This is a genomic window from Veillonella parvula, from assembly GCF_001553335.1.
GTDB lineage: Bacteria > Bacillota > Negativicutes > Veillonellales > Veillonellaceae > Veillonella > Veillonella parvula_S.
The window spans coordinates 31,958-89,628 of record NZ_KQ960798.1 but is presented as its reverse complement, the minus strand read 5'-3'; the positions used below and the strand labels follow the sequence as shown (position 1 = coordinate 89,628).

Sequence of the window (57,671 nt, the reverse complement as noted above, 5' to 3'; positions counted from 1 at the left end):
GAAGGCCCAAGGATTTCATATCCACTAAGGAAAATGGTTTCACCTCGAGATATTCAGACACGAAAGGCCTAATAAGGCTACGATCGCCAATGATGCGGCCATCGAGCTGTTCCATGCCATTCGCCATCAAAATGATGTTTAAACGGCTCGTATCTTTATAGGTATCTAATAAATCACGCAAGTGAATGGGAAACTGAGGAACTGCTTCCACCAAGAATGGATAATCATCAATCACCACAGTCTGAGGTATTTTCACACTACTTTCAAAAAGTCTTACAAAGGCCTCATGCAAGGTCTCTACAGGCTCAAACTTGTCTTGAGCATCAGCAGGAACAAAACGTGCCTCAAGAGCTCTATTTATATCAGCCACATGGACTGATTCATTGGCCATGCGCCCCGCCAAATATACCGCCTTATGACGGCGTACAAGTTGCGAAGCCACATAGGATTTACCACTGCGATGAGGAGCATATACAACACATAAACTCATTTGGCCCAATGCAATACGGGACTGGATACTCTCTATAATCTCAGCACGTCCCACAAAATTCATATACTCACCTCCAACTATTTACGAAAATTATTATATCATAATTTTAAATCATTATTAAAATTTTTTTCATATCATTAACATAGCTTTTTTTATGTTAATTTTTTTACCCATCAAATCAGAGCTTTCATGTGATACGTATTGCCTTACTATCATAAAAGGCCTTATGATTACTTTATTCTCATATACGTTTGATATCAACATATCATATAAAACATAGTTATATAAGTTATATATGATAAGCCATATATTTTAATCTATATATTTTAAAAATGACGTGCTACCTGAGAGGTATAGCACGTCATTTGCATATAAAGTATATTAAATTGTTACCGAATTTTCTTATACTAAGTTTCTTAATAGTAAATATCTAACTTGTAAATATCTAATTCGTAAATTCCTAATTACAAAATCTAATATTCCTAAATATCTTATGGATCCATTTGCGTTTGCATTTTCATCAATAAGATGCGCTTAACCGATTCGTTAAGCCGCTCGGTCGTAATCGTTCCATCCGCCACCGCTTGCGTCAGCGCACGATGGACTTCATCGATATGAATCGTATCCGCATCAACAAGAATGAGGTCACTGCCCGCCAAAATGGAAGCCACAGCGTAATCGCCTATCTTTTGATTGGATTGCAACGCACCCACATCGATACGATCTGTCATAACGATACCTTTATAGCCAAGCTCCTTGCGAAGCCAACCATCAATAATCGCCTTAGAAGAGCTCGCCAAATTCTCGTTATTGATAGCGGGAATTTGAATATGGCTCATCACGAGCATATAGCTATTCGCCCTCGTCTGTGCAATGAGACGTTTAAAAACGGCTACATCATTATTGCTGAGATACGCTTTCGCCTCATTAGCTGATCCAAAGGATGCATCCCCTAAGGTCACCGCCGGAAAGTAGTTATAAGCGAACCACATATGATTAATTTGGTAACGCTCCACCATGGCAAGGTTTATATGGCCTGCCCACGTGGGATCGGATGTATAGGACATATTAGGTACACCAAGATTAGCATTAGGCCCAATAACTAGGTTAAAACCCATATCCCGCATTTCAATAGCAGATCGCGTGGCCAAGTTGATAATACGATCCATAGGCAATTGCCCCCACCGATTGGGCTTCGGCAACCGCAAGAAACTTTCATTCCCATGCAAAATACGATCACGATGTACCCCGATATAGGGTGTCACCATGCTAGAGGTTATCGCCGTTTGCATAATATCGCTGGTGAAAGTTTTCACTTGGTTCTTATTAATAAGATTTTCATTCGTTAGCATAACGCCACTGACACGGTATTTTCGGATCACATCCTTTTGGGATTGTCCTATCGTACTGCCATGAAGGCTGATCATCATCAGCTGCCCCACCTTATCCTCTTGAGACATGGCCGCAATCCAAGTGTCCACCTTTTCAGACACGGGTTTGTTGGACTCCATGACGGCACGGTACGATACGGTTCGTACCGTTTCTTGTTCTGCCTGACTCTCATGTTGGCATCCAGTTGTACCAACGACAGCAACTAGTAAGGCAAGGCCACTCAGGACCCGCCGAAAAAACTGGTTCATCTCTCCTAAAAGCTCCTTAATGCTTACGCAATATTATGAATATTATGGGCTTTTTATGTTGCTCTCCCAATGCAACACCCATAATTCCCCCCTTTGATCCGTACAGTATATTTTTATATTATACACTAAATGATTCATCTTTTCCTCATAATAAAATAATTTTTTCGTACTGAATTATTATAATAAAGTTATACAGTAAAAATATGTGAATTTTGAATAATTATATAAAAAATCCTACGAATCGTTTAAAAAGTGACCGCACTGTAACAAAAGGCTACGTGAGTATCAAGTCACTCATGACCCGTAGGATTTTCTATTTTATGTTATTATACCCTAAACAGCTAACGCTACTATATGTTTATAAACATTGAGTTGCCGTAACAGCCTACTGTTTAAGTAATCGACTATTATTAACCTTTAAATTTTTCTTTGTTTACTGGTACATCATCAACACCAACTTGCACCATATTTAAACAATCGGCTATCATTAGCCTTTGAATTTAGGGGATGTTGGACATGTTTCAGGTGTTACGTCTTTACGAGTACCAAGAACCGCGCTGCGGTCTGTGTAGTGTGTGTGTAAAAGTTCGTGTGCCTTATGGCCCAATGGTTCGCCTAAGAAATCTTTGTACAAGGTTTGGATTTCTTCATTTTCATAGGACGCAACCCATTTGTAGTTTTCATCAGCTTCGTAAAGACCGCCGATACGAGCTTCTTTAGTTTTCACGGCTTGCGGCAATTTAGTGCGCGGTTGGCCACCGCCACCAATACAGCCACCTGGGCACGCCATAACTTCGATGAAGTCGTAGTGTTTACCGCTGTCTTTCAATGCATTCAAGAAGTCACGTGTGTTTTTACCACCATGAACAACGGCAACGGACAATGTTACGTCATCACCCAATTGAACAGTTGCCTCTTTTACGCCTTCCATACCGCGAACGTCTTCGAGATGAGTCAACGCGTATGGAGGTGGCTCTTTATCAGTGATGAGCTTGTAAGCCGTACGCATCGCCGCTTCCATAACACCACCTGTGTTACCGAAGATGATGGATGCACCAGTTTCCATACCGATTAAGTCATCAAATTGAGATTCTTCCACTGTGTTGAAGTCGATATGTTCCTCTTGAATCCAACGAATAAACTCACGAGTTGTGATAGAAATATCTGTGTCCATGCCAAGGGATTCGTCATTGTGGTAACGAGCCGCTGCATTTTCTTCTTCCCGTTTCGTTTCTGCTTTTTTAGCCGTACAAGGGTTTACAGATACGGATACGATCTTACGAGGATCGATGCCTTTTTTCTCTGCAAAGTACGTTTTAATCATGGCCGCTTCCATAGCGATACAAGAACGTGTGGAAGACAAGTTAGGAATCAATTCAGGGAAATAGATTTCCGCAAAGCGCACCCACGCTGGGCAACAGCTTGTAAACTGAGGAATTTGACCGCCATTTTTAAGGCGTTCTACAAGCTCGGATGCTTCCTCCATGATGGTTAAGTCCGCACCAAAGTTAGTATCTACTACATAGTTTGCACCAAGTTTACGCAAGGCACCAACCATTTTGCCTTCCAAGAATGTACCTGGTTCATAACCAAAGCCTTCACCGATGGATACACGAACTGCTGGCGCTGTTTGGATAACAACGATTTTCTCAGGATCAGCAAGGGCTGCTTTTACCTTTTCAAGCTCGGATTTAGCATGCATGGAGTCGAATGGGCATGCTGCCGCACATTGACCGCAATGGATACATACAGGCACATCGCCGTTTGCATCAAGGTCGTAGTAATCAAGTACGCTCATTACATCCGCACAAGCGCGACGGCATAACGTACAGTTTTTACACTTGGAAATGTCGTGATAAATGGATGGATTGTCGAGTGCAATCGGCACGCGTTTATCGATAAATTCGTATTGAGACATGAGGACCTCCTCTAACAAACTATAACTACCAAACCTATTGGGGCGAAATATGCTAAACTACGGAGCACTGCGCCCAAGCCATACTTCTGCATCTTACCTATAGTATACGATATGGTGAAAGTTTATACTATGTAGAATTGTTACACTTTTGCACAAAACCTCCGAAAAAGTGTACTATAAATCACATTTTAACATAGAAAGATGAATAATTCATCTATCTTAAGAGCGTTAACTAACGTGCCTTAATAAGTGACTTACTTATAGCGCTATAAAAACTAATGGCTTAATTGTTAATACTATAAAAGCTAAAACAAAATTATATTATACATAAAAAACGCACGTTCTTCTAAAGAACGTGCGCCAGTGAAGCTTTCACAAAATCATTCAATCTAGACAAGCCTGTACTAATCAATAATGTACTCGTCTATAGGATTCAATTATTTACCGCCCCAAATAAGTTGGAATACAGCGTACGCAGGCGTACCTGGCTCAACTTTACGGCTATTTTTATTAACTTGTTCCTCTTTCACAACATAACCTTGTGGGTTATAAAGAGTCACCTTAAGATCCTTAACTTCCCGTTTTTTATGATTGAACTCTTCAGTCACGATGTAGTGGTAACCTTCGTAGTCCATCGCTTTAATATCCATTACCGCTTTTTTATCATCTTTTTTAACAGAATCATTGTCGATAGACCAAGTAACACCATTACTATCAGTGCCTACTGTATACCAATTAGCCGCATCAACACTACCAATACCACCGATTAATAATGCACCTGCTGCCAAAACAGCTGCCAATGTTTTTTTCATATTAATACCTCTCAAAGAAAATACAAAAATATACAAACTAGTATATAAGGGAAAACTAAATGTTATATGAAAAATAAACTTATGGACTCGAATCTTAAAGCTTCACATAATAGGTCGAACGGCCGCCACCTTTACGCTGAATACGACCAGCCTTCACAAAAGAACGTATTGCGCCTTCAATAGCACTATCGCTGATATTTGGACACCATTCTCTAATATCTTGTTTTGTAAAAGTCCCTAAATGCCTATCGATGGCAGCTTGCACCTGATTCATCGCAGAACCGCTATTTACTAGCAAAGCACTACGATCCTCAAAATCATGATAAGCGGCCAATAACATCTGTAACCAATACCGAATGAAAGCCGTAGGGCAGGAGCTTTCACCATACCACGCATCACTAGACTCGCGTAAAGCCGCATAATACATGTCCTTATTTGCTGCGATTTTAGCCTCTAAGGACACATATTTACCAACCATAAAGCCACTACGATATAACAATAATGTCGTCAGCAATCGACTCATGCGACCATTTCCATCATTAAATGGGTGAATACATAAGAAGTCATTAATAAAAATGGGAATTGCTAGAAGTGGTTCCACCTCACCATTACCTACAGCTCGATTATATTCTACACAAATCTGATCTAAAGCCTCCGCCGTTTCATAAGCTGCTAGCGGAGTAAATAATACCTCTGTTCGACCATCTGGATACGTAGCACTAATATAATTCTGTACGCTCTTTAACTGCCCACCACGTGCATTAAACTGGTAATTATACAAAATCTTGTACAACTGTAAAATATGATTCCGAGACAACGATATGGAATCATAACTCTCATGGATAACATTCAATGCATCACGATATCCCATGATTTCCTGCTCATCCCGGTTACGAGGTGTCGTCTTGTCAGCCACTAATTGCCGGAGGCGTGTACTCGTCGTCACAATCCCTTCAATCGCATTTGAAGCCTCTGTACTCTGTACCTTTGCCAACTCCACAAGCGAGTCTAATATGGCAGGACTCTGTGAAAGCAAAACCTCCTCCTTGCCATTTACCCGATAAATCCCCGCAATAAGACTCAAAATATCCATATCCCACGACAAAGATTGAATCTGACCATACTCAAAACGACGCATACACACACCTCCATTCCGCTCTAATCCCTTATAAATAAAACTATTCCCTTAAATTATGCCATAAAACAAGGGAATAAATAACTCTCTACTTCTCTACCGTGTGTAATCCAACGGATTTGAAAGCTGATATTTGCCCTGTAAGAGTACTAATAATATAGAAAGCCCCGAACTATTCTGAAAACGACTTAGGTCGCTTTTCTCTAGAGGGTGGTATGCAGAGCCCTATGGGATAAAAGAATATTAGCAGTTAAGGGATGCCAATACTAACGCTAAGGTAATTTAGTAAAGAAAAGACCCAACACTGCTATGAAAACGACTTAGCTCGCTTTGGAGGCTTTCATAGCAGTGTTGGGTCTACTATCTAAACACACAGTCTAGAATTGGCATCCCTTCACAGAAGGATTATTTCCCCCATAGGGCCTGCATAACTTCCGCCCCCATGGTATCCGGTTCAATTTTCGTAGGTTTTTGTGCTTCTTTACTGGATAACAATGCTATACCAGCATTGCTATATACTGTTGTATCAAGTTCTGTCCATGTTTTTTCTTTGCGATCAATCCGAACGGTATAAATATATGTGAAGCCTTCTACATTGTTAATTTTAACAAGTACTGTGGCCGCATCATCTGTTTTATATACAGAAGAGTTGTCAATAAACCATGCCGCATCGTCAGCATCAGCATCGATATAGTACCAGTCAGCAGCACTAGCTTGACCAAAGCCACCTACAAAGAAAACTCCTGCTGCAAACATAGCAGCTAGCCATTTTTTCATTTTTAAACTCCCCCAACACTAGAGGCGACCATCTTAGATGGTCGCCCATAATTACTCAATAGTTAATATAGTGTTTTATATTATTCTACTTCTTCTTCGATTTCAGCACCTGGAATAACAGCAATACTAGCTACCTTATCACCTTCGTCGAGATTTTGTGTTTTCACACCAGAGATAGCTTTGCCCTTCTTCACAGCGATGTCATTCATATTGAAGCGGATGATTTTGCCTTGCTCAGAAATAAGCATAACCTCATCATCGTTATGAACAACCTCTACGGCTACTACATCGCCGGTTTTGTTCGTAATCTTGAAGTTCTTAGAGCCTTTGCCACCGCGTTTTTGCAATGTATAAGCTTCCGCATCATTGCGTTTACCAAAACCTTCTTCAGAGATAGTAAACACTTGTGCTTCACTTTCATCAGTATTAAGAACACCAGCGCCTACAACTACGTCGCCTGCATTTAATTTAATGCCGCGCACGCCGTGAGCCGCCCGTTTCATGAGGCGCACATCGTGCTCGCTGAAGCGAATAGCGATACCCAACTTAGTGCCAATCAAGATATCTTGGTTGCCAGTCGTTACGTTAACGGAAATCAAACGATCGCCTTCGTCGAGATTAATCGCATTGAGACCAGAACGACGGATATTACGGTATTCTTCAATAGCCGTACGTTTTACAACGCCGAACTCAGTGACCATGAATAAATTTACATCTTCATGGACCCGTTCAAGGTCTATCATAGTCGTAACGGATTCGCCTACTGCGAGTGGCAATACGTTAACCATAGCGGTACCGCGAGAGTTGCGAGAACCTGCTTCCGGCACTTCGTACGCCTTGAGGCGATATGCACGGCCTGCAGATGTGAAGAATAACAATGTATTATGGGTCCGCACATGCATAATTTGCGTTACATAATCATCTTCCTTCGTCTTCATGCCGATAACGCCAGCGCCGCCTTTATGTTGGTTGCGATATACGTTCGCATTCATCCGTTTGATATAACCTTGTTTAGTCAAAGTAATAACCATCTCTTCGTCAGCGATGAGGTCTTCTACGTCAAGATCGGACGTATCGATTGTGATTTCAGAACGACGAGGGTCGCCGTATTTTTTCTTCATATCATCGAGTTCGTCTTTGATGATTTGACGTTGACGCGCTTCGCTAGCTAAGATAGCTTTCAAATCTTCGATCAATGCCAACAATTCCTTGTATTCGTCTTCGATTTTTTCGCGTTCCAAGCCTGTTAAACGGCGTAAACGCATGTCGAGGATGGCTACCGCTTGTTTCTCTGAAAGTCCGAATTTTTGCATTAATGCATTGCGTGCAATTTCGTCAGTTTGGGAACTGCGGATTGTAGCGATTACTTCATCGATGTGGTCGAGGGCAATCAACAAGCCTTCCAAGATATGAGCACGTGCTTCGGCTTTGTTAAGCTCGAATTGAGTACGGCGTACGATAACATCTAGACGATGATCTAGGTAGTAACCCAATACTTCTTTCAAATTCAATACGCGAGGATGTCCATCTACGAGAGCTAGCATAATCACGCCGAATGTTTCTTGAAGTTGAGTGTGTTTATATAATTTGTTAAGTACGATATCTGGTTGCACGTCAGCCCGCAATTCGATAACGATGCGCATACCTTGGCGGTCAGATTCATCGCGAAGTGCTGTAATGCCATCGATGACCTTATCACGGCTCAAGTTCGCAATAGTTTCAATGACACGAGCCTTATTCACTTGGTACGGAATCTCAGTCACTACGATCTTATGCTTGCCCTTAGACATCTCTTCGATGGTTGCACGAGCACGCATTTTAACGCTACCACGACCTGTGGAATACGCTTTTTTGATGCCTTCTCGGCCCAGAATGAGTGCACCAGTCGGAAAGTCTGGACCCTTAATAGCGGTCATCAATTCATCTACCGTCACATCCGGATTGTCGATGAGCATCGCTAGGCCATTACATACCTCGTTGAGGTTATGTGGTGGAATATTTGTCGCCATCCCTACGGCGATACCACTGGAACCATTGATGAGAAGATTAGGAATCTTCGCTGGCAATACAGTTGGTTCTTGCAAGCTTTCATCATAGTTCGGCATGAAATCAACAGTTTCCTTGTCGATATCGGCAAGCATTTCCGTTGTAATCTTCGCCATACGTACTTCGGTATAACGCATCGCAGCGGCACTATCGCCGTCGATGGAACCAAAGTTACCGTGACCGTCTACCAAGAGGTAGCGCGTATTAAAATCCTGCGCCAAGCGAACCGTCGCATCATAAACGGAGCTATCACCATGTGGATGATACTTACCGAGTACGTCACCGACGATACGAGCGGATTTCTTGTACGGTTTATTTGGCGTCATGCCTGTTTCATGCATCGCATACAAAATACGACGATGTACTGGTTTCAAGCCATCGCGCACATCTGGAAGCGCACGCATAACGATTACGGACATTGCATAATCGATGTACGCATTCTTCATTTCTTTATCAATCTGAACGGGATGAATATTCCCGTGGGACCATTGTTGGTCTGCCACAATCTCACCTCATTTTACTAACACTGATACTAATTTATCATATAATTATAGCATTTTTGCGTATATAACGCTATATTTTGTAAAAGTTTCTTCCCATTACATGGCCCAATTGTACAACTGTTGCACAACTGTAATTAATTCTATAGAATATAGTAACCTCTATCTCTTATTTAATGAGCTGCATGTTGTATCATATGATCTAAAATGCTAACAAAATCTCGTTCTACAGCCGAAGTGTCGTTACCAGTACTGCCAATGCCTGTTAGCATAGTTTCTTTCCAATCATTTTTTGCCATAAATCGAAAGGCGATCAAATACTTAGCTTTTGTTTTGTCCGCTTCTCCTTTTGGTAGATAATAAAAGCCTACGCTTCTATCAGAACGAGGGTGCAATAACGCTGGGTTGTCTTGCGGTTTATACAGGCTATATATAGATTTCATAAAGGTTAGAATATCTTTACCCTTTACAGATTCGTCTACAAAGATAATCTCATCATATGTGAATAGAGATATCTTATTAGTACCTGCTACACGTGTCGCTTTAGACTTAGCTAACTCCAAGGCTTCCTCGTGCGTCGCCATCCGCATGCCATACTGCTTAGCACGTTCCACTAACGAACCATTCAAATGAACTAAATACGCTTGTGAATACGCAAAATCCGCATCATTTTTTCGCTCACCACCAGGGGCCGGCAATGTTGGCCGCTTGACTACAGAATTTGTAGTAAAGGAAATACCATTACTTTCATCATAAAACACATACACATTTCGCTGGAATGGCTTCTCCTTCTCCACCACAGATGACTGAAGAACAAGATTCGGATGCACAACCGAAAACTCCTTCTCCACGCTAGACTTGATATCCTCTGGTGTAGCAGGATCACCATTCTCCGTCGTCCAAATGAAAGAACAACCACTCAACACTACACTACAAACACCAACGATACCTAACAACACAAACTTAACAAACAACCTCATACACAAAACCTCCCTTCTCTCTATGTAGAAACTATAGAATGAATATGCTGGGATAACTATGGATAGGACTATATTATTATTGATGGGACACCTCTATAGCTAGTGTTTTAAAAAGTGCTATTACCTATTGATGAGCGACTTAGGTCACTATGGAGCGAAGAGATAGGTAATAGCACTTTTTAATTAATTACGTATATAGTTCTCGGGCCCCATCAATAATAATTACCTATTAACTAGTTCATCTAGCATATTCATCCTGTAATTTTCTATTACATTCATAAAGATTTGATTGTGTATCGGATTTTCGCTCATTCCGAATAGATGGCTGTTGCAGTCACAGTCGCTGCACCCAAAGTTCGGTACATTCCATTCCGCAATAGCTCGCACTGCATCAGCAAGAGCACATTCTACGTCAATTTTAGTTAAATCTACATCTGCACTTTCACGAGCAGCCGAATCATCATAAAATTTAGCTTTCTGCCGTTTCTGAGCAGAAGGTGTCATAGCCTGCGGCCGCCCACTAGTACGAATCGGCAAGCCCGCTATCATTTCACAGTGACCGCGGAAGTAATCTAGATGCCAATGCATTTTCTTCCGTTTTCGTTTATGACGTTCAATGCGTTTCGTCAAATTTGCCTTCGCGGAACCTACGTACATATAGTAACCAGGTTTGAAATGCATCATCCCTTTAGAACCGATTTCGAGATCTAAATCGTGATCGAGGTGCATGACCATCACATACACGCCACTATCATGAGCCTCTGTATCGAGGATACTACTAGGGTAGGAACATTCATGTGTCACCGTAGGCATGGTGAAAGTCTCATCCCACGCCACAGCAACGGCTTTCCAATCTAATGAAGGTGCCACCTCTTTAAAGGTTTTGGCAAATTCCAAATCCGTATGATAATCTGGCAAGAACCACTGCGCTTGATCCCATTGTACGAGGAATAGAACACCCGTGTGGTAGCCTTCATTTTGTAATTCTTTCAGATGCAATAAATGCTTGCGGCCTCGCTCTGTAATAGCATCAGGGAACATGGCTCCCGTCTTGGAGAACAAGGTACAAGACTTAACCTCTAGTAAAAACTCATCCCCCTTATCATTGGTGAGGAGCAAGTCAAAGCGAGATGATGTGCCGTGTAGTTTAACCGTATACTCCCGTCTCACTACGCGCCACTCCTCCCAACCAGGGATACATTTATTTTCGATTAAATGTTGTGCCACATCGTTGCTGTAGTTTGTATCGAGCATGATAACAACGCTATCACGTTCTATACCTACCACGCGATATTTCGTCTTCGCATCCGGCTTGTCGTGAGGCACGATGTACATCGTTACCCCCGTAAACAAGAGCTCCCACATGCGACCAGGATTTGGCAAATGAGCGAGTACGCTTTCACCATTCAAATCTAAAGTCACCACAAAACGGTTCGGGCGACCTATGTATGTTGCTTTTAAAATAGTATCGTAAAGGACTTTCATCGTTTCTCCTACATCAAGAACATTCTATATGTCTATTATACGATATGTAACCTTGGGTTTCATCTGTAAACAGTATCGTATATAATGATAGTTAGTAAACAATCAATAATTAATATTAAAAAAGTTCTATTTTTGTAGCTTGAGTTACATTATTGTTTGTTAAAATGGTTTATACTAAGAGCGTCGGGTCAGTATTCTAAATACCCATACTGATCATTACGCCGGGTTTTGATGAGGCATCGCCTAGTTGATCTCATCCCACTTGTCCGTATATATGTGCGAAGCTTTCACAAAACCCTAGGGCGTAAATAATTAATATATAAAGAGTTTTATAGATTAACTAAGTAGTTTTAGCCACTATTCTCCGCAGAGAGGGCTCGAGAAAGGATTTAATATGGCACAAATTGCAGCAAATTTACAACGCATAAAAAACGGTCAACGCCGTTATGCAATTACACCTCGCGTTCCTGCAGGTTTCATTCAACCAGATCAATTACAAAAATATATCGACGTAGCAAATGAGTTCGGCGCTGTTCTTAAATTAACTGGCAGCCAACGCATTATGATTACGAATTTGAAAGCAGAAGACGTAGATAAAGCATGGGAAATGCTTGGCATGGAGCCAGCATACACTGTGTCCAACCGCGTGCGCAGCGTAAAAATCTGCCCAGGTACTACCTTCTGTAAACGCGCTAAACAAGACAGCGTACACCTTGGCATGCAAATTGAACGCAAATATTTATCTCTTGAAATGCCAAGTAAAATGAAAATCGGCGTGTCCGGTTGTCCAAACTCTTGTACTGAAAGCCGCATGAAAGATGTGGGCGTTATCGGTACTGTAGACGGTTGGAATGTATACGCTGGCGGTAGCGGCGGTGCGCATCCTCGCATCGGCGACCTCATCGCAGAAGTTAAAACAGAAAAAGAAGCTCTTGCATTAGTTGATCGAATCATCGCATACTATAAAGAAAACGCACAAATCGAACGCATGGGCGAATTCATCGACCGCATTGGTTTAGAGGCTTTCAAAGCAGCTGTATTGGGCGACCTTGAAGGGGCTCCGGCTGAAAACAAGTCCGAAGAACCAGCTGTGTTCTTGCCTGGTCAAGGTAACGATCCTGAAGTAGAAGCACCACGCCTCGAAGCAGGTTCCCCTATCACTCCAGACACAATTATTCGCGACATCGTTGAAACCTACCCACATGTTGTACCTGTATTACAAGGTATTGGTATGGGTTGCCTAGGTTGCCCATCTGCAACAGCTGAGCCATTATGGCAAGCCGCAGAAATCCACGGTTTTAATGTATACGATTTAGTAGAGAAATTAGAAACAGCACGAAAAGGAGCTTAATATGTCCGCATTCTTAGGTCACATCCATTACTGGTTATATCGCAAAATTCAATTGCTCGTTGAGCGTGAAAATTTGATTTTAGAAAAAACTTCTAAAGTTGTTGATGATTTAGCGGAGGAACTACACTCCATCTCCGTAGATACATACGGCGAGCCAATTAATCCAAGTATTCCCTTGGAAAACATCATCGACCATGGCAATATTCACGGCTGGTTAGCTAACCAAATCAACATTGCTTCCGTTCGTGAAGCAGCTTTCATCAAAGATATGCTCGACACAAATTCCGGCGATGAAGCAGTACACGTGGTAACCGCTATTCTAGATGCCTTTGCAGTACAAGGCCAAGCATGTGGCGTTGTGGCTCAAGATAACCTTGAAGAACACACTGCACCAGCGATTTACAATGCGTTACAAAACTTCTACGTAAATGGCATGCCTTGCGATGGTGGTGACCAAGTGGTTTCTGAAAGCCCAGATGAATTTACCTGGGTTGGCGACCACAGATTACAAGCAGGCTACTGGCGTACAGCGGGCATTGACCCTAAGTTCATGGCATTAGCTTACCAAACATGGTTCGAGGCCTTTGTAAAAGCTATCGATCCAACATTTGAACTTGTAACGACAGAAGAAAACGGCACACGTTTATATACCATTCGTAAAAAATAATATAAACTATCTACTCTCAGATATATGTACTGAAAAAGGAGCGTAACTTACGCTCCTTTTTTCATACCTATTTTTATATAAATTATACAATAGCTTAACTATTTTCGAAACTGTAGCCATAAGCACAGCATTGATAAGCAATATCATTTATAATATAATTATAAGGTAATTACACAATGTAAAATTAAATGTTAGCGTAAGCTTTCAGAACATAAAAAGCTAGAATTAGGAGGTCTATTATGGCAGGCACAGTTAATCAAGAATTAGGTTTATTATTCCAAGGCCCTAACTATGTAATCGTAAAAAAAGGCGGCAAAGCTGGTGAAAAGGTGGAAAAACACAACCACCCTGAAGCTAATGTCATTTTTACAGTTGTAAAAGGTAAAGTTCAAGTGTTCCTTAACGAAACAGAAGAACATGTACTCGTACCAGGCCAAGTATTGGAATTCAATGGCGACAACTACATCCAAGCTACACTCGTAGAAGACAGCGAATTCGTTGTAAACCTCATTCATAAACCAGAATAAAATACCAAAGGACAGTTGATACAAGCAACTGTCCTTTTTATATGGAGTATGTATTAAAGAGAAATCATATAGTTATTAAGTTTTATATAACTGTTCAATAGTTCAGTTATATCCATAGTTATTAAATACTTATAGAGTAATACATAGTCTAAAAACATTCTTTTAAAAGGAATTATAGATTGTAAATTCACTCACATCAAAGCGTTTTGTATGGCCTGGTGCAGGAACACAGTCTGGATGAGGGTAACCAATTGGGAAGATAGCTACAGGGATGATATTATCAGGCAAGTTATATGCCTTGCGAACTTTAGCAGGATCAAAATGAGCAATCCACGTTGTGCCTAGACCGATATCGGCTACGGTAAACATAATGTGGGATCCCACAATGCTAGCATCTACAACCCCCATATCTGCATCATCGTATTATCGCTTCCAGCTCACCGTATTATCGTAACAAACGATAATTGCCAACGGTGCATTGAAGTGACCATTAGTGCAATCTTTTAGTTTCTTTAAGCTATCTTCTGTATTTAACACGAGCAGTCGTTGTGGCTGATAATTGTGCGCCGTAGGTGCTAATCGAGCGACTGCTAGTAACATATCTACCTTCTCCTGCTCCACTTGTCGAGTATCGAATTTTCGAACCGAATACCGCTCTGTGGCTAATACTTTAAAATCTTTCATTAAATCTCACTCCTTTATCGGATTTATTAAAATGTATTTTAATAAATAACCCCCTAGCTGATACCTCAGTTAGGGGGTTTCGTGCTTATTATTTTTTAAGACGGCTAATTACTTCGTTAGTAATGTTTTCGATTTTGCTGTTAGCGTCAGCAGCACGAATTGTGTATGGATCATCCAATACTACGTCCATTTGTTTTTCAACACGGATAGCTTCAACAGTGTTGTGAATTGCTTGCATCATAGGTTGAGCAATTTTATTGATTTCTTCGTTTTCTTTTTGAAGCAATGGAGCTACAGTTTTGTTGAATTCTGCTTCTGCTTGTGCAGAGTCTTTAATTTTTTCAATTTCTTGTACTTTTTTTTCAATTTGTGGACGGTATTGAGCGTCTACTTGTTGCATTTTCATATCTAATGCACCGTAGCCAGGGTAGCTATTTACTACTTGGCTCATATTTACTAAGCCAATGTTAGCAGCACTTGCTACTGCAGCAGTAGCAGACATAGCACCAACGATAGCTAAGGTAGTCAATTTTTTAGATAATTTCATCTGAAATCCTCCTCGATTAAAAGTGTCACTATACAATCCAATAGTGTACTATTTTTACTATAACAAATCTTGCTAACTTTCACAAGACTATGATAAATAGCATAATAAAGCCCTATGAACTACTTATGAAAGTTATTAGAACTTAAAATAATACCCACAAGCATACTCTGAGACCCTTAAAGCAATCGATACAGACATATTCAGAACACACATGTGGGCATTTCGACTTTCACCAATTATTTATAATTTGTCATCAAATTATGGTTTATTATTCACCGAATTATTGTTCATCATTTAAATAGATGTATTTATCGGATTTCAATTTGGACACGAGATCAGGCACCAAACCGATAAGGCGATCAAAGCTGCTGCTGTAAGGGTTGCCCTTAATGTTGAACAATTCGATGCGGTCACCTTTAATAACAAGGATTGCGCTTGGTTCCATTTTGGCACCACCGCCACCGCCGCCAGATTCTTGGCTTTTGTTGGCTGTGCAATGGTTTGTACCAGTACCGAAGCCAAAGGTTACATCAACGAATGGAACGAGCGTAGTATCGCCAATTTGCACAGCTTCACCAACTACAGTTTCCACTTTAATCATATTTTTAAACTTCTCGAATAGGACTTCCAAATTCTCTTTTACATTACTGTTCTCCATCACAGTACCTCCGCTTTTTGTGAAAGTATTATAGCTATAATAATATAGCTCATATACTCAATTGACTTTATATATCCTTACGCTGTTTGACCCTGTTCGGCTTTTAGCTTTTCTAGTTGCTTTGCTTCCTTCCGTTTAACCCAGAAGACACGAGCACTTTCACCCAATAGGGAACGCATAGGTTTAGATACCAAGAATCTAGTACCATACCACGCCAATACGGCAAGAATCATACGACCTTTAATATGGCCGCTGCCTTCAGCTACCCAGTTCACATAATCTATCTCAATAGACTCTGCTTGCTCAGGCCAAATGCTATACAACATAGATGCAATAAGCCCCATCCGATACGGATCGCCAATACCAAATCGGCCCTCTATAGCCATATCACGTGGTTTAGAGTGGTTATAGCATCGTTTCGACACAAGGAATATCTGACGCCACAACTCTGTATTTCTCAAGTGTTTCATGAACCAGAATGTAGGAATTTCAGACTTGAATGATGCTACCGGATCATTGGGATCAGGCTTTCCAAAACGTTGTTTCACAGTCGTTTTAATATCATTTACCTTTGTAAATACCTTTTCCTTGATAGATCCGTCACTATTGAAAGTAACATGACTTATTACTTCATCATCATCATCTTGAATATGAGCCGTTGGATCTTGTTGTATCGAATCATACCGCTCAGCACGAGCTTGTGCATCCATATCCTTAGAAACCGCATCAGGTCGCTCAATGCGCTCCTTTGCCCTAGGTGCGCTCCCCGCTCCTGGTGATTCATCATCATCAAAAATTGTATCGGAGCCTTGGGCGCTCTTCAAATCATCAAAGCTTGTGCCGCTAGAGCTTGCAGTTGGACCTTGTCCGCCTCCTTGCATAGCCTTTGCAAAAGCTTCTGCTTGTGATATGTCGCCGTCATCATCCATTACCTTTTGATATTCTTCATCTACACGATTTTCAAGCCATTGTTCATAGTCTTTCACAGGACCGATCTTAAGTACACCTAAAACGTATAATTCCTTAAAAAATGGTTTATTTTGAATGTACGCTAAGTGGAGTGAAAATACGCGCCACAGCCATTTGATACGCAGCTCGCCACGATATGGTGTCCGCCCATCAATTTCGATGCTATATGTGATTGGTGCCAGTAGGATAGTCAAGATGAGTGCTACAATGATGGCCACAATAACGAGGGCCACAATAGCCACTGTACTCAACCACATCACCTCCTTAGGTGTTCCTATGATTAGTTTTCAATGCCTTTTCGAGCCATTACGCCTTGTAGGTAGTAATGTTTAATCTCTTTCATCTCCGTTACAAGATCGGCCTCATCAATTAATTCTTGAGGAGCTCCACGGCCCGTAAATACGAGTTCTGTTTCTGGATGACGAGCATCGAGTAAAGCTTTAGTTTTATCCCATGTAATGAGTTCAAAGAAGAGAGCCATATTGTACTCATCAAGTACAACGAGGTCGTACTCACCACTACTGATCGCAGCGAGTGCACGTTCATAGCCTTTTTCAATGAGAGCTACATAATCCTTCGGAGGATTACCAGACTCAAAGACAACGACTTCATCGCCCCATTTAGCAAGTTCATCCTTACTCTTCATGCCTTCTTTGATGATAAAGAATGGTTTGCCCACAGTTTCTAACGTTAAATTTGTTAAGGTAGGTAAAATAGTATGCTCACTATATACTTTAGATTTCATAAATTGTAAGAAGAGGACTTTCTTGCCAGCGCCGATGGCACGAATAGCTAGGCCGATTGCGGCAGTTGTTTTGCCCTTGCCTTCGCCGGTATAAACTTGTACATAGGCCTTCATAGATATACCTCCGTTCATATACTTTTATTTTACAATATATATATACAAAAGGAAAGAAAAAGAACTTGCTATGAGCGCATATGCACGTATAACAAGTTCTTTTTAGGTCTTATATAAGCTTTTATATTTCTAATTGCTAATTGGTAAGAAGATCATAGGGTCTACAGGCGTATTGTTAAGGCGTACCTCATAGTGAACGTGGGCGCCCGTACTTTTACCAGTACTACCCATCAAAGCTATAGTTTGACCTTGTTTCACGCTCATCCCTACCGTTACCAATACGGCACTATTATGGCCATAACGGGTAACAAAGCCATTGCCATGATCGATTTCAACGAGGTTACCATAACCGCCACTTGTATACCCTGCAAAGGTTACCACCCCTGCCGCAGTAGCCACGATTTGAGAACCATAGTCGTCGGCAATATCGATACCTTCATGGAATGCACCAATAGCACCCGTAACAGGGTCAACACGGCTGCCAAATGGAGATGTAATAACGCCCTTACTTGGCCAAATACTAGGTGTCGTACTATTCACAGCACCACCAGAACCAGCGGAGAAATTGATGGATTGTAATGCCATCAAATCTTTTGCGCCACCATCGCGAAGGATATTGCGCATTGTATAGAAACTAACAAGCAATTTTTGTGCTTCCTTATCCATTTTGGATAGTCGAGCCGATAATTGTGCCGCTGTTAACGTCTGTGCTTCACTATTATCAGCGGCTTCCTGCTTTGGGTCGCTACCATCCCCGCCACCTTGAGCTGGTGTGCCAGATTCAGCGCCCTTCAGCATTTGCTTATTCTCTTCACTAATTTGATTTAAGTTTTGAATTTTCTTATCCAGAACCTCTGTTTTTTGTTGTAACAATTTCAACTGTTCCGATTGCAATTGCGTTTGTTGACGTAATTGCACAACCTCAGCCTGGCGCACGATGCCCCAAATACCGAGTACCAATGCCAAGACCAATACTACAGAACCAATAATGGCAACGAGTTTCGCTTGCTTGGTAGTTAATGTCAATATGCAGTTGTCACCATTTCTTTCAACTTTGTTTGAAATGAATGCCGGTATTTTCAACATAAAACTTCCTTATTTAGAAACGATAGCGCTCGTCAACGCTTCCTCATTGGTACGCTCACCCAACGCTTCGTTCAAACTTTCTAATTCTTCTTGTGAAAGACTTACTAAACTTTTACCTTTCACAATAGGTTTACTAAAAATACGAGATTCGCTACGTCCATAAATACTGGAGATACAGATGCCATTATTATTGCCATCTAGCAAGGTAAGCGCAAAGGACAGATCATTTCCGATATTTTCAAAGGCATTATATTTAATAAAGCCAATTTTTTGTATCGTATTACTCTGAATATTGCGAATTGCCACTTGCTCGGATAACAAGGACTCAAGGCCCTTCGCAGCATCGCGAATCTCACTAACCTCTACAGATAATTTACGCTCTAGGCTCGCACCATGCTCCCCTTGCATAAAGAAATCATATTTCTTTTTCAAGCTACCTAAACGGATGTGTAAGATTACACAATACACGAATAACACGATAATAAGAACGATGGTAACCATGCCTATCCACGGTTGAATCGATTCGAACATGTATTTTCCTTCCTATACAATCATCAAAACTCCAACAGTTAATTATACCACTCTTATTGTGAAAGTTAAATGACTGCATGCAATTTAATTTAATATATCTAATATAGATAAGCGATACCTATATAACAATTTATATAGCAAGTATGTATGTATATCTAAATTTATGTGTTACATACCTATTACAATGCTATTTATTGGGCTACTTATTAGCCCTCTAGTTCGTCAACAAATGGGCTGATTGCTCGTTCTAGTATACCATGTAGAGCTGCTATGAGTACACCGTAATTTACAATGGGTGTACCTTGTACAACGGCGCATTCTATACGGCGTAACACCTCACGGCGTGTTAGCATACAAGCACCACAGTGGATGATCAAATCATACTGTGATACAACCTTAGGAAATGCTCCCCCACTAGTGAATTCTAACTGTAAATCTGTATAACCTTGCTTCTTTAAAAGATTAGGTATTTTTACAGTTCCAATATCATCGCATTGACGACGATGTGTACAACCTTCACTGATCAGCACCTTGGAGCCAGCTTTCAAATTCTTAATAGCCTTAACACCAGCTACTAAGTCCTGTAATTTTCCCTTGAACCGTGCCATCAAAATGGAAAAGGACGTCAACGGAATCGAATCAGGCGTCAACTCGTCAACCCGATCAAACGCTTGGGAGTCACAAATTACCATTTTAGGTGGATGCTTAAGCGAGTGAATCATAGCCGGTAATTCTTCTGTTTGGCAGACTAAAGCTAAGCCTTTGTAATCGAGAATCTCTCGGATAGTTTGCACCTGTGGCAAGATGAGTCTTCCTTTTGGTGCGGCACTATCGATAGGACATACAAGGATGATTGTATCCCCCTCTTCAACTAAACCTCGTAAAAGAGTTTGCTCCCCTTCTACATCAAGTGGTGTTAACCCACCGAGTAAATCAAGCAACTCTAATCGTTTCGCATCAGATGTGAAGTCAGCAGAGCCAATGACAGTAACCAAATCAGATAAACCCGTATGATCTGCTATATAACGCTCTCCCAGTATATCTCTGCCTATACTAGCTTTAGACTCCGTTAAATTGTTTGGCGCCGCATTAATCTCATTAATGAAAAGTGCAACAGGTACATTATTTTGTTTCAAAAGACCTAACCAGTGCATATCGTCAGAGGTTGGCTCTTCATCGGTGCGAAGCACATAAACAGCCAAGTTAATCTTTTTCACGACCTCTTCTGTTTTCTCCATGCGCAATGCACCTAATTCAGTTGTATCATCTATACCAGCAGTATCAGTAATCACCACAGGGCCAAGTGGTAAGATTTCCATAGCTTTGCTTACAGGATCTGTTGTAGTCCCTGCCACATCGGATACTAACGATACAGGCTGATCAGTTAACATATTGATCAATGTAGACTTACCGGCATTACAACGGCCAAAAAAGGCAATATGTATGCGGTTTGCCTTAGGTGTTTGTTCCATAACCTATCCTTGTTACTTAACCTTCATATATATTACAAAATATATTATAAAACGTCTTACATCTTATCTTATTATTTAATAAATCTCTTACATATAGTAAAAGCGCAGCCCGTAGACTACACTTTTACTGCAGATTGTTATTTATACTCTAAACTCTATTGTTTCCGCATCTTCTGTTTGATCTTGCCCATCCATATATGCAATAAGTCTTTCTAATTCAGCTTCAGAGGAGAAAGCAATTTCAATTTTTCCTTGTACCTTTTTGCCTGCACGGAATTTAATATTCACAGGAGACCCTAAGCTTAGTTTTAAACGATCCATTAGAGCACGAACCTCTGCCGTATTTTGAGGTTTACTAGCCTTTGCTTTAGACGATTTATTTTGCATAGACTTAACAAGAACCTCTGCTTGTCTAGCGCTTAGCTCGCCCTCTTTAATACGTTCAGCTGCTTCCATTTGTTGAGCTGCACTTCTTAACGCTAATAACGGACGAGCTTGACCAACCGTTAAATCACCTTCGATAAGATCCTTTTGTACAGAATCACATAATTTTAAAAGGCGAACCATATTAGCAATATACGAACGGCTACGGCCAAGACGAGCGGAAATCATTTCTTGCGTTTGCTTATAGGTATCCATCAATCCTTGATAAGCCAATGCTTCTTCAATGGGATCTAATCCTTCACGTTGTAGGTTCTCTACAAGAGCAACCTCTGTCATTTCTTCGGTATTATATTTTTTAACAATAACTGGTACTGTTTTCAATCCAGCAATCATAGCAGCACGATAACGGCGCTCACCAGCTACAATTTGATATTTATTCTTTTGTTTACGAACTACAATCGGTTGGAAAATACCAAGATTCTTGATTGATTCAGCCAATGTAGCTAGACTATCTTCATCAAAACTTTTACGCGGTTGATCTACATTTGGAACTAACTCAGAAATTGGCAGTTCATGTATCTCCTTTTCAGGCAATACAGACTCTACAGAGTCAACCTTCATTAAATTCTCAAGGCCCTTCCCCAATCCAGACGCTTTGCTTTTTTTGCTTTTAATTTCTCTTGGCATACAACTAACCTCTCTCGGCCTTACAAATATTTACAAATTTAAAATATGTAAATCATGCAAACCACCAAAAACTAATATTCTTAGCATTAGATACATACATATAACAAATACTTATTACCTTTAGGTACTTACTTCGCTTTTGTGTTTATTGAGCTTTAGTACTTATTTATCTTTAGTGCTTATTTAGTTTTAGATGCTTTAATTACCTCTTTAGCTAATTTCGTATATACATCAGCACCTTTGGATTTTGGATCATATACAATGATTGGCTCCCCATAACTAGGCGCCTCACTTAAACGTACATTACGAGGAATAATTGTTTTATATACTTTATTGCCAAAGAATTTTTTTACTTCATCGGCTACTTGAATAGATAAATTTGTGCGGCCATCAAACATAGTCAATAGCACGCCTTCAATTTCAAGATCCTTATTGGATGTTTGTTGTACAATTGTTATCGTTTTAACTAATTGACTAACCCCTTCCAATGCGTAAAATTCACTTTGAATCGGAATCAATACACTATCAGCAGCAGTAAAGGCATTTAATGTTAATAACCCGAGAGATGGTGGACAGTCAATGACGATAAAATCATATGTATCTCGTACTGACGCTAATGCTTTTTTCAACATTGTTTCACGTGAAACAACGGAAACTAGTTCTACTTCAGCACCAGCTAGTTGAATTGTTGCAGGCGCCACAAATAGGTTTTCAAGCATTGTAGGTTGTACAATATCAGCAATTGGTTCTCCATCAATTAGAACATCATGCACACAGAGCTCTAAATCATCCTTTTCAATACCTAACCCAGAACTAGCATTACCTTGTGGATCCAAATCAACCAGTAACACTTTTTTACCTGCATCAGCTAAACAAGCACTCAAATTTACTGATGTTGTAGTTTTACCAACACCGCCTTTTTGATTAGTAATAGCTATAACTTTGCCCACTTAATTCACCTCACATCTTCGTTCAAAATATTTCTTTTCCATTATAACATAAAACAATGCTAATTACGGTATTTATAAATCAAATTCTCATTAATTTTTTATCTACTATATTATTTTATTTATCTACTACATTTTTCCCACTTACATTTATATTACGCACATAAACTTATAGGTAAATAACTTCATTAATATAATTACAACACTTATTTTTTATTGTTTCACGTGAAACATAGCAATTTATTCCTTTACTATATAGTACAACACAAAATAAGAAAAATTACATCAAATGTTTTATAAGTTTTACGATTAAATGTTTCACGTGAAACATTTAAGGATTAAAATCTAACGCAAAAATTAAGTTATAAAATTAATAAAAAATTTTACAGTAAAAAATTATCATATTAATATAAATCTATACCAATAGACAAATATACACAAAATTATTTTATATCATCTTTTTATTTATAGAACAACACCATTAGCGAAAGGTATAAAGTAATCAACTTTTGATCGGTAACATTATATATAACAATAATATACGAAATGTAATGAACTAATATTAATATACTTATATACTCATAACAAATTATTAGATTATATTTAATAAATTGTTTCACGTGAAACATTATGGTTAACATTAAACATATAAAACCTTCACCATCAATAACTTTCATGAACAAAAATCATTTTGATATAACTTTAAACTATACCTATATACTACTAAATTATATGAGAATACAGGCCCCATATACTTTGACAGGTATTATTCATATCTATATACTATTAGTTAGATAGTAATTAGATTGATAATCTTAAGAGTCTAGAAAAATCACTTTATAAGATTTATATATACAATTAATAACAGTAAGCACACGCTCTACGGACACGCAGAGCTTTTTATTTTGAAGAGGAGGCGTTTCTATGCCCATCTATAACGGAATGCTTCCTGCCATCGATAAAGCAGAAGTAAAACGATACGCAGGACTTCGTCACGCTGAAGATTTCCCACAAAACTATGTTGACGAAGCATGTAAGGAAATCCAATTATTGGCTACACCTAGGGGTGTATATCAAGAATATGATTACGATGCAGAAACAAAAACAATTTTAAGCAATCCACCGCTTAAAATTGAAGGGTCTATCATTGAAAAACATCTAGAAAAATCTACTAAAGTATACGTATTAGGTGTAACAGTTGGAGAAGATGTAGAAATTCGTAGTGAGCAATTATTTAAACAAGGTAACTATACGGTAGGCTTATTACTTGATGCAGCAGCCACAACTGCTGTAGAACAGGTAGCTGATCAGGTAAACGAAGTAATCAATACAATTGCTAAAAAACAAGGCTATAAGCCAACTTGGCGTTTTAGCCCTGGTTATGGCAACTGGCCACTAGAAATTCAACCACAATTAGCTAAAATCATCAAAACAGAGATGATTGGCTTACAAGTAACAGAGAACTATTTATTATTCCCACGTAAGTCTGTAACGGCTATCATCGGTTTAATGCCAGCAAACGAAGATATTAAAACTAAACGAGGCTGTACATCTTGTTCACAACAAAACTGTGCATCTCGAAAATTACCAGAGAAGGCAACAGTCAACACCCAAGATGGGGGAGAAGAGGAAGGTAGTAAAACTACTGCCGACATTTCTGGTATTGCCATGAAGGGGCAACCAATACAATAGTGTTTCACGTGAAACATTGTAATTTAGGATGTTAAAGGAAGATGTTTATGTATATATTTGACGGTGCTATGGGCACAATGCTTCAAGCTGCAGGCTTAGAAGAAGGCTATTGTCCAGAGCTATTTAATATAGAACGGCCAGAAGTAGTAAAGGATATTCACGCTCAATACTTACAACATGGCAGTGATGTAATCACTACAAATACATTCGGTGCTTGTGGTCTTAAATTAGAAGATTATGACTTGCAGGATCGTGTAAGAGAAATCAATATTGCAGCTGTTAAGGTAGCAAAAGAAGCCATTGCAGAGAACAAACCAACTGCTCGTGTAGCAGGTTCTATGGGCCCTACAGGTCGCTTTTTGCAACCATTAGGTAATATGAGCTTCGATTCTATTTACGACACATATCTTGAGCAGGCTAAAGCATTAATCGAAGGCGGCGTAGATTTCATTATCATTGAAACAATCATCGACGTACAAGAAATGCGTGCCGCTTTATTAGCTTCTCTTGATGCTCGAGAAGCAGCAGGGAAGACAAAAGAAGATGTACAAATCATTTGTCAATTCTCTTTTAGTGAAGACGGTCGTACCATTACAGGCACGCCACCCGCAGTAGCAACTACTATCGTAGAAGCTATGGGTGCAGATATCATCGGTATCAACTGTTCCCTTGGACCTGAGCAAATCACACCTCTTATCGAGGAGATTGCAAGTGTTACAAACTTGCCAATAAGCTGCCAACCAAATGCTGGTATGCCTCAACTCATTAATAAACAAACTGTATTCCCACTTTCAGCTGAAGAGATGGGGCCGTTGATGATTCCAATCGTAGATGCAGGTGCCAGCTTTGTAGGTGGTTGCTGTGGTACAACACCAGCACATATTCAATCCATCTCTGACGCTGTAAAAGCACATACACCTAAGGAACGCGTTCATGTAGAACCTAAAACAATCATTACGAGCCGTACTAAATTGTTAGAGTTAGGCCATCATACAAAACCACTTATCATCGGCGAACGTATTAACCCAACAGGCCGTAAAGTCCTCGCTCAAGAATTGCGCGATGGTTCTTTCATCCGTGTAAAACGCGATGCTTTAGACCAAGTTGAAGCAGGTGCAGACATCCTCGACGTAAACATGGGTGTAGCAGGCATGGATCAAACCCCATTAATGGAGCGTGCTATCTTCGAGTTATCCATGCTCGTAGAAACACCTTTATCCATCGATACATTAGACCCAGCAGCTATGGAAATAGCGCTTAAAAACTATCCAGGTCGCGCCCTCATTAACTCTGTAAATGGGGAGGAGGAGTCTATTACTCACGTAATGCCATTGGCTAAACGGTATGGTGCAGCATTGCTTTGCTTGCCACTCTGTAGTGGTGACTTACCTGAAAAAGCGGAAGACCGCGTTGCTTTAGCTGAAAGCATCGTAAATCGCGCTTACGGTTATGGTCTTCACCCACATGACTTATTACTCGATCCATTGGTATTAACACTTGCCAGCGGTGAAGATAGTGCACGCCAAACATTGCGTACGCTACAGTTATATAAAGAAAAATTTGGCTTCCCCACAGTAATGGGGTTGTCCAATATCTCCTTCGGTATGCCTCAGCGTCCATATTTGAACGGCCAATTCTTAACAATGGCCCTCGCATGTGGCTTAACAACACCGATTATGAATCCACTCAATTATCCAGCCAAAAAAGCATTTGTATCTAGTACTACCTTACTAGGCTGGGACCCAGGTTCTGCTGAATTTATTAAAGAATACGGCTATGAAGACGAAACTACCGCTCCTGGTAACACTGCTCCTAAAGGGCCAGATAAAAAATCCTTCGATAGTAATGATCCTTTAGCCAATATTCGCGCATGTGTAGAACAAGGCGAAAAAGAAGCTATCATTGATCTTGTAAAAAAAGCCTTAGCAGATGGTATCGATCCATTAGATCTTACGAAAAAAGGCTTATCGGAAGCGATGAACGTAGTGGGGGATAAGTTTGGTTCTGGTAAATTATTCTTACCACAAGTAATGCTTGCTGCTGAAACAATGCAGGCTGCTTTCAACACCATTAAAGAAATTATTCCTGCTAGTGAAAGCTTAGATAAAGGCACCGTTGTCGTGGCTACAGTTAAAGGCGACATCCACGATTTAGGTAAAAATATCGTAGCAGCATTGCTCGAAAACAATGGTTACAAAATCGTCGACCTGGGTAAGGACGTTGACCCAGAAGTTATCGTACAAGCCATTAAAGATAACAAAGCTGCCCTCGTTGGCATCTGTTCCTTGATGACGACTACCATGCCACAAATCGACAATACTATCGCTGCTATCCGTGCAGCAGGCCTTAAAACTAAGGTCATGGTTGGTGGCGCTGTAGTATCTCAAGACTACGCAGACCAAGCAGGTGCAGATATCTACGCTAAAGACGGCATCGCTGCTGTTAACCACGCCAATGACTTCTTTGAAACACTAGAAAAATAATGTATAGTAACGAGGTACATGATGACATTACGAGAAAAACATCAACAAAGACAGTTCACCATTACTGTTGAATTGGATCCTCCTAAAAGCAGTTCTGCAGAAAAGACCTTCGAACAAGCAGCCCGTTTGAAAGGGAAGGTCGATGCTATCAACATCGCTGATAGCCCTATGTCCAAAATGCGCATGAGCCCAATTTCTCTTTCTTATTTGTTACAACATAACAAAGAAATTGAAACTATTTTCCACCTTACATGCCGCGACCGTAATATTATCGGATTGCAATCTGAATTACTCGGTGCAGCAGCATTGGGCGTGCATAATATTTTAACACTCACTGGTGATAAACCAGATAATGGGGACCATCCATTTGCACAATCCGTATTTGAAGTCGACTGTATGGGACTACTTAACATCGCTAAGACATTAAATGCAGGCAAAGACCTGGCAGGTAATGACCTAGATGCACCTACGAACTTCTACATCGGTGCCACTGGTAATCCTGGTGCTCCAGATTTAGAGATTGAACGCCAAAAATTAGCTGCTAAAATTCAAAATGGCGCTCACTTTGTACAAACACAACCAATTTACGATTTAGAACAGGCAAAACGCTACATTGACAAGATGTCTGAATTCGATGTACCTATCATGCTCGGTTTGATTCCACTTAAAAGCTTTAAAATGGCTACATACCTCCATGAAAAAGTGCCTGGAATCAATCTTACTCAAGAAATATTGGACCGCATGGAAAAAGGTGGTAAAGAAGCGGGTACAGAAATTGCGATTGAAACACTTGAACAAATCAAGAAAATGGCAGCAGGCGTACATATTATGCCTTTAAATGATATCGATACAACATTATATATTATTGATCACCTATAAAGTCATTCTGAGATTAACATATAACACCTTTCCCACGACCTCCATAGTGTACTAAGTCGTTCTTAGGGAAAGGTGTTATATGTATCTTTATCTCCGCCTCATATAGTGAACAAAATATATAATTTTGTCGTAAACGATATCATTTAATAGATATAGAGTGGGGGAGGGCATACGAACTAATTCGTTACTAAGAAAAGGAAAAGAGGATGCAGATCTAAGATTTGCATCCTCTTTTCCTTTATGTAGCAATATAGCATAGGGTTTATTTATATTAATATATATTAGTTTCTACGCCTAAATCATTAACTGCTATACTAACGGTTTATCTTTGATTTCTTTTGGTTTTCGTGGGTATTGTTTCGGTGTTTTTCCCGTTTTCTTCATATATAAGATTGCACGTTTATCGTCTAAGGTTGGCAAAGTAACGGTCCTTACTTCTTCGATAGTAGCTTTCAGTGTGCTAAGGGCTTTATTAGATTCTTTAACTTCTTCTTCGTAGATAGCTCCTTTTAAAGCAACAACGTAGCCACCTTCTTTTACGTATGGTACAGTCCATTCTAAAAGAATCGGCAAGCGTGCCACGGCACGGCTCGTAGCAATATCAAAGCTTTCACGGTAATCTTGATGACTCAAATCCTCCGCACGTCCGTGTAAGGTAGTACAGTTCGTCAGTTTTAGTTTATCTATAATCGATTCCAAAAAGGTAAGCCGCTTTTTCAAAGAATCAAACAGGGTAACCTTGAGGCTACGGTCATAGATAGCCAATGGAATACCAGGAAAACCTGCACCGGTACCAACATCGATAATCGTCATGCCAGATTTGATAATTTCAGAATCATAACAGGAGAGGGAGTCAATCATGTGCTTAATCACGACCTCTTTCATATCCGTAATACCCGTTAAATTAAAATATTTATTTGTTTCAATCATATGCGCATAATACAAGTAAAAGTCTTTTGCTTGCTCTTCCGTACAAGGCAAGCCAAAATGGCTCATTTGCTCCATCATATATGAAACAAATTCAGACTGAGGCGCTATAGGCACATCGTATTTTTCTTTCATAAGTACTCCTAATGAATTGTCTAATATATATATATGACAATAAGATTTGTAGGAAATATCTTTTAAAATCTGTAGGAAATATCTTTTAAAAAAGTTCATATAACATGAATGTTATTATATGAATTTATATTATTACATGCTAATTTATTTGTTTCTGTTGTATTGTTCGAGTTGGATCAACAGAACAGATACGTCCGCAGGTGATACGCCAGAGATACGGCTTGCTTGGCCGATGGAGTGAGGGCGAATTTTGTTGAGCTTTTGCTGAGCTTCAAGGGAAATGCCCTTGATTTGTGTATAGTCCCATTCTTTTGGAAGAATTTTTTCTTCTAGTTTACGAACCTTATCGACTTGCTCCATTTGCTTCTTGATGTAACCTTCGTAGGTAATGGAAATGTCGACAGCTTCCTCTACATCAGGTGTATAGCGTTTCAAACCAAATGCATCGGCTACGATGGCGTAAGAGAGTTCGTTACGTTTTACTAAATCATAAGCGTGAATACCTGTTCTAATAGGTGCTGTACCTAAACTTTCAAGCAAAGCTTGTGTTTCCTTGGATGGATTGACAGGTGTATTTCGTAACATTTCCATTGCTTCTTCGATAGCAGCTTTTTTAGCTGTAAATTTAGCCCAACGATCATCTTTTACAAGACCGATTTCACGGCCTTTTTCCGTAAGACGCATGTCTGCATTATCTTGACGAAGCAATAAGCGGTATTCACTGCGGCTTGTCATCATGCGGTACGGCTCATTTGTACCTTTTGTTACAAGATCATCGATGAGAACACCGATGTACGCTTCAGAACGAGCAAGGATAAACGGTTCTTTACCTTCAAGCCACAATGCTGCATTGATACCAGCCATAAGACCTTGAGCAGCCGCTTCTTCATAGCCAGATGTACCATTAGCTTGACCAGCAGAGTAGAGGCCTTCAATATGTTTCACTTGAAGGGCTGGTGTTAATTGTGTTGGATTCAAGCAATCGTATTCGATAGCATAGGCAGGGCGCATAATTTCTACATTTTCAAGGCCTGGAATAGTACGCAAGAATGCATATTGTACGTCCATAGGAAGGGATGTACTCATGCCTTGAACGTACATTTCATTTGTACCCGTACCTTCTGGTTCTACGAATAATTGATGGCGTTCTTTATCGGCAAAGCGCACTACTTTATCTTCGATGGAAGGGCAGTAACGAGGGCCTACGCCTTCGATTTTGCCACTATACATAGGAGCGCGGTGAATATTGCTATGAATGATTTCGTGCGTTTCTTTGTTAGTATAGGTCAACCAACATACATCTTCATTACGGTTAATCCATTCATCCATAAAGGAAAATGCGTGATGATGTGCATCGCCTTCTTGAACTACCATATTTTCGAGGTTTAAAGTACGTTTATCTACACGTGCTGGTGTACCCGTCTTAAAGCGCATCAATTCAACACCATTATCGAGTAAAGATTGAGAGAAATGTTCCGCTACGCGTTGGCCATTTGGACCGCCCACATAATCGATATCGCCGATGAGGATTTTACCTTTCAAATAGGTACCTGTACAAAGAATTACCGCCTTAGCGCCATAAAATTCACCAAGCTCCGTAACGATACCTGTTACCTTGCCATCCTCAACCTTAAGCTCAGTCACCATGATTTGCTTAACATTGAGATTATCTGTATTCTCCAATGTTTGTTTCATCAAATGTTGGTATTTAATCTTGTCGGATTGACAACGCAAAGAATGAACGGCAGGTCCTTTGCCCATATTGAGCATACGCATTTGGATAGCCGTAGCATCCGCATTGATACCCATTTGACCGCCTAATGCGTCAACTTCGTAAACAAGATGGCTTTTACCAGGACCACCCACGGCAGGGTTGCACGGCATAAGCGCAATATTATCTAAACTGATGGTCGCCAGCAACGTGCGATGACCCATGCGGGCAGTAGCGAGAGCCGCCTCACAACCAGCATGACCGCCGCCGATGACGATGACATCATAATTATCTACTGTGTACATATCAATTAAATTCCTTATATTTGTTACTTATCTTATTGTGAAAGTTTATTTTACTCAAAACTACGAAGCCGAATATCCCAGAGCACAGTTCCTCACTGTGAATTTTCTTTAGGCTACGTTGTAGCCTAGAAAATTTTACGTTCGGAACAAAGTGAAGCTTGAATCTAACCCAGAGTACAGGTCGCTCGCTGAGCATTTTTCTTCGAAAAATTGCACGCTCCGACCAAAGCGATGCAGTGTCCCTGTCGTCGCAAGCTCCTCCATTGACTACTGCCCTGCTTTTACTTACCTAAACAAAATCTACTGAAGAGTTCGTCAATCATGGATTCTCGGATGGTATCGCCTGTGATGTCGCCTAGTAGTTCCCAGGCACTGCGCAAATCGGTAGCTACAAAGTCTACAGGCATGCCCATGTCGATGGAGGAGAGGGCTTGTTCGACTTGTGCCTTTGCTTGTTCCATAAGGCTAATGTGGCGCACGTTACTAATCATGGCGCTGTTGTCTTGTTTTACGCGACCGCCATAGACGAGTTCTTGTACCCATTTAGAGAGAACTGCAGAGCCTTCGCCTTCTTTAGCACTAATGCGTTCGATGGCCGTAAAGGTGCCGTGTTCTTTAATATTTTCATCTGTAACGAGTTGTGCCACGTCGGACTTATTAAGGAGTACGATGGTATTTAAACCGCTCACAGAGGTCAAAATTTCGATTTCTTCAGGGTTTAACGGAGTAGATCCGTCAATAACGCAGAGCACGATGTCGGCTTTGTTGATATAATCGCGAGCACGCTCCACACCAAGGGCTTCAACCGTATCTTGTGTGTCCCGAATACCTGCTGTATCGATGAGGCGCAAGGAAATACCTTCTACGGTCATATATTCTTCAATACTATCCCGTGTCGTCCCTGGAATATCCGTTACAATAGCACGGTTTTCGCGCAAGAGAGCATTCATCAAGCTCGATTTACCTGCATTTGGACGGCCTACAATAACCGTCGTAATACCGTCCCGAATGAGGCGACCTGTATTGGCTGTGGACAAGAGATCATCCATGGCTTTCAAAATAGGCTCTAACTGTTCACGAACCTCTTGGCTCGTTACATCCTCGATATCCTCCTCAGGATAGTCGATGGTTACCTCTAAATGAGCAATCATGGCGATGAGCTGTTCTCTCACATCTTTCACAAAAGACGAAACAGTCCCGTCTAGCTGAGATACAGCGAGGGAGAGGGAGTCCTCCGTTTTTGCTTCAATAATATCAATGATCGCCTCCGCTTGGGTAAGGTCGATACGTCCGTTCATAAAGGCACGCTTCGTAAATTCACCGGCCTCAGCCATGCGCACATCGTGGTTGACGAGCAATTTTAGAATTTGTCGAACTGGCACAATGCCACCGTGACACTGAATTTCCACTACATCCTCTGCCGTGTAGGAATGAGGACCTTTCATCAATAACACAAGAACCTCATCGATGGTCTTGTTAGTTGTAGGGTCCACAATGGTCCCATATTGTATCGTTCTATTTTGGCGGTCCATCAAAGGAACAGTGCCAGTGCTCTTGAACAGGCTATTTACAATAGGAAAACTATCCTTGCCGCTGACCCGAATAATACCAACCCCACCAATGCCGGGCGGTGTCGCAATGGCCGCTATTGTATCATCTATATACATACATATCTCCGTATTTCGATTATCTAGTATTTGTTTTTGTATATGTTCTTCGCCTGTGAAAGTTAAACTAAACTAATCTTTGCATGCGAAGATTAACTTAGGTTAGCTTTCACCATAACCTAAAGAATAAAGGGAACAGCCCTCAAGTAACGGAAAATCCTAGTTACTTGAAAGCTGCACCATTATATTTATTTTTTGTACGTAATCACAACGTGACGGAATGGTTCATCCCCTTCACTGTTAGTAACAACGTTTTTGTTGCCTTGAAGGGCAGTATGAATGATTTTACGTTCAAAAGCATTCATCGGTTCTAAGGAAACCTTTTGACGATTACGTTTCACCTTAGAAGCCAAACGTTTCGCGAGATTTACCAATGTTTCTTCTCGGCGAGAACGATAGTTTTCCACATCTACCACGATATGGCAGTGGCCAGATACATCCTTGTGAGCCACGAGATTTGTTAAGTATTGAATAGCATCCAATGTTTGACCATGTTTGCCAATCAAAATACCTAAATCTTCGCCGTGTACTTGGAATGTAATCTTGTCTTTGGTCATCATCTTTTCGATAACCACAGTGAGGCCCATTTGTGTAAACATATCATCGAGGAATTGTTTACCTTTTTCAGCAATTTCTTGTTGATCTTCTTTTGAAAGTTCTTTTTTAGAAGGTTTTTCCGTTACAGTACTTTCAGAAGTTTCAACTGCTGTATCTTGTACTTCTGTTTCGCTTGTTGCCACTGGTTCGGAAGCAATAGCTACAGATTGTTCTTCTGCGTTAGCTACTTCTTTTGCAGTAGCAGATTGAGCCAAAGCAGTGAAGAATAAGCGAACAACTGCTGGTTTACGACCAATGCCTAAAAATCCACTAGAAGGTTGTTCTAAAACTTTAGTTTCTACCAATTCTTGACCTTCAGCGGCTAATTGAGCTACACCTTTAGCAATGGCATCTTCAATGGTTTTAGCAGATACATCGATAAATTCCATAATTGCCTCCTACTTAGCGTTCAAATTTTTGTAAATGAAATGCTGTTGAATCAATTGGAATACGTTAGAAACTACCCAGTAGATAACGAGACCAGATGGGAAGCTCAAAGAAATGTAACCAATGAATAAAGGCATAAAGATTGTCATAATCTTTTGTTGTTGCGCAGCTGCACCAGTTGCACCATTACTAGTTTGACGAGACATAACCCATGTGGATAATGCACTCAAAATAGGTAAGATGTACATTGGATCTGGATCGCCAAGGCTAGGCAACCACAAGAATTGTACAAAGTTTGGATCGTATGGGTAATCTTTCAAAGCCCAGTAAATAGCGATCAAGAATGGCATTTGTACCAACAATGGCAAGCAACCAGCCAATGGGTTAACGCCCATTTCTTTGTACAATGCACCCATTTCCGCTTGCAGTTTTGCAGGATCGTTTTTGTATTTATCTTGCAATTGTTTCATGCGAGGCTGCAATTCTTGCATAGCCTTCATGGATTTGATTTGCTTAACAGTAAGTGGTGCCAAAATCGCTTTAATAACGATTGTTAAAAGGATAATAGCCACACCGTAGCTTGGATAACCTATCATTTGAGTCAATTGGAATGCATAAGTTACCAATGTGCTCATTAAATCAACGATAGGTTGGAAAATACCACTTAAAAAGTCCATTGTTTCTCCTTTTTCATACAGTCCGAAATCGTCCTTTGCACATCTATATATCGTTATGGTATGGTCTAAATTTCATCCATACAGATGCTCAGGTATTTCCAAAACTGTGCTTGATGGTGATGGTGAAAGTAACTTTCACAGAACACATCCAGCCTAATCCCACGTGGGTTAGGGAACTGGATCGTAGCCACCCTTGTGGAAAGGATGACAGCGAAGAATGCGTTTTAAACCCATCCAGCTACCTTTCAAAGGACCATATTTTTCGATGGCCTGCAGAGTATATGTGGAACATGTCGGATAATAACGGCAACATCCAGGTTTTAAGGGAGATATGGCGAGCTGATAAAACCTAATTAAAAGTCGTAAAAGCATGGTTATACAGCGTTTCATGGAAACCTCCATATACACAAAAAGGACCAAAGCCTCTAACTTGTGGTCCTATTTATCATTTTGTATCAATAATTTGCTTTTTCGCAAGAGATACAAAATCTCCTTTTCCGCTTTTTCGTAGGTAGCGTTTTTCAGAGGGCCACGTCCAACAATTACGATATGATACCCTTCGCGAATGGCGTGCTGATTGAGGCGATATACCTCTTTCATCAGGCGTCTAGCTCGGTTGCGCTCCACTGCACAACCAACCTTTTTACCTGTTACAAAACCAATGCGCGTAGGTTGCTTTGCCACGGGCATACGATACAGTACACACATACGGCCTACTTCGTATTTTCCGTGCTTATACACAAGGCGATATTCATTATTGTGCGTCAGTCGTCTTGCTTTATCAAGGCAATAATCCATATGCATTGTCCTTAAGTCCTAAGAATAGAAAAACTTGGCAGCAGCGCCAAGTTTTTTCTCCTGCCTAACAGCTATTATATTATGCAGATAAGCGTTTTCTGCCTTTTGCACGTCTTCTTTTCAAAACGAGACGGCCACCAATAGTTTTCATGCGTTCACGGAAACCATGGGTACGTTTTCTCCAAAGAGTATTTGGTTGGTAAGTACGTTTCATTAGTAAAACACCTCCTCGTCATTCTGTATTGTTTTACTTATACCATAACAGGGTAATTATAGAGGTAAAACGTAAATTTGTCAATATAATAAAGGGGTTCTGCTGTGAGTTCTTGTATTTCTGAAAATAATTCTACTACACATTTTATCCTATAATTGATGTTACGTTTCCAGGGGGAGGAATATAGGGTTCCTTCATCGCTCCATACTCATCGTAAAGTCGCTCAAAAGGATCCTATATTCCCTCCCTAAGACAACCCTAATGTCATCCTCAACACCACTACACGATGTAAACGTAACATCAATTTATCAACATACAAGAACTCACAATTCAAATCTTTTTATACTTTGGCAAATTTATGTTTTTATCTCCAGTTGAAGGGGGGATGAATAGATGTAGTTTTCTCCCTCCATACTGATCGTTTCGGTCAAAAATCCACATCTATTCCTGCTCCTAAGACTCCCTTTTAGAAAAATCACTAGTTTGTCATTTTTATCTATCATTTATTTTTGATTATCTGAAGGTTAATGCTGTTATGTTCATCAATTACTTTTCCATCTATGTGTATAATAATCATAAAAATTATCTTATTGGAGGAGGGGAATGAAAACTACTTTTTGATCGACTTGCGTTAGAATGGAGCGATAAAAGTAGTTTTCATTCCTCCCCCAAAAGTAATTGATGAACAAATGATAATATAATTATTGAATTATTAACATATTTCCTTCAGATAACCAAAAGTTATCCACAGAATAAATGACAAACTAGTGATTTTTTGGTACAATCATACTTGAAATTAGGAAAAATTATATATTTTTATAGGTTTTTGATGGATAACTTTCGAGGTTATCCACATTTTTTCTCTTTTATTTTATAAAAACTAAAAAGTCAGTAATTATCTATATAAAATAGACTTTTATTTTTACTTATTCACAGGTTATACACAAGTTATTCATAGGAATAATAGTTTTTTCCACAGCTTTTACAATGGTTATGCACATTATTCCTAAAGTTATACACATTTATTGCAATAGTTATTCACAAGAGGCACGTCATGCAATCATTTGATTTAAATAATATATGGGAGCATATATTGCAAGAGGCGAAAAAGAATATGCAGCATTTACCTGATGCATTGTATTTACGCGTCACGTCATCGTTGATTCCCATGTCTCTCGAAAGTCATTCGATCCATATTGGGGTCATGCAAACATTTGTAAAAAACTTAATCGACCAGCAGCCGCAGATTAGCAAGGCTTTACAAGATGCAATTACCACAGTTATCGGCTCTCCTCGAGATATGGTTTTATTCGATTTTAATCAAGAGAGTATAGATACAAATTTTGTTGATGAAAGTCTCATCGATACGCCAGTTGTAGCACCGCCGATGCCTTTACCACCTATAGTAGAGGAAAAGGCTCATCAAGAGGAGTTTTACACTCCAGTCTATCAAGATCCTGTCTATATCGACCGTACACCAGCGCCTGTGGAGATTCCAGACGAACCAATGGTAGCGACAACGAAGAAACCATCAGAAACAACGCCAACATTACAGTCTGACAATGTACCTGTAGATTTATCGTTATCTAATCTCAATCCTGCATACCGTTTTGATAATTATGTAACGGGCAATGCGAACCGAATACCATTTGGAGCCGCTCAAAATGTAGCTGAATTTCCTGGTGGAGACTATAATCCGCTCTTTATATATGGTCCATCGGGCCTCGGCAAAACACACTTGATGCACGCCATCGGTAATGCTATCAAGGAAAATCATCCACATATGAAGGTCATGTCTATTACGAGCGAAAACTTTATGAATATTTTCGTTGAAACATTACAGCGCAACCAAGGTAAATTGTTCCGCAACACATTCCGCAATATCGATGTGCTCATGATTGACGATATTCAGTTCCTTGAAAGCCGTGAAAGTACGAAAACTGAACTGTTTAATACGTTTAATGAATTATTAAATAACAACAAGCAAATCGTACTTACCTCTGATACGATGCCAAACGATATGGAGCAATTCGAAGATCGTCTTCGCTCTCGTTTCCAAGCTGGCTACATTGCCACAATGGAAAATCCAGATTTAGAAACGCGCATTGCCATCTTCAGGTCACTGCTCGAACGAGAATATAAAAAGAATCGCATTATTCGCATCGATAATGATTCAATTAACTACGTAGCATTGCAATTTAGCGAAAACGTCCGCGTATTGCAAGGTGCTTTCACCAAGCTCATCGGTACAGCATCCATCGATCAACGTCTCGAATCTATCGACCTAGAATACACAAAACACGCCTTGGCGGGCCTCGTTCATACCGAAGAGGTGAATATGGTTAATATTGAAAGCATCCAGAATTTTGTAAGTTCTTATTTCAATATTAAAAAGCAAGACCTACTCGGCAAGAAACGAAAAGCCCAATTCGCATTTCCACGGCAAATCGCCATGTATCTATGCCGCGATATGATCAATGAAAGCTATCCTCAAATCGCAGCAGCTTTTTCTCGTGACCATACGACAATTCTCCATGCGTACGATAAAATAACGAAAGAAATTGAAAAAAATGAAGAAACTAAACGAATGGTTGCAGAAATCAAACAGAAATTAACAACCTGTGGATAACTCTGTGGATAACTCTGTGGATATACGGTGAATAACTTTGTGGATATCCTAAAACTCATACTTTGATGTTAATATGTTGATAAGTAGGTACAAACTATCAACATAGTTATACACAACTCATAATTCACACAATTAGTGGCGCCAAATCACTTTTACACATATAAACAGGCCCCTACTATTACTACTACTAAAACTAACAAACAATCAAAAAACTAGTAGAAATAGATCTACCATAAAATATCTATAGAGCATCTACGATAGTAAATATAGAATATGACAAATAAAACAAGTAATTATTAATACTTTTACAATATATGAAAAATATAAAGGAGTAACATATGCATATTACATTCCCAAAAGCAAATCTCCAAAAAGCAATTAACGTATTGCAAAAGGTATCTCAAAATAAAACAAATTCCAACTTACCAGGCGCTATTTACATGACTACAAAAAATGGTCAAGTAGAATTGCAAGGTAACGACTTTGAACTCGGCATTCGCTTAACCATCGATGGAGACATCAAAGAACCTGGTATGTTAGTAGTAGGTTCCCGCTATTTCCAAGAATTAATTCGCAAATTACCTGGCGATACTATCGAACTTTACAAACCAGAAGACGGAAATTCTTTAACCATCACATCTGGATCTTCCGAATTTAATCTTGTTACATTACACCCAGATGATTTCTCCTTGGTGGAACAAATTCACGACCAAGATCATGTAAACATCGATAGCTTTGCCATGAAAGAACTCATCGATTTAACAAATTATGCAGCTGCTACTGATGAAGATCGACCTGTATTTACCGGTGCTCTTCTTGAAATCAAAGAAAACGAAGTGACTATGGTTGCTACCGATACACACCGTATGGCTGTTAAAAAAATTACCATCGATGAACCAGCAACGATTCCAATGCGCGCTATCATCCCTACAAAAACGTTGGCTGAAGTATCTCGTTTATTACCAACAGATAATCCAGCTATGATCAATATCATTTGGAATCGTACACAAATCGTATTTAATTTTGAATCTATATATATTATTTCTCGCTTAATCGAAGGCACATATCCTGAATATGAAAAGGTAATTCCTTCTCAATTCGATTCTAGCGCTGTAATCGATCGCCGTGAATTTGCTGGTGCTGTTGATCGTGTATCTTTGTTGGCTAAAGACATCAGTTATAACGTAATTCGTTATGATTGGTCTGAAAGTAATGTCACATTGTCTACTCAAAATACTGAAATCGGTATGGCAAAAGAAGACGTAGCTGTTGAATTTAAAGGCACACCTTTCACAATCTCCTTCAACGGTCGCTACATCTCTGACATCTTGCGTCACAGCACAGGCGATAATATCCACTTGTTCTTAAAACAAAATGGTCCTGTTGTTATTCGACAAGACAATAATCCGAACTATACATACGTAGTAACACCAGTTCGCACGAATGCATAACCTTTATTACTTTAGGAGAACGTTATGAAAGAGCAACAGCAGGTACCCATTCATACGGAGTACATTCAAATTGATCAGTTGTTGAAGTTAGAAGGCATCATTGAAACAGGTGGTCAAATAAAATCTTTCATCGATGAAGGCATTCTTACCTTGAATGGTCAGGTTGTAACGGAAAAGCGCAAGAAATGCCGCGTTGGTGATGTGATTTCTTGTGAAGGTCTCGATGTAGACCTCGTGATTACACAAGAGGAGGCATAATCGGTGAGAATTGACTCACTGCAATTATTCCAGTTTCGAAATTATAAGGATGTACAGATACAGTTTAATCCTGAGATTATCGTTTTACATGGCACTAATGGGGCTGGTAAGACGAATATCCTCGAATCGATTTATGTTGGTACGATTGGTAAAAGCCATCGCACTAACGATACATCGGATATGCTCATGTTCAATGCTGAAGAAGCAGGCATTGTGGTAAAATTTGAGAAAAAAGATACGCCACAAAAGGTAAATATTAAATTATTCCGCCAAGGACCTAAGGATATTCGTTTAAACGACACAAAAATATCTCAAAAAGAGCTGATTGGTACATTAAATACAGTTATCTTCTGTCCTGAAGATTTACAGCTCATCAAGGGAACTCCTTCTGGACGTAGGCGATTCCTTGATATGGAAATATCTCAGACCAGCGCTACCTATTATCATCAATTAATGCAGTATAATCGGTTGTTACAGCAACGTAATGCAGTCCTAAAAGAATATAGAGGAAAGAATACTATTCCTCTTGAAGAATGGGATTTGCAATTAGCAGATATGGCGAGTTTTATTGTAAAGAAACGATTAGAAAGCTTAAAAAAAATCAATTTGCTCATCGATTTGATGAATCGTAAATTGACAGGTGGCCTTGAGAATTTAACCATTGGTTATGAACAGCCGTATATGGACAATGGTTCATTGGAATATACAAAGGAAGGCTTTTACGAACGTATAAAAGCAGCGTTGCCGCAGGATCGTTATCGTTTAAGCACTAGCGTTGGCCCTCATCGCGATGATTTACGATTCTTTTCCGATGCTATGGATTTAAAGAAATTTGGATCGCAAGGTCAGCAACGAACCGCTGTATTGTCCTTAAAGTTGAGTGAGCTTGAATTTATCAAGTCAGAGGTAGGAGAATATCCAGTTCTTCTCTTGGATGATGTATTGAGCGAACTTGATGAGTCGAGACGAACGAATTTATTGCAGTTTATTCATAAACGAATTCAAACATTTATTACCACTACAGATATTCACGATTTTAAAGATTTGAAATCCGTTCAATTTATTTCTTGTGAAGGGGGACAGGTTCAGTATGGACAGCCTTGATCTTTGTTTACCAAAGGCCTTAGCAGAAATGAATTTACTGGAACAATATAAATTAAATACCCTTGTTTACAAGTGGCGTGATGTAGTAGGTGATGTTATCGCAGATCATACAAAAATTGTGTCCATCAAGCCTCCAAATATGGTTATCAGTGCAGATAATTCCATGTGGATGCAGGAATTACAGATGCAAAAACGTCGTATCATCGAGGCTATCAACAAGTATTACCGCCAAGAGGTAATCACCGATATTCGCTTCATCATGAAACGTCAGAGCTATGTGAAAGTAGAAACTAATACGTTTCTTACGATTCCTGATGAACAAATTATTACAAAACGTATTAACTTTGCAGATATCGTGCTTTCAAAAGAAGACGTAGACGCCATCGATACATCGTTGAAACAAACGGATAACGAAGCATTAAAAGCTGCTTTCCGGAAAGTACAAATTACGGCTCGAAAGCGAGAAATTTATTTAGAGCAGCATGGATACCATCGTTGTGAGCGATGTGGCATGCATATGAAATCTAAAAAGGAAATCTGTCCAACCTGTGAATATGAATTGCATCGGGCTCATATTAAGGAAATTAAAGCTGTTATTCGAAAGTATCCGTATTTTAAATACAGCGACTGCCAGCAATTTATACAGTGTAGTTTTTCAGACTTTGCAGAAGCAATGCGAGAATCCATATACTTTTACCTTGATAAGATTTATAAAGGATCTATCAATCGCCGTCATATGTTTATGGTGGCCATGCTCATTACTCACAAAAAACCTGATGAATTGACGGATCAACACGTCATCAATTTGTGTAATAAATATCGATCAAAGTTCCTTGCTGAAGAGGAACAGCGCAAAATCGATGCCCTTAATGGGACATTAGAAAAGTAGAGGGGGCATTCTTATGTATGTTCATATTGGAGATACCATTTCCGTGCCCATAGAATCCATTATTACGATGGTGCATGCTAAGGGTGGAAAGTCCCATAAAAGTCCTATTCATCACTATGAAACACTAGAATATATCGCCATGGTGCCAGAGGAGCAAATCAAGACCTATGTGGTCACAGATGATTGTGTGTATGGATCTGGTATCAGTATTAAGACTTTAATGAGACGGATTGATGAGTTTTATAGTATAATAAAGAGATAAAGTTTAATCCTGTAAATGTTTTGTTACTTTATTTCAATCAAGTGCAGTATGATAGATTGTTAGGAGGAGTTTGTTTCATGCCTGAACAAAATTATGGCGCTCAGAATATTCAGGTTCTTGAGGGTCTAGACGCGGTGCGTAAACGCCCAGGGATGTATATTGGTAGTACGTCTGCTCGTGGTTTGCATCACCTCGTATACGAAGTTGTAGATAACTCTGTGGACGAAGCGCTTGCTGGTTATGCTACACATATCGAAGTATCCATCAATCCAGATAACAGTGTTACCGTTGTCGATGATGGTCGTGGTATTCCAACAGGGATGCATGAATCTGGTATGTCTGCGGTAGAGCTAGTATTAACGAAATTGCATGCCGGTGGTAAATTCGGTGGTGGCGGATACAAGGTATCTGGTGGTCTTCACGGCGTAGGTATTTCCGTAGTTAATGCATTGAGTGAATGGACTAAGGTTCAAGTATCTCAAAATGGTATTGTTCAAGAAATTTCCTTTGCTCGTGGTCATAAAACTTCCGAGTTGCACGAAATTGGCAAGGCCGAAGGCACTGGTACTACAGTTATTTTCAAGCCAGATGCAGAAATCTTTGAAACTACCGTATTTAGCTTTGATACATTGAAAATGCGTTTACAAGAATTGGCATTCCTTAACAAAGGCCTTCGCATTACATTGAGCGATTTGCGTTTAGAGGAACCTCGTGTTGAAAGCTTCCACTATGAAGGTGGTTTGGTTTCTTTCATTACCTTCTTGAACGAAAATAAAGAAGCAATTAACCCAACTGTTATTAACATTGAAAATACAAAAGACGATGTTGTGGTAGATGTAGCATTGCAATATAACGATAGCTATAGTGAAAACTTGTTGTCCTTCGTAAATAACATCAATACGATTGACGGTGGTACACATCTATCTGGTTTCCGTGCTGCCTTGACTCGTACCCTCAATGATTATGGCCGTAAATCTGGTTTGATCAAGGAAAGTGAGTCTAATCTTTCCGGTGAAGACGTACGTGAAGGTTTGACAGCTGTCGTATCTGTAAAAGTATTGGAACCTCAATTTGAAGGCCAAACAAAAACTAAACTTGGCAATAGCGAAGTCAAAGGTATTACAGACGTTATCGTTACAGAAGGTCTTAAAACATTCTTCGAAGAACATCCTCAAGATGCGAAGAAGATCATCGAAAAAGCAACGATGGCAAGCCGTGCTCGTGAGGCTGCTCGTAAAGCCCGCGACTTAACACGCCGTAAAAATGCATTGGAAGTATCTAGCCTTCCTGGTAAATTGGCGGATTGCTCCGAAAAAGATACATCTATGACTGAAATTTATCTCGTCGAAGGTGATTCTGCAGGTGGTTCTGCAAAACAAGGACGCGATCGTCGTTACCAAGCGATTTTGCCATTGCGTGGTAAAATCCTCAACGTAGAAAAAGCACGTCTCGATAAGATTTTGGCTAATAACGAAATTCGCTCCATGATTACCGCTTTTGGTACAGGTATTGGCGATGAATTTGATATTACAAAATCCCGTTATAATAAGATTATTATCATGACAGATGCGGACGTTGACGGCGCTCACATCCGTACATTGTTATTAACATTCTTCTACCGCTATATGAAACCATTGGTAGAGGAAGGCCATATCTATATTGCTCAACCACCTTTGTATCAAATCAAGAAGGGTAAATCTCACTGGTATGTATACTCTGATGCTGAGTTGACTGCTAAACTTGATGAAGTAGGCCGTGATGGTACTACAATCCAACGTTACAAAGGTTTAGGTGAAATGAACCCTGAACAATTATGGGAAACTACAATGAATCCTGATAATCGTACGATTCTACAAGTTAGTTTAGAAGATTCTATCGAAGCTGACAAAATTTTTACGGTTCTCATGGGTGATAAGGTAGAGCCTCGTCGTAAATTTATTGAAGATAACGCAAAATACGTGCGTAATCTAGATTTGTAAGAGGTGACCCATGTCTGAAAATCATAATAGTAACGTAGAGTTTACGTCTAACAAAGATCAACACCTAAAACGGTCCTTAAAAGCGCGTCATATGAATATGATTGCTTTAGGTGGTGCTATCGGTACAGGTTTATTCGTTGCCGGTGGTGAAGTTGTAAGTACAGCAGGCCCTGGTGGTGCGCTAGTAGCTTACGGCCTCATCGGTATCATGGTTTATTTCCTCATGACATCTCTTGGGGAAATGGCTACGTACTTGCCAATTCCAGGTTCCTTCGGGACTTATGCAAAACGCTATGTAGACCCTGCCTTTGGTTTTGCCTTAGGTTGGAATTACTGGTTTAACTGGGCTATTACCTTGGCTGCTGAAGTATTAGCAGGGGCGCTCATCATGAAATATTGGTTCCCTGATGTACCTGCCATCGTATGGTCTGCTCTGTTCTTGTTCATTTTATTCGGCTTGAACTATTTATCTACTCGTTCCTTTGGTGAAAGTGAATATGTGTTCTCTAGCATCAAGGTAATTACCGTATTCGTATTCTTATTCTGTGGCTTCATACTTATCTTTGGTATCGGTGGCACATCTCCAGGATTTGCGAACTGGACCGTAGGAGAAGCTCCATTTGTAGGTGGCTGGGAATCTATTCTGGCTATCTTTATGGTAGCAGGTTTTTCCTTCCAAGGGACTGAGCTAATCGGTGTAGCCGCTGGTGAAGCGGAAGACCCTGAAAAGAACGTGCCAAAAGCGATTAATACAATCTTCTGGCGTATTCTATTATTCTATATCGGTGCTTTTACGGTTATCGGTTTCTTGATTCCGTACACAGATCCAAATCTATTGAATTCTAGTGTAGAGAACGTATCTATTTCTCCATTTACACTCGTATTTGACCGCTTTGGTTTTGCCTTTGCTGCTAGCTTTATCAATGCTATCATCTTAACGGCTGTATTGAGTGCTGGCAACTCTGGTCTGTACTCTTCTACGCGCATGTTGTACGCACTCGCTAAGGAAGGTCAAGCACCTCAAATTTTTGCTAAGTTAAATAAACGCGGCGTTCCAGTACCTGCGTTAATCTTAACGACAGCAATCGGTTTATTTGCGTTCCTAACAAGCTTTATCGGTGAAGGTACAGCTTATACATGGATTGTTAATATCTCTGGTTTATGCGGTTTCATCGCATGGGTTGGTATTGCAGTATCTCACTATCGTTTCCGCCGTGCTTTTATTGCACAAGGCAGAGATCTTAGTGAATTGCCATACAAAGCGTGGTTATTCCCAGTTGGCCCAATCTTGGCGTTCATTCTTTGCGTCATCATCATCTGTGGTCAAAACTACTCCGCTTTCACAGGTGATACCATCGACTGGTACGGCGTATCCGTTGCCTATATTGGCTTACCAATCTTCTTCGCAGTGTACCTTGGTTACAAATACATCAACAAAACTAAAGTTGTGCCGTTGAAAGAAGTTAACTTAGACCGCGATTTTGATAGATAAAAATATAAAATTAGACCTGTTCATTATGAAAGTAGTGAACAGGTCTTTTTTTGATGTATAATATGTAAATTTTTGATGTATAATATGTAAATTTTTGATATATAGTATGTAATTTTTGGAGATATACTATGTAATTGTTTTATGTGAAAGCTATATTTGTTTTTATCTAAAAGTCTTGTTATAATAAATTAAAATATATTGTAATCAATTAGAAAGGATACAATTATGATTATTACAACAACTATGCATATTGAAAATAAACCTGTACAAGAGTACAAAGGTATTGTATTTGGTGAAGTCGTAGAAGGCCGTAACTTTGTGAAAGATTTCATGTCTGGCATTCGCGATATCGTTGGTGGTCGTAGTGGCAGCTATGAAGATTCTTTGATGAATGCGCGCAAAGCAGCTCTCGACGAAATGTCTCAACGAGCTTCTAAATTGGGTGCTAATGCTATTATTGGTGTATCCTTCCAATACAGCACAGTAGGTGCACAAAATGGCATGCTTATGATTACATGCAATGGTACAGCCGTTGTAGTTTAATAAATAATAGACTAAGTCAGATATAATTATTAATATAATCCTAAGGGAAATAAGTAAGTCGTAATGTATTATTGTGACTAAAAAAACAGCAGGGGAAAGCCCTGCTGTTTTTTTATATGATATTTATTAAAAAACCCCCTATAAAAAGTATTAGAAACTTTTATAGGGGGTTTTTTGTATTGTGGTTTATCTATATATCTTATAGATAATAAAAAAGCAGAAATAGTTACTGCTTTTTTATTTTACCTTATACCAGCTTGCATACATGACTGGTAATACGATGAGTGTTAGAACCGTCGCCACTAGTAAGCCGCCGCTGAAGGCGATGGCTAATGGACTCCAGAATACAGATCCCATGAGAGGAATCATGCCTAAAATCGCTGCGATAGCGGTAAGCATGATAGGGCGGAAACGAAGTGTAGCGGAGTTGATAATCGCTTCACGAGGTTCTTGTCCTTCTGCCTTGTGAATTTCGATTTGGTCTAACAAGATAATGGAGTTACGGATGATCATACCCGAGAGGGCGATAATCCCTAGAATAGCCATAAAGCCTAACGGCGTTCTCGTAATATTGAGTGCTAATACAACACCGATTAACCCCAATGGAGCAGTGAGTAGAGCCATTATCATGAGGGCGATACGCTTTAATTGGAACATGAGGATTGTCATGATTACAAAGAGCATAATTGGCATTGGTGTTAATAGCTTTTGAACGGCTGTTTCGCTCTTTTCAGCGGCGCCGTCTAGGTCAATAGAATAGCCTGTAGGCAAGGAATCGCGAATGTCTTGTAAGGATTTGTAAATCTCTTTCGTTTTCGCATTACCCAATATACCTGCTTTTACATTGGCATGCACACTAATGGTTGGCATCATATTGCGATGCCAAATAATACCATCCTCTTGTGTCATGGTAATGGTTGCAATTTGGCTTAGTGGTACATAGGATCCATTTCCTGTTTGAATTGGCAAGGATGAAAGAGCACTTAAGTTATGTTGCTCGTTGTCACCTAAACGGAAGGTAACAGGAATGGTTTGGTTCCCTTCGTAGTATTCACCAGATTTAGTACCAGACAATAGACTTTGCAAGTGCAAGGATACAGCATAGCTATCGATGCCGAGTAAACGTGCCTTGTTTTGATCGATGTGAATATTGGCTACAGGTTCTGTATCTGGCCAGTCAAAGGCGATATTTTGTAAGTCTTTATCGTCTTGCATTTTAGCTTTTACTTGATTTGCAATTTCTTTTACCACCTTTTGATCAGGGCCAGCAACGCGAAGCATGACTGGAAATTTGGATGGTGGACCGATTTGTAAGAATTGCGTATTTACAAGGGCCGATGGGAATTGCTCGTTTAAATAAGGAGTCAATTCAGCATAAAGTTTATCGCGATCCTCTAAGGATTTTGTGACAATCACATATTGCAAGAAGTTGTTCCGTTGCAATTCCGGTTCCAAGGTGAGGACGAAACGTGGAGAACCTTGCCCAATGTAGGAGGTGAAGGTTGCAATGCGTTCGTCATCTTTCAAATGTTCATCGATGAGTTTTGCTTGGTTAGCAGTATACTCGATGGACGAGCTTTGAGGAAATTGCATGGATATAATGATTTCATTACGCGTTGATGATGGGAAAAATTCCTGTTTGATCAATGGTAGTGAAAGCAAGGATAAAACGAAAGCTCCTAATGTGGCCAGCAAGACTACCTTGTGATGTCCTAGAGCCCAATGTAATAGTTTTTCAAACTTATCATAGAAGGTTACATTGAGCTTATGCATGATACGGTCTCGTTTAGTCCATTCCGATTCTGGCTTGGGAGCCTTGTTTTCGATGATTTTATAACCCAATACAGGGCTGACGAGAACAGAGGCAAACCAAGATAGAATAAGTGCCATAAATACAACGATAGATAGGGATTTTGTAAACTCTGCTACCATACCTTGTGCCAATGCTAATGGCAAGAAACCTGCACAGGTAATGAGCGTACCCGATAGCATTGGAAATGCTGTAGATTGGTAAGCAAAGGTAGCTGATTTAAAGTGACCCCACCCTTCTTCAAGCTTAACGCTCATCATTTCTACAACGATGATGGCATCGTCTACTAGGAGGCCTAAAGCTAGGATTAAGGCACCTAAGCTAACCTTATGTAGATAGATGCCGCTTTCATACATCAAGATGAACGTCGTAGACACAACGACCGGAATGGTGAGGGCTACAACGATACCGGTTCGTAAGCCGAGAGATGCAAAGCTTACGAGCAATACGATGGCGATGGCTTCAAATAAGGATTGAGAGAAATCGCCGATGGATTCTTTAACGATATGCGGTTGATTCGATACTTGATTGAGTTCGAGACCGGCAGGAATCGTTTTCTGTAATTCCTCGAGTTTTTTGTCGATGGCTTCGCCAAATTCGATATTATTAGCCCCTGCATCCATGGAGATGGCGATGCCAATGGCTGGCTTGCCTTTGTAATAGAACTGTGGATCGCTAGGGTCTTGGTAGGTCATGGTTACATCAGCCATGTCACCGAGGCGCAACGTTTGATTGTTGATGCGGATTGGCATATCCCGCACCGCTTGAGGACTATCGAATAGGCCATTGACGCGGAGATATACATTGTTTGTATCCGTTGTAATCACACCAGCTGGAACCATCATACTTTGCTGTTTAAGCGCTGTTAACAGCTGTTGTGTACTGACTTTATAGGATGCGAGTTTATCCTTGTTTATGGTTACATTGAGGGTTTGTTGTTGCACCCCTATAAGGCTGATTTTTTTTACATTAGGAACAGATAAAAGCTGACGTTTTAGGTCTTCTGCTTGTTGTCGTTTTTCTTCGTACGAATACTCATCACCACTGATGGCATAGATAATGCCATATACATCGTCGAACCTGTCGTTGATGGTCGGTCCTTGAACACCTGCAGGCAATGATTTCCATTCGTCGTTGATCATATTCCGCGCTTCTTCCCAAGCGGGACGAATCTTATCGGATGGCAAATCCTCTCTTAAATTGATATAAATAACGGATTTGCTGCCATCTGTGAAAGATTTTGTATAATCTACACCAGGAAGGTCGCGTAGTTTTTCTTCGAGTTTGTCCGTTACCTGATCCGACATTTCTTGTGGAGAAGCCCCCGGCCAAGCAACACCGACCACCATGGTTCGCATCGTAAAATCAGGATCTTCCATGCGTCCCATATGAGTGAATGAGAAGATACCAAAGGTGAGGAGCACAGCCATGAAGTAGTAGATAATGGACTTGTGTTTAAGAGCCCATTCGGCTAAGTTAAATTGTTTCATTGACTAACCGCCGTCCCTTCTTGTAATTGTTGGGTACCTGCGGTGATGACAATGTCACCTTTAGCTAAACCAGATGTGACGATGACGGAGTTCTTACCGAACTCACCAGTCTTGATAGGCACGAGATGAGCCTTCTTATCGCGGATGATATAGACCGCATTATTGCCGTTAGAGTCTTTCACAAGAGCCGTCAACGGAATAGAAATATTGGTACTATCTTTGGTAGATAGATTAGCATTGACTGTCATACCTAGCTGTACCTCTTTAGGTGCATTTTGTAAGGTAATTTTTACGGTATACGTTCTGGCTACAGGGTCAGGCACTGGTGAAATTTCACGTACTACGCCTTGTACTGTTACATCTGGTAAGGCCCAGAAGGTAATAGTAGCAGGGCTTCCTACATGAATTTTACTTAACTCTTGTTCAGGAAGGGCAATGACTGCTTCTGGATCGTGACCGGCCGCTAAGGTACCAACGCTTTGACCGGCTGCTACGACTTGTCCTGCTTCAATATTGAAAGCTGTAATAATACCTGTATCAGGAGCCGTCAAATTAGTATAGCTATTTTGATTGCTGCTCAAATTAAGGCTTGCTTGTGCCTGTTGTAATTGAGCAGATGTGGCATTCAATTGGTTTTCAGCTTGGTCTAATTGCAATTTACTAATTGCTTGTTGTGCATAGAGCTCGCGGTATCGTTTAGCATTGGTTTCTGCCAATTCGTAGGCCGATTGAGCAGCTTTTACAGCACCTTCAGCATTTTGTACCTGAGCTGATGTATCTGAACCATTGATTTGAGCAATCACTTGGCCTGCTTGCACTACATCGCCAACATTTACAAATTTGTTGATGACACGCCCTCCAATTTGAAAGGCTAAGTTTGTTTCTGTTTTATTATGAATGGTGCCTGCATAGCCAGCATCAGTAGTTCCAGACTCTTCACCTATAGTGATGGTACGCACCTTGAGACTTGTATCTTCAGGTGGCTTTTCTGATCCACAACCACTAATAATCGCGGTCCCTATTAATAGGGCTCCTATGGTTGCTATGATTCGTTGATTCATAGAATCTCTCCTTTGACTACCGCATATAAGCCCTATGACACAGAACTACACATAGGTAGTAATCATAGGACTCTATATGTATATTAGAAAACTCTAATTTCTAATTATATATTTTATAGAACATTCTGATTATATATTTTATACAATTTAATAATACTATATTTATATTGAAAGTTCTAGCCTTTATGCAGAAAATAAAAGAATTATATACTTAATTTATATAATTGATGATAATTTTTAACGATAATTTTTAAAAGTAATCTATATTTTGCTAGTATATGTATTACTTATATTATGAATACAAAATTATAGCAAAAAAGTGAGTCCTCTATTGATTAAATTGTATCCAAAAATATGTACAATTTTTGGGGTACAGTTCATAGTAAGAGAACTCACTTCTTTAGCTTTTGTCTATTTATAGTTTGAGTTTTATTTTTCTTCTTCTTGTTCTACAATAGGTTCTTCATAGGTTACAAGGATTTTATCGATACGAGTATGATCCATATCGATGACTTCAAAGGTATAGCCGTTCCATTTTGCCTTGTCGAGTTCCTTTGGAATACGACCAAAGAGGACGTTTAAAAGACCGCCCATAGTTTTGTACAAATCGTCTTCTTCACCTGGTAATTCTTGATCGATGTGAAAGAATTCTTTAAATTCATCTACGTTGAGAAGACCATCTACGAGCCATGCACCATCGCGTTCGATGATCTTGTTTTCTTCTTCCTTGATTTCTTCCTCACCGGAAGGCATAAGGCCTACGATTTCCTCCATGATGTCATGCAAGGTGACAAGTCCAGTAAAACCACCATATTCGTCGAGGATAATTGCTTCATGAACGCCTTCTGTACGTAGAACGTTCAATAATTTCATGAGTGAAATGGATTCAGGAACGAGAACAGGTTCTTTCAAACAAGCTTTGATGATATCGTGAATGGAACTTTCACTAGGACGTTGCATAATTTGAACTAATACATCGGATACGGTAACGAGACCCTTTAATTCATCTAAGGAATCAGTACCTACAGGAATGCGGTAATGGTTGGCATTCTTGAGGACCTCCATGATTTCGTCTTCCGTGCCGTTAAGATCAATCCATTTGAGCTGTGTACGAGGCGTCATGATGTCACCTGCGTTCATATCTGCAAGATGGAAGATATTTTCTACGAGGATAGGTTCTTCCTCTTCGTAAGCACCCATGGCAACGCCTTCGGTGAGCATCTTGTTGATTTCAGACTCTGTAACAGGTGCTTCTTCTTTTACAGTAACGCCTAGAATTTTTAAGAGGAATTCTGTGGAAATGCCGAGGAAGCTAACGATTGGTTTCAACGCCACAGATAGCCAGTAAATTGGTTTTGCTACTACAACGGCAATGCTTTCAGGGCTATTTAAGGCCAAGCGTTTAGGCACGAGTTCGCCGATAACGAGGGATAAATAGGTAATGATGGCAACGATAATGAAAGAGCTTATAGAGGCTGCGTATGGTTCGATGCTTGGAATATTTGATACTAAAATTTCTTCTAATGGACTAGAGAAGGTGGCACCAGAATACAAACCAGTTAAAATACCTACGAGGGTGATGCCGATTTGAATGGTAGAGAACATTTCATTTGGGTTCTCTGACAATTCAAAGGCTGTTTTCGCGCGTTCATTGCCTGATTCTGCCAACTCTTCAAGTTTACGTTTTTTCGCATTTACAATGGCTAACTCCGTCATGGAGAATAAACCATTTGCGATGATTAATACGATGATAATGATAAAATCTAAGGTCAGATCACTGTCCATGTAAGTAGATACTCCTTTTTAATGACATATAATTCTGCACATGAGAATAATAGAAATATTACTCCTAGTATACCATATTGACATTAATAAGTGTTTCCAGCACAGAAAAAGGAGGGGTGCCGCCCTCCTTTTTTCCTTTTGCATGCATTAAACGCTACAAAAACATTTATTTTCTTCGTTATCTATCATGATTGATTTTAATTTGTAAATAGTACCCTAATAAGGGTATAGTATGTATAGAAATTAAGATTAGTATTAAATATTAGGTCATATATTTTGGCCTCGTGATTGGATTACATAGATGGCAACAGAGCAAGAGTGGGAAAGTGTATTACAAATTAAAACCTCTGGTCGCGATGATAGTCGTTCCGATACGGAGCATCATCCGTACGAGCCGACGGATTATTGCGTGCTGGAGCGCTTGGCAAATAGCGGTCATATTCGCAAGAAAAATACGCTCATCGATTATGGCAGTGGCAAGGGCCGAGTGAGTATTTTCATGGCTTACCAAACGGGCTGCCATTCTATAGGCATCGAATACGATGAACGGCTCTATGAAAAGGCTTTGATCAATGGTGAAAGCCCTGCTGCTCGCAATCGTGTAAGCTTTGTACTAGGTGATGCGGCGCTCTATGAATTGCCAGATCAGGCTGATCGATGCTTTTTCTTTAATCCCTTTGCACTCCATACGATTAAGCGGGTACTAGGAAATATCTTTGATTCGCTATATCATAATCCTCGGGAGATTAAGTTATTTTTCTACTACGTTAATGACGAGGTGGAGAACTTTTTAAATAACCATGTGCGCTTGGAACAAGAGGAAACTATTGATTGTAGTGATCTTTTTGAAGGAAGCGATATAAAGGAACGAATTCTCGTCTATTCAGTTAACTTGTTTTAGTGCAGTAATGTAAGACTTTTATGTAACAATTAGATATATTTTAATGTAACAGTTAATTAAATAACCTCGGTTTGAATAGTATTTTAGTAGTATGAAATGCATACTATTAAGGACGTATTTAAATTGAGGTTTTATTCTATTTTTAAGGAACTTTTACACATATTATTAAGGAAAAAGCAGATAAATTCTGCTATAATAATATATTAGAGATTATAAAATCAATTTATTTTTATGATTCTATACATTGATTCGTATACGCTAATGTAGCGGGTAGGACTGAGTGTATTGAATATAGGAGGTGCATATGGAACTCATCGATACAATGTTGATTGAACGCATTCGTAAAGCGTTAATTAAACGATATGATCGAGATCAACAGATTCAACAAATGATTGAAGAAATTGGTGCAGAGGAAGGCCTTAATGAGACCGAATTATCTATCGTTTACCAAGCTTATTTAGAGGTAAAAGAACGGGTGTATTATACATCTTCTCTCGTTGATTTGTGGAATCAAATTGAAGATGTTCAAAAACGTATGGCCTTATTGCATTCTTACGAATCTTTAGAAGAAGATCTATTTGGCGATGTGCTAGGCGACGATAAGGAAGATATTGTCATTTCTAATACATCTGGACTTGGCAAGGGTGCGAGTCATAATGATGATGCATATGCTATGGAACAGGTACAATTATCTGACGTTCCTGTGCATCATGATTCTACGGTGGGCATGAATCATATTAAATTGAATGAATTAAAATCTATAGGCGGTCTCTTTACTGGTTTTGGTGAAAGCTCTGGTAAGGAAATGGCAGATTTTGAAGATACTGCGATTGAGCACCTTGATGTAAAACCATTAGAAGGCGTTGAAAGCTTAGCAATTTATCATCTAGATGAAGATGAAGCGTTAGATGTAGATGGTCTAGATGAACTTTCAAAAGATAAGAAATTAGAGGAAGCTAACGTGGATGATGAGGATATGTCCTCTATCGATCCATACACGGCGGTGAATGCTTTATTATTTGGTAAAGCTGGTTTAGAGTCCGATAAAACAAATAAGAAGATGGAAAAGCTTCTTAAAAAGAAATTGAAACGCGTTGATGATGAATGGGCGCGTATCAACGGTTCTGAAGATAAGAAATCTAAGGACGATAAAAAATCCAAGGAAGATAAAACATCTAAAGAGGATAAGAAATCCAAAGAAGACAAAAAGTCCAAAGGCGAGAAAAAATCTAAGAAAGATAAAACGTCTAAAGAAGATAAAAAAGAGAAAAAACACAAGAAGTCTAAGGAACAAAAACGTTCTAAAGACGAAGAAAAGTTAAAGAAAAAGAAAGACAAGGCTGAAAAGAAGCTTAAAGTTTTAAATGATAAGTTAAAAACAGTCTTTTTAGCTGATACTTTCAAGAAAAAAGATAAGAAGAAAGACAAGAAAAAGGATAAAAAATCCAAAAAGGATGAATCCGCAAAAAAGCAGAATCGATAGTTTCCGTATGGAATAGTAAGGCCTCTGAAAAGATGGTCAAGGAGAGTGCTAGTGCGAAGAAATCAGCAGGTGCTGAGACTATCGACCGTGGATGCGGTAAATGCAAACGATGTAAAGGTCCTAAATGTAAGAAATATCCGAAATAATTGATAGTTATGTAATTAGTAGAATATTACGTAATATATTACGTAGGATATATATAGCATATATATGTAGTTTATAAATTTTATTACTCATTTAGGCAGTATAGTTATGTAGTTTTGTTACGTTTGTAACAATATAGTTGGATTAGTGAATTAACAATTTGGTTATACGATTCAACAGTTAGGGGTTAATGATGAACCGATGGCAGCGATTATTTGAAGGCATACGAACAGAGATTAAGGTATTTATCTTTTTTTCTGTTTTGTTGACTGCATTTAGAATCGTGTTTCTTGCAGTATTTCAATCACAACTGGCTTCTGTGACGATGGAGAATATCCTCACATCCTTGTGGTTAGGCTTTAGATTGAGTCTCAAGACCGTCGGTCCTTTGTGTTTATTGGGATTTTTAGGGGGGACGTTGGTACATACCTTTGTGCCAAAATGGCCGTCCTTGTGCATTAAACAGGTCCTCTACTCCATTGCGACTGTACTGTTGACCTTCTTGTTTTTGGGGCGCATTCCGTTTTATAAAATCTTCAACTCCTCCTACAATGCGATGCTCATCAACGGTAAAAATGATGATATCGGCGCCATTGTAAATACCGCTATCAATGAATATAATGCCCTCATGTACATCGTTGGAGCCGTTGTATTGAGCGCAGCGCTTTGCTATTTTCTAGTTCGTTTCCTAGCGTGGGGGGCCAAGAAATATAGTGATTACGCTGTTGACCTAAGGAATTGTGATGATGCGGATAATCTAAGAAATAGTGATTCTGCAGATAATCAACGACTTTGTACTACTTGGTATCCTAAGACGAAGAAAACACAATGGATGACGGGCATTGGATTGACTGTCGCTATTGGCGTATTAGGTCTATTCTTTAGATTTGGCGGTGCTTTCAGTTATACAAATTCTATCAACTGGGAAAGTGCGGCCCGTCTTAGTTCCAATCTGTTAAACGAAAATATCCTCGATGATGTACAGGCTCTCTATCGTGTTAAAAGCATTGCGAAACGGACGGCTGAGCTTGAGGTTATCAACTTAACGCTTCAAGAGTTAAATGAAAAAATCACTGCCGTTGGTGGTAAGTTTAACGGTACAAATTTTGACGGTTCTTTCACGAGAACCATTACGACACAACGATTAGCGGATCAACCGCAGTCTATAAACCTCGTTCTTGGAGAATCCTATGGCTTGTGGCCGTTCCTCGCTGAATATAACGAGCCTGGTGCGTACCTCGTTGAGCAAGGTCGTAAATACGCTGCCAGCCCTCAAGCGATGAGCACGCAACTAGCTCTTGCCCAAGGCACAGGCACGATGCCAGCGATCAATGGTTTGTTGACAGGGATGCCTGATACAGGGCTATATCCTAACTATGAAGGTGAAAGTTTCAAAGAGCCTTATGGTTTAGGCATTGGTCCTGTTATGAAAAAGCTAGGCTACAAGACTGTGTTCTGGTATGGTGGCTTTAGCACATGGCAAAATGTTAAAAACTTTGTTTTATCTCAAGGTTTCGATGAATTCCACGATGCCTCTGAAATGCCAAGCGAAGACGGCAACGCTTGGGGCGTAGGCGATAAAGACTTGTTTAAAGCTATTTCTGCCTACATGGATCAGCATAGAGGGGAAAAAATCCTCAATGTGATTATGACTACCTCTAATCATCCACCGTATAGCATCAATGTGGCTAAGGAAGGCTACGATGTGAATAAGGTAAAGGGTCATTTGCCAGATTCTATCGAAGAAAACGATAAGCAATTGAACGAAATGGGCCATATTTGGTACGCAGACCATGTAATGGGTAATTTTATCGCTCGCGAAGAAACAGCAGATCCGTCTGCACTTTTCGTCATTACCGGTGACCATAGCGAACGCTTTAACTTTGCTCGTGAAGTAGGTCCTAATGTGGCATCTACAATTCCTATTATTTTTTATGGCCACGGCATTCATAAAGATTGGCTTGCGCCTAATGCGTTCGGCATGAGCATTCAAATCATTCCAACCTTGGCGGAATTGGTAGGCCGACCTGGTCAAACCTATGAAGCGATGGTACCAAGCTTGTTTACACAAGAGGAATTTGTATTTAATCATAGACTATATCTTGATAAAAGTGGCAAAGTGTTAGAACAAAGTGCGAGCATGCCTCAATCCTATGGGGATATGATTAAAAACATGCGTGAACTTGCGGCATGGCGCATTAAACATGGAAATAGTATTAAGTGAGGAACATTTTAGCTAATGATATGTAGCTAGAATGAACTATATAAGTTTGAGAGTTTGTAAAACTAGTTTGGCTAGTACATGTGTAAGAGGAGCATGGAATGGAGTTAATTTCGGTCATTGTACCCGTCTATAATGTGGAATCTTATATTGCAGAATGTATTGAATCTATTCAAAACCAAACCTATATGAATTTAGAAATCATCTTAGTAGATGATGGTTCTAAAGATATGAGTGGTGACATTTGCGATCAATATGCAGCCTATGATGAACGCATCAAGGTCATCCATCAAGAAAATGGCGGAATTAGTGTGGCTCGTAATGCAGGCATAGAAGCGGCAAATGGAGATTATATTGCCTTTGTGGACTCCGATGACTATATCGCCTCTAACATGTATGAAGACATGTTAAGCATCTTGAAAGAGAACGACTTAGATATTTTGGAATGCACTGCTTTCAGAGATAAAAGTGGCGAAATTATCGAAGGTTGTAATGATGGTTCTTTAGAAATTTTCAGTCGCGATGAAGCGCTAAAAATGGCTATG

Annotated in this window: 50 protein-coding genes (1 of these 50 cut by a window edge); 19 read left to right on the top strand and 31 right to left on the bottom strand. The window is 39.8% G+C overall.

Annotated features, from left to right (window positions below; genetic code table 11):
• From HMPREF1865_RS06525 to sfsA, 9 genes are all read right to left on the bottom strand, one after another.
• Positions 1-553: the 5' portion of an AAA family ATPase gene (locus HMPREF1865_RS06525; RefSeq protein ID WP_060919598.1), read on the bottom strand. The gene continues 512 nt to the left of window position 1, outside the view; only the first 553 of its 1,065 coding nucleotides appear in the window; the start codon lies at positions 551-553; its stop codon lies beyond the left edge, outside the window.
• Between the two features lie 428 nt (positions 554-981).
• Positions 982-2,130 (bottom strand): glycoside hydrolase family 3 N-terminal domain-containing protein, encoded by a 1,149-nt coding sequence (locus HMPREF1865_RS06520; RefSeq protein WP_060919597.1) that lies wholly within the window; start codon positions 2,128-2,130, stop codon positions 982-984.
• A 487-nt stretch (positions 2,131-2,617) separates the two neighbouring features.
• Entirely contained in the window at positions 2,618-4,048 is a 1,431-nt protein-coding gene (locus HMPREF1865_RS06515) for a [FeFe] hydrogenase, group A (protein ID WP_060919596.1), read from the bottom strand.
• A 437-nt stretch (positions 4,049-4,485) separates the two neighbouring features.
• Positions 4,486-4,860, bottom strand: a complete 375-nt coding sequence (locus HMPREF1865_RS06510) for a surface-adhesin E family protein (protein ID WP_004694437.1) — start codon at positions 4,858-4,860, stop codon at positions 4,486-4,488.
• 94 nt (positions 4,861-4,954) lie between these two features.
• Positions 4,955-5,998 carry a Fic family protein gene (locus HMPREF1865_RS06505; protein ID WP_060919595.1) on the bottom strand — a complete coding sequence of 348 codons (1,044 nt, stop codon included), beginning with the start codon at positions 5,996-5,998 and terminating at the stop codon, positions 4,955-4,957.
• A 402-nt stretch (positions 5,999-6,400) separates the two neighbouring features.
• Complete coding sequence (locus HMPREF1865_RS06500) at positions 6,401-6,772, bottom strand: hypothetical protein (protein ID WP_004694430.1); 372 nt, start codon at positions 6,770-6,772, stop codon at positions 6,401-6,403.
• An 80-nt stretch (positions 6,773-6,852) separates the two neighbouring features.
• Complete coding sequence (gene gyrA, locus HMPREF1865_RS06495) at positions 6,853-9,321, bottom strand: DNA gyrase subunit A (protein WP_060919594.1); 2,469 nt, start codon at positions 9,319-9,321, stop codon at positions 6,853-6,855.
• A gap of 170 nt (positions 9,322-9,491) precedes the next feature.
• Positions 9,492-10,298 (bottom strand): hypothetical protein, encoded by an 807-nt coding sequence (locus HMPREF1865_RS06490; RefSeq protein ID WP_060919593.1) that lies wholly within the window; start codon positions 10,296-10,298, stop codon positions 9,492-9,494.
• Between the two features lie 222 nt (positions 10,299-10,520).
• Positions 10,521-11,783, bottom strand: coding sequence for a DNA/RNA nuclease SfsA (gene sfsA, locus HMPREF1865_RS06485; protein WP_060919592.1), 1,263 nt, complete (start codon positions 11,781-11,783; stop codon positions 10,521-10,523).
• 394 nt (positions 11,784-12,177) lie between these two features.
• Between sfsA and HMPREF1865_RS06480 the strand changes: the two genes are divergently transcribed.
• From HMPREF1865_RS06480 to HMPREF1865_RS06470, 3 genes are all read left to right on the top strand, one after another.
• Positions 12,178-13,134, top strand: a complete 957-nt coding sequence (locus HMPREF1865_RS06480; RefSeq protein WP_060919591.1) for a DUF1858 domain-containing protein — start codon at positions 12,178-12,180, stop codon at positions 13,132-13,134.
• A 1-nt stretch (position 13,135) separates the two neighbouring features.
• A complete protein-coding gene (locus HMPREF1865_RS06475; RefSeq protein ID WP_060919590.1) occupies positions 13,136-13,801 on the top strand; it encodes a hypothetical protein in 666 nt (221 codons plus the stop codon).
• Positions 13,802-14,040: 239 nt separating this feature from the next.
• Positions 14,041-14,328 carry a cupin domain-containing protein gene (locus HMPREF1865_RS06470; RefSeq protein ID WP_004694414.1) on the top strand — a complete coding sequence of 96 codons (288 nt, stop codon included), beginning with the start codon at positions 14,041-14,043 and terminating at the stop codon, positions 14,326-14,328.
• Positions 14,329-14,490: 162 nt separating this feature from the next.
• Here HMPREF1865_RS06470 and HMPREF1865_RS09655 read toward each other — a convergent pair whose 3' ends face one another.
• From HMPREF1865_RS09655 to HMPREF1865_RS06420, 11 genes are all read right to left on the bottom strand, one after another.
• Positions 14,491-14,736 carry a nitroreductase family protein gene (locus HMPREF1865_RS09655; protein WP_230949612.1) on the bottom strand — a complete coding sequence of 82 codons (246 nt, stop codon included), beginning with the start codon at positions 14,734-14,736 and terminating at the stop codon, positions 14,491-14,493.
• Positions 14,737-14,751: 15 nt separating this feature from the next.
• Complete coding sequence (locus HMPREF1865_RS09650) at positions 14,752-15,012, bottom strand: nitroreductase family protein (protein ID WP_230949611.1); 261 nt, start codon at positions 15,010-15,012, stop codon at positions 14,752-14,754.
• Positions 15,013-15,100: 88 nt separating this feature from the next.
• Positions 15,101-15,559, bottom strand: coding sequence for an OmpH family outer membrane protein (locus tag HMPREF1865_RS06460; RefSeq protein ID WP_004698051.1), 459 nt, complete (start codon positions 15,557-15,559; stop codon positions 15,101-15,103).
• A gap of 280 nt (positions 15,560-15,839) precedes the next feature.
• Positions 15,840-16,217 carry a GerW family sporulation protein gene (locus HMPREF1865_RS06455; RefSeq protein ID WP_004698027.1) on the bottom strand — a complete coding sequence of 126 codons (378 nt, stop codon included), beginning with the start codon at positions 16,215-16,217 and terminating at the stop codon, positions 15,840-15,842.
• 77 nt (positions 16,218-16,294) lie between these two features.
• On the bottom strand, positions 16,295-17,437 hold the full coding sequence (locus tag HMPREF1865_RS06450) for a hypothetical protein (protein ID WP_060919589.1): 1,143 nt from the start codon (positions 17,435-17,437) through the stop codon (positions 16,295-16,297).
• 29 nt (positions 17,438-17,466) lie between these two features.
• Positions 17,467-18,045 (bottom strand): cob(I)yrinic acid a,c-diamide adenosyltransferase, encoded by a 579-nt coding sequence (locus HMPREF1865_RS06445; protein ID WP_004694402.1) that lies wholly within the window; start codon positions 18,043-18,045, stop codon positions 17,467-17,469.
• A 129-nt stretch (positions 18,046-18,174) separates the two neighbouring features.
• Entirely contained in the window at positions 18,175-19,131 is a 957-nt protein-coding gene (locus tag HMPREF1865_RS06440; protein ID WP_004694399.1) for a M23 family metallopeptidase, read from the bottom strand.
• A gap of 9 nt (positions 19,132-19,140) precedes the next feature.
• Positions 19,141-19,662, bottom strand: a complete 522-nt coding sequence (locus HMPREF1865_RS06435; RefSeq protein ID WP_060919588.1) for a DUF4446 family protein — start codon at positions 19,660-19,662, stop codon at positions 19,141-19,143.
• Between the two features lie 206 nt (positions 19,663-19,868).
• Positions 19,869-21,134 (bottom strand): [FeFe] hydrogenase H-cluster maturation GTPase HydF, encoded by a 1,266-nt coding sequence (hydF, locus tag HMPREF1865_RS06430; protein WP_060919587.1) that lies wholly within the window; start codon positions 21,132-21,134, stop codon positions 19,869-19,871.
• A 141-nt stretch (positions 21,135-21,275) separates the two neighbouring features.
• A complete protein-coding gene (locus tag HMPREF1865_RS06425; protein ID WP_024061079.1) occupies positions 21,276-22,205 on the bottom strand; it encodes a ParB/RepB/Spo0J family partition protein in 930 nt (309 codons plus the stop codon).
• Between the two features lie 179 nt (positions 22,206-22,384).
• On the bottom strand, positions 22,385-23,155 hold the full coding sequence (locus tag HMPREF1865_RS06420) for a ParA family protein (protein ID WP_004698040.1): 771 nt from the start codon (positions 23,153-23,155) through the stop codon (positions 22,385-22,387).
• Positions 23,156-24,076: 921 nt separating this feature from the next.
• Here HMPREF1865_RS06420 and HMPREF1865_RS06415 point away from each other — a divergent pair.
• Genes HMPREF1865_RS06415 through HMPREF1865_RS06405 form a run of 3 tightly spaced genes read left to right on the top strand, consistent with a single transcriptional unit; the run spans position 24,077 to position 28,206 of the window.
• Complete coding sequence (locus HMPREF1865_RS06415; RefSeq protein WP_004698043.1) at positions 24,077-24,844, top strand: hypothetical protein; 768 nt, start codon at positions 24,077-24,079, stop codon at positions 24,842-24,844.
• A gap of 47 nt (positions 24,845-24,891) precedes the next feature.
• Positions 24,892-27,327 carry a homocysteine S-methyltransferase family protein gene (locus HMPREF1865_RS06410; RefSeq protein WP_060919586.1) on the top strand — a complete coding sequence of 812 codons (2,436 nt, stop codon included), beginning with the start codon at positions 24,892-24,894 and terminating at the stop codon, positions 27,325-27,327.
• Positions 27,328-27,348: 21 nt separating this feature from the next.
• On the top strand, positions 27,349-28,206 hold the full coding sequence (locus HMPREF1865_RS06405) for a methylenetetrahydrofolate reductase (protein WP_081094610.1): 858 nt from the start codon (positions 27,349-27,351) through the stop codon (positions 28,204-28,206).
• 309 nt (positions 28,207-28,515) lie between these two features.
• On the opposite strand, the gene rsmG is transcribed toward HMPREF1865_RS06405, so the two are convergent.
• The 8 genes from rsmG to rpmH all read right to left on the bottom strand — a co-directional run bounded on the left by rsmG (position 28,516) and on the right by rpmH (position 35,624).
• Positions 28,516-29,268 carry a 16S rRNA (guanine(527)-N(7))-methyltransferase RsmG gene (gene rsmG, locus HMPREF1865_RS06400; protein ID WP_060919584.1) on the bottom strand — a complete coding sequence of 251 codons (753 nt, stop codon included), beginning with the start codon at positions 29,266-29,268 and terminating at the stop codon, positions 28,516-28,518.
• 144 nt (positions 29,269-29,412) lie between these two features.
• Complete coding sequence (gene mnmG, locus HMPREF1865_RS06395) at positions 29,413-31,284, bottom strand: tRNA uridine-5-carboxymethylaminomethyl(34) synthesis enzyme MnmG (protein WP_060919583.1); 1,872 nt, start codon at positions 31,282-31,284, stop codon at positions 29,413-29,415.
• A gap of 281 nt (positions 31,285-31,565) precedes the next feature.
• On the bottom strand, positions 31,566-32,951 hold the full coding sequence (mnmE, locus tag HMPREF1865_RS06390; RefSeq protein WP_060919582.1) for a tRNA uridine-5-carboxymethylaminomethyl(34) synthesis GTPase MnmE: 1,386 nt from the start codon (positions 32,949-32,951) through the stop codon (positions 31,566-31,568).
• A 188-nt stretch (positions 32,952-33,139) separates the two neighbouring features.
• Positions 33,140-33,937 (bottom strand): RNA-binding cell elongation regulator Jag/EloR, encoded by a 798-nt coding sequence (gene jag, locus HMPREF1865_RS06385; RefSeq protein ID WP_060919581.1) that lies wholly within the window; start codon positions 33,935-33,937, stop codon positions 33,140-33,142.
• Positions 33,938-33,946: 9 nt separating this feature from the next.
• Positions 33,947-34,612: a YidC/Oxa1 family membrane protein insertase gene (locus HMPREF1865_RS06380; protein ID WP_004692948.1), complete on the bottom strand. Its 666-nt coding sequence runs from the start codon at positions 34,610-34,612 to the stop codon at positions 33,947-33,949.
• Between the two features lie 168 nt (positions 34,613-34,780).
• The gene (gene yidD / locus HMPREF1865_RS09420; protein ID WP_012865047.1) at positions 34,781-35,002 is read right to left on the bottom strand and encodes a membrane protein insertion efficiency factor YidD; all 222 of its coding nucleotides are present in this window, start codon (positions 35,000-35,002) and stop codon (positions 34,781-34,783) included.
• Positions 35,003-35,050: 48 nt separating this feature from the next.
• Complete coding sequence (rnpA, locus tag HMPREF1865_RS06375) at positions 35,051-35,410, bottom strand: ribonuclease P protein component (RefSeq protein ID WP_004692947.1); 360 nt, start codon at positions 35,408-35,410, stop codon at positions 35,051-35,053.
• Between the two features lie 79 nt (positions 35,411-35,489).
• Positions 35,490-35,624, bottom strand: coding sequence for a 50S ribosomal protein L34 (gene rpmH, locus HMPREF1865_RS06370; RefSeq protein ID WP_004692946.1), 135 nt, complete (start codon positions 35,622-35,624; stop codon positions 35,490-35,492).
• Between the two features lie 1,054 nt (positions 35,625-36,678).
• Here rpmH and dnaA point away from each other — a divergent pair.
• The 9 genes from dnaA to HMPREF1865_RS06325 all read left to right on the top strand — a co-directional run bounded on the left by dnaA (position 36,679) and on the right by HMPREF1865_RS06325 (position 46,231).
• Positions 36,679-38,253 carry a chromosomal replication initiator protein DnaA gene (gene dnaA, locus HMPREF1865_RS06365; RefSeq protein ID WP_060919580.1) on the top strand — a complete coding sequence of 525 codons (1,575 nt, stop codon included), beginning with the start codon at positions 36,679-36,681 and terminating at the stop codon, positions 38,251-38,253.
• Positions 38,254-38,591: 338 nt separating this feature from the next.
• Positions 38,592-39,704 (top strand): DNA polymerase III subunit beta, encoded by a 1,113-nt coding sequence (gene dnaN, locus HMPREF1865_RS06360; RefSeq protein WP_060919579.1) that lies wholly within the window; start codon positions 38,592-38,594, stop codon positions 39,702-39,704.
• Positions 39,705-39,728: 24 nt separating this feature from the next.
• On the top strand, positions 39,729-39,962 hold the full coding sequence (locus HMPREF1865_RS06355) for an RNA-binding S4 domain-containing protein (RefSeq protein ID WP_004692943.1): 234 nt from the start codon (positions 39,729-39,731) through the stop codon (positions 39,960-39,962).
• A gap of 3 nt (positions 39,963-39,965) precedes the next feature.
• Positions 39,966-41,066, top strand: a complete 1,101-nt coding sequence (recF, locus tag HMPREF1865_RS06350; RefSeq protein ID WP_060919578.1) for a DNA replication/repair protein RecF — start codon at positions 39,966-39,968, stop codon at positions 41,064-41,066.
• A complete protein-coding gene (locus HMPREF1865_RS06345) occupies positions 41,053-41,955 on the top strand; it encodes a DciA family protein (protein WP_060919577.1) in 903 nt (300 codons plus the stop codon). The genes recF and HMPREF1865_RS06345 overlap by 14 nt, the downstream gene beginning before the upstream one ends.
• Positions 41,956-41,968: 13 nt before the next feature.
• Complete coding sequence (locus tag HMPREF1865_RS06340) at positions 41,969-42,217, top strand: DUF370 domain-containing protein (protein ID WP_004692940.1); 249 nt, start codon at positions 41,969-41,971, stop codon at positions 42,215-42,217.
• A 77-nt stretch (positions 42,218-42,294) separates the two neighbouring features.
• Positions 42,295-44,196, top strand: coding sequence for a DNA topoisomerase (ATP-hydrolyzing) subunit B (gene gyrB, locus HMPREF1865_RS06335; RefSeq protein WP_004698069.1), 1,902 nt, complete (start codon positions 42,295-42,297; stop codon positions 44,194-44,196).
• 10 nt (positions 44,197-44,206) lie between these two features.
• Positions 44,207-45,688: an amino acid permease gene (locus HMPREF1865_RS06330; protein WP_060919576.1), complete on the top strand. Its 1,482-nt coding sequence runs from the start codon at positions 44,207-44,209 to the stop codon at positions 45,686-45,688.
• 225 nt (positions 45,689-45,913) lie between these two features.
• The gene (locus tag HMPREF1865_RS06325; protein ID WP_004692937.1) at positions 45,914-46,231 is read left to right on the top strand and encodes a YbjQ family protein; all 318 of its coding nucleotides are present in this window, start codon (positions 45,914-45,916) and stop codon (positions 46,229-46,231) included.
• A 237-nt stretch (positions 46,232-46,468) separates the two neighbouring features.
• Here the strand turns inward: HMPREF1865_RS06325 and HMPREF1865_RS06320 are convergent, their stop codons facing one another.
• The 3 genes from HMPREF1865_RS06320 to HMPREF1865_RS06310 all read right to left on the bottom strand — a co-directional run bounded on the left by HMPREF1865_RS06320 (position 46,469) and on the right by HMPREF1865_RS06310 (position 52,377).
• On the bottom strand, positions 46,469-49,531 hold the full coding sequence (locus HMPREF1865_RS06320; protein ID WP_060919575.1) for an efflux RND transporter permease subunit: 3,063 nt from the start codon (positions 49,529-49,531) through the stop codon (positions 46,469-46,471).
• Positions 49,528-50,592, bottom strand: coding sequence for an efflux RND transporter periplasmic adaptor subunit (locus tag HMPREF1865_RS06315; RefSeq protein WP_060919574.1), 1,065 nt, complete (start codon positions 50,590-50,592; stop codon positions 49,528-49,530). Before HMPREF1865_RS06315 ends, HMPREF1865_RS06320 begins: the two co-directional genes overlap by 4 nt.
• A gap of 429 nt (positions 50,593-51,021) precedes the next feature.
• Positions 51,022-52,377 (bottom strand): hemolysin family protein, encoded by a 1,356-nt coding sequence (locus tag HMPREF1865_RS06310; RefSeq protein ID WP_060919573.1) that lies wholly within the window; start codon positions 52,375-52,377, stop codon positions 51,022-51,024.
• A 301-nt stretch (positions 52,378-52,678) separates the two neighbouring features.
• Here HMPREF1865_RS06310 and HMPREF1865_RS06305 point away from each other — a divergent pair, with 301 nt between their 5' ends.
• The 4 genes from HMPREF1865_RS06305 to HMPREF1865_RS09415 all read left to right on the top strand — a co-directional run.
• Complete coding sequence (locus HMPREF1865_RS06305) at positions 52,679-53,278, top strand: class I SAM-dependent methyltransferase (RefSeq protein ID WP_060919572.1); 600 nt, start codon at positions 52,679-52,681, stop codon at positions 53,276-53,278.
• Between the two features lie 304 nt (positions 53,279-53,582).
• Positions 53,583-54,761, top strand: a complete 1,179-nt coding sequence (locus tag HMPREF1865_RS06300) for a hypothetical protein (protein ID WP_060919571.1) — start codon at positions 53,583-53,585, stop codon at positions 54,759-54,761.
• Positions 54,762-55,095: 334 nt separating this feature from the next.
• A complete protein-coding gene (locus HMPREF1865_RS06295; protein ID WP_060919570.1) occupies positions 55,096-57,129 on the top strand; it encodes an LTA synthase family protein in 2,034 nt (677 codons plus the stop codon).
• A gap of 98 nt (positions 57,130-57,227) precedes the next feature.
• The coding region (locus HMPREF1865_RS09415; protein WP_155640506.1) for a glycosyltransferase at positions 57,228-57,671 on the top strand (444 nt) is incomplete at its 3' end.

Coding starts and splice junctions, on each gene's coding strand:
- HMPREF1865_RS06520 (WP_060919597.1), bottom strand. CDS start 2,130: ATGAACCAGTTTTTTCGGCGGGTCCTGAGTGGCCTTGCCTTACTAGTT.
- HMPREF1865_RS06515 (WP_060919596.1), bottom strand. CDS start 4,048: ATGTCTCAATACGAATTTATCGATAAACGCGTGCCGATTGCACTCGAC.
- HMPREF1865_RS06510 (WP_004694437.1), bottom strand. CDS start 4,860: ATGAAAAAAACATTGGCAGCTGTTTTGGCAGCAGGTGCATTATTAATC.
- HMPREF1865_RS06505 (WP_060919595.1), bottom strand. CDS start 5,998: ATGCGTCGTTTTGAGTATGGTCAGATTCAATCTTTGTCGTGGGATATG.
- HMPREF1865_RS06500 (WP_004694430.1), bottom strand. CDS start 6,772: ATGAAAAAATGGCTAGCTGCTATGTTTGCAGCAGGAGTTTTCTTTGTA.
- HMPREF1865_RS06490 (WP_060919593.1), bottom strand. CDS start 10,298: ATGAGGTTGTTTGTTAAGTTTGTGTTGTTAGGTATCGTTGGTGTTTGT.
- sfsA (WP_060919592.1), bottom strand. CDS start 11,783: ATGAAAGTCCTTTACGATACTATTTTAAAAGCAACATACATAGGTCGC.
- HMPREF1865_RS06480 (WP_060919591.1), top strand. CDS start 12,178: ATGGCACAAATTGCAGCAAATTTACAACGCATAAAAAACGGTCAACGC.
- HMPREF1865_RS06475 (WP_060919590.1), top strand. CDS start 13,136: ATGTCCGCATTCTTAGGTCACATCCATTACTGGTTATATCGCAAAATT.
- HMPREF1865_RS06470 (WP_004694414.1), top strand. CDS start 14,041: ATGGCAGGCACAGTTAATCAAGAATTAGGTTTATTATTCCAAGGCCCT.
- HMPREF1865_RS09655 (WP_230949612.1), bottom strand. CDS start 14,736: ATGGGGGTTGTAGATGCTAGCATTGTGGGATCCCACATTATGTTTACC.
- HMPREF1865_RS09650 (WP_230949611.1), bottom strand. CDS start 15,012: ATGAAAGATTTTAAAGTATTAGCCACAGAGCGGTATTCGGTTCGAAAA.
- HMPREF1865_RS06460 (WP_004698051.1), bottom strand. CDS start 15,559: ATGAAATTATCTAAAAAATTGACTACCTTAGCTATCGTTGGTGCTATG.
- HMPREF1865_RS06455 (WP_004698027.1), bottom strand. CDS start 16,217: ATGGAGAACAGTAATGTAAAAGAGAATTTGGAAGTCCTATTCGAGAAG.
- HMPREF1865_RS06445 (WP_004694402.1), bottom strand. CDS start 18,045: ATGAAGGCCTATGTACAAGTTTATACCGGCGAAGGCAAGGGCAAAACA.
- HMPREF1865_RS06440 (WP_004694399.1), bottom strand. CDS start 19,131: ATGTTGAAAATACCGGCATTCATTTCAAACAAAGTTGAAAGAAATGGT.
- HMPREF1865_RS06435 (WP_060919588.1), bottom strand. CDS start 19,662: ATGTTCGAATCGATTCAACCGTGGATAGGCATGGTTACCATCGTTCTT.
- hydF (WP_060919587.1), bottom strand. CDS start 21,134: ATGGAACAAACACCTAAGGCAAACCGCATACATATTGCCTTTTTTGGC.
- HMPREF1865_RS06425 (WP_024061079.1), bottom strand. CDS start 22,205: ATGCCAAGAGAAATTAAAAGCAAAAAAAGCAAAGCGTCTGGATTGGGG.
- HMPREF1865_RS06415 (WP_004698043.1), top strand. CDS start 24,077: ATGCCCATCTATAACGGAATGCTTCCTGCCATCGATAAAGCAGAAGTA.
- HMPREF1865_RS06410 (WP_060919586.1), top strand. CDS start 24,892: ATGTATATATTTGACGGTGCTATGGGCACAATGCTTCAAGCTGCAGGC.
- HMPREF1865_RS06405 (WP_081094610.1), top strand. CDS start 27,349: ATGACATTACGAGAAAAACATCAACAAAGACAGTTCACCATTACTGTT.
- rsmG (WP_060919584.1), bottom strand. CDS start 29,268: ATGAAAGAAAAATACGATGTGCCTATAGCGCCTCAGTCTGAATTTGTT.
- mnmG (WP_060919583.1), bottom strand. CDS start 31,284: ATGTACACAGTAGATAATTATGATGTCATCGTCATCGGCGGCGGTCAT.
- mnmE (WP_060919582.1), bottom strand. CDS start 32,951: ATGTATATAGATGATACAATAGCGGCCATTGCGACACCGCCCGGCATT.
- jag (WP_060919581.1), bottom strand. CDS start 33,937: ATGGAATTTATCGATGTATCTGCTAAAACCATTGAAGATGCCATTGCT.
- HMPREF1865_RS06380 (WP_004692948.1), bottom strand. CDS start 34,612: ATGGACTTTTTAAGTGGTATTTTCCAACCTATCGTTGATTTAATGAGC.
- yidD (WP_012865047.1), bottom strand. CDS start 35,002: ATGAAACGCTGTATAACCATGCTTTTACGACTTTTAATTAGGTTTTAT.
- rnpA (WP_004692947.1), bottom strand. CDS start 35,410: ATGGATTATTGCCTTGATAAAGCAAGACGACTGACGCACAATAATGAA.
- rpmH (WP_004692946.1), bottom strand. CDS start 35,624: ATGAAACGTACTTACCAACCAAATACTCTTTGGAGAAAACGTACCCAT.
- dnaA (WP_060919580.1), top strand. CDS start 36,679: ATGCAATCATTTGATTTAAATAATATATGGGAGCATATATTGCAAGAG.
- dnaN (WP_060919579.1), top strand. CDS start 38,592: ATGCATATTACATTCCCAAAAGCAAATCTCCAAAAAGCAATTAACGTA.
- HMPREF1865_RS06355 (WP_004692943.1), top strand. CDS start 39,729: ATGAAAGAGCAACAGCAGGTACCCATTCATACGGAGTACATTCAAATT.
- HMPREF1865_RS06345 (WP_060919577.1), top strand. CDS start 41,053: ATGGACAGCCTTGATCTTTGTTTACCAAAGGCCTTAGCAGAAATGAAT.
- HMPREF1865_RS06340 (WP_004692940.1), top strand. CDS start 41,969: ATGTATGTTCATATTGGAGATACCATTTCCGTGCCCATAGAATCCATT.
- gyrB (WP_004698069.1), top strand. CDS start 42,295: ATGCCTGAACAAAATTATGGCGCTCAGAATATTCAGGTTCTTGAGGGT.
- HMPREF1865_RS06330 (WP_060919576.1), top strand. CDS start 44,207: ATGTCTGAAAATCATAATAGTAACGTAGAGTTTACGTCTAACAAAGAT.
- HMPREF1865_RS06325 (WP_004692937.1), top strand. CDS start 45,914: ATGATTATTACAACAACTATGCATATTGAAAATAAACCTGTACAAGAG.
- HMPREF1865_RS06320 (WP_060919575.1), bottom strand. CDS start 49,531: ATGAAACAATTTAACTTAGCCGAATGGGCTCTTAAACACAAGTCCATT.
- HMPREF1865_RS06315 (WP_060919574.1), bottom strand. CDS start 50,592: ATGAATCAACGAATCATAGCAACCATAGGAGCCCTATTAATAGGGACC.
- HMPREF1865_RS06310 (WP_060919573.1), bottom strand. CDS start 52,377: ATGGACAGTGATCTGACCTTAGATTTTATCATTATCATCGTATTAATC.
- HMPREF1865_RS06305 (WP_060919572.1), top strand. CDS start 52,679: ATGGCAACAGAGCAAGAGTGGGAAAGTGTATTACAAATTAAAACCTCT.
- HMPREF1865_RS06300 (WP_060919571.1), top strand. CDS start 53,583: ATGGAACTCATCGATACAATGTTGATTGAACGCATTCGTAAAGCGTTA.
- HMPREF1865_RS06295 (WP_060919570.1), top strand. CDS start 55,096: ATGATGAACCGATGGCAGCGATTATTTGAAGGCATACGAACAGAGATT.